The 51,057-nt window shown below is 49.1% G+C and carries 60 protein-coding genes; 9 read left to right on the forward strand and 51 right to left on the reverse strand.

All coding sequences use genetic code 11. The features are described 5' to 3' along the window. From JDF658_RS03710 to JDF658_RS03730, 5 genes are all read right to left on the reverse strand, one after another. Positions 1-1,927: ATP-dependent DNA helicase RecG (locus JDF658_RS03710; RefSeq protein WP_079906503.1), on the reverse strand; the 1,927-nt coding region annotated here is incomplete at its 3' end. Between the two features lie 11 nt (positions 1,928-1,938). Beyond that, entirely contained in the window at positions 1,939-2,796 is an 858-nt protein-coding gene (locus JDF658_RS03715; protein ID WP_079906504.1) for a DegV family protein, read from the reverse strand. Next, the gene (locus JDF658_RS03720; protein WP_078664951.1) at positions 2,797-4,443 is read right to left on the reverse strand and encodes a DAK2 domain-containing protein; all 1,647 of its coding nucleotides are present in this window, start codon (positions 4,441-4,443) and stop codon (positions 2,797-2,799) included. 21 nt (positions 4,444-4,464) lie between these two features. After that, on the reverse strand, positions 4,465-4,806 hold the full coding sequence (locus JDF658_RS03725) for an Asp23/Gls24 family envelope stress response protein (protein WP_079906505.1): 342 nt from the start codon (positions 4,804-4,806) through the stop codon (positions 4,465-4,467). An 89-nt stretch (positions 4,807-4,895) separates the two neighbouring features. Beyond that, positions 4,896-5,093 carry a DUF1858 domain-containing protein gene (locus JDF658_RS03730; RefSeq protein ID WP_107753612.1) on the reverse strand — a complete coding sequence of 66 codons (198 nt, stop codon included), beginning with the start codon at positions 5,091-5,093 and terminating at the stop codon, positions 4,896-4,898. 132 nt (positions 5,094-5,225) lie between these two features. On the opposite strand from JDF658_RS03730, the gene rpmB reads away from it, so the two are divergent. Beyond that, positions 5,226-5,414, forward strand: coding sequence for a 50S ribosomal protein L28 (gene rpmB / locus JDF658_RS03735; protein WP_078664953.1), 189 nt, complete (start codon positions 5,226-5,228; stop codon positions 5,412-5,414). A 34-nt stretch (positions 5,415-5,448) separates the two neighbouring features. On the opposite strand, the gene hslO is transcribed toward rpmB, so the two are convergent. From hslO to JDF658_RS03750, 3 genes are all read right to left on the reverse strand, one after another. Beyond that, on the reverse strand, positions 5,449-6,336 hold the full coding sequence (hslO, locus tag JDF658_RS03740; RefSeq protein WP_079906506.1) for an Hsp33 family molecular chaperone HslO: 888 nt from the start codon (positions 6,334-6,336) through the stop codon (positions 5,449-5,451). Between the two features lie 15 nt (positions 6,337-6,351). Further along, positions 6,352-6,903 carry a phosphodiesterase gene (gene yfcE / locus JDF658_RS03745; RefSeq protein WP_079906507.1) on the reverse strand — a complete coding sequence of 184 codons (552 nt, stop codon included), beginning with the start codon at positions 6,901-6,903 and terminating at the stop codon, positions 6,352-6,354. 90 nt (positions 6,904-6,993) lie between these two features. After that, entirely contained in the window at positions 6,994-7,344 is a 351-nt protein-coding gene (locus JDF658_RS03750; RefSeq protein WP_079906508.1) for a cupin domain-containing protein, read from the reverse strand. Between the two features lie 152 nt (positions 7,345-7,496). On the opposite strand from JDF658_RS03750, the gene JDF658_RS03755 reads away from it, so the two are divergent. The 5 genes from JDF658_RS03755 to JDF658_RS03775 all read left to right on the forward strand — a co-directional run bounded on the left by JDF658_RS03755 (position 7,497) and on the right by JDF658_RS03775 (position 11,007). Then, positions 7,497-8,294 carry a Ku protein gene (locus tag JDF658_RS03755; protein WP_078664957.1) on the forward strand — a complete coding sequence of 266 codons (798 nt, stop codon included), beginning with the start codon at positions 7,497-7,499 and terminating at the stop codon, positions 8,292-8,294. After that, positions 8,294-9,163, forward strand: a complete 870-nt coding sequence (locus tag JDF658_RS03760; protein ID WP_079906509.1) for a hypothetical protein — start codon at positions 8,294-8,296, stop codon at positions 9,161-9,163. The genes JDF658_RS03755 and JDF658_RS03760 overlap by 1 nt, the downstream gene beginning before the upstream one ends. Continuing rightward, complete coding sequence (gene ligD, locus JDF658_RS03765) at positions 9,160-10,017, forward strand: non-homologous end-joining DNA ligase (protein WP_078664959.1); 858 nt, start codon at positions 9,160-9,162, stop codon at positions 10,015-10,017. Before JDF658_RS03760 ends, ligD begins: the two co-directional genes overlap by 4 nt. A 68-nt stretch (positions 10,018-10,085) precedes the next feature. Beyond that, positions 10,086-10,373: an autorepressor SdpR family transcription factor gene (locus JDF658_RS03770; RefSeq protein WP_078664960.1), complete on the forward strand. Its 288-nt coding sequence runs from the start codon at positions 10,086-10,088 to the stop codon at positions 10,371-10,373. Beyond that, entirely contained in the window at positions 10,354-11,007 is a 654-nt protein-coding gene (locus JDF658_RS03775) for an SdpI family protein (RefSeq protein WP_159071903.1), read from the forward strand. The genes JDF658_RS03770 and JDF658_RS03775 overlap by 20 nt, the downstream gene beginning before the upstream one ends. On the opposite strand, the gene JDF658_RS03780 is transcribed toward JDF658_RS03775, so the two are convergent. Next, entirely contained in the window at positions 10,985-11,287 is a 303-nt protein-coding gene (locus JDF658_RS03780) for a hypothetical protein (RefSeq protein ID WP_078664962.1), read from the reverse strand. The two genes, JDF658_RS03775 and JDF658_RS03780, sit on opposite strands and share 23 nt — an antisense overlap. Before the next feature lie 119 nt (positions 11,288-11,406). Here JDF658_RS03780 and JDF658_RS03785 point away from each other — a divergent pair, with 119 nt between their 5' ends. Further along, entirely contained in the window at positions 11,407-11,829 is a 423-nt protein-coding gene (locus JDF658_RS03785; RefSeq protein ID WP_079906510.1) for a hypothetical protein, read from the forward strand. Positions 11,830-11,867: 38 nt separating this feature from the next. Here JDF658_RS03785 and cysK read toward each other — a convergent pair whose 3' ends face one another. The 4 genes from cysK to JDF658_RS14370 form a co-directional block, all read right to left on the reverse strand. Next, positions 11,868-12,785, reverse strand: coding sequence for a cysteine synthase A (gene cysK, locus JDF658_RS03790; RefSeq protein WP_078664964.1), 918 nt, complete (start codon positions 12,783-12,785; stop codon positions 11,868-11,870). Between the two features lie 117 nt (positions 12,786-12,902). Then, positions 12,903-13,964: a nitrogen regulation protein NR(II) gene (locus JDF658_RS03795; RefSeq protein WP_079906511.1), complete on the reverse strand. Its 1,062-nt coding sequence runs from the start codon at positions 13,962-13,964 to the stop codon at positions 12,903-12,905. Positions 13,965-13,987: 23 nt separating this feature from the next. Then, a complete protein-coding gene (ileS, locus tag JDF658_RS03800) occupies positions 13,988-16,729 on the reverse strand; it encodes an isoleucine--tRNA ligase (RefSeq protein ID WP_079906512.1) in 2,742 nt (913 codons plus the stop codon). Positions 16,730-16,796: 67 nt separating this feature from the next. Beyond that, entirely contained in the window at positions 16,797-16,946 is a 150-nt protein-coding gene (locus JDF658_RS14370; protein WP_159071904.1) for a hypothetical protein, read from the reverse strand. A gap of 182 nt (positions 16,947-17,128) precedes the next feature. Between JDF658_RS14370 and JDF658_RS03805 the strand changes: the two genes are divergently transcribed. Continuing rightward, positions 17,129-17,890, forward strand: a complete 762-nt coding sequence (locus JDF658_RS03805; protein WP_079906513.1) for an enoyl-CoA hydratase/isomerase family protein — start codon at positions 17,129-17,131, stop codon at positions 17,888-17,890. Positions 17,891-17,917: 27 nt separating this feature from the next. Here the strand turns inward: JDF658_RS03805 and JDF658_RS03810 are convergent, their stop codons facing one another. The 20 genes from JDF658_RS03810 to JDF658_RS03905 form a co-directional block, all read right to left on the reverse strand. Beyond that, positions 17,918-18,919 (reverse strand): CaiB/BaiF CoA-transferase family protein, encoded by a 1,002-nt coding sequence (locus JDF658_RS03810; RefSeq protein WP_079906514.1) that lies wholly within the window; start codon positions 18,917-18,919, stop codon positions 17,918-17,920. A gap of 69 nt (positions 18,920-18,988) precedes the next feature. Next, on the reverse strand, positions 18,989-19,465 hold the full coding sequence (locus tag JDF658_RS03815) for a DivIVA domain-containing protein (RefSeq protein WP_078664634.1): 477 nt from the start codon (positions 19,463-19,465) through the stop codon (positions 18,989-18,991). A 3-nt stretch (positions 19,466-19,468) separates the two neighbouring features. Continuing rightward, a complete protein-coding gene (locus JDF658_RS03820) occupies positions 19,469-20,275 on the reverse strand; it encodes an RNA-binding protein (protein WP_079906515.1) in 807 nt (268 codons plus the stop codon). Then, positions 20,275-20,541: a YggT family protein gene (locus tag JDF658_RS03825; protein WP_242946605.1), complete on the reverse strand. Its 267-nt coding sequence runs from the start codon at positions 20,539-20,541 to the stop codon at positions 20,275-20,277. The genes JDF658_RS03820 and JDF658_RS03825 overlap by 1 nt, the downstream gene beginning before the upstream one ends. Before the next feature lie 12 nt (positions 20,542-20,553). Further along, entirely contained in the window at positions 20,554-21,375 is an 822-nt protein-coding gene (proC, locus tag JDF658_RS03830; RefSeq protein WP_078664632.1) for a pyrroline-5-carboxylate reductase, read from the reverse strand. A 1-nt stretch (position 21,376) separates the two neighbouring features. Next, complete coding sequence (locus tag JDF658_RS03835) at positions 21,377-21,817, reverse strand: cell division protein SepF (protein WP_078664631.1); 441 nt, start codon at positions 21,815-21,817, stop codon at positions 21,377-21,379. 6 nt (positions 21,818-21,823) lie between these two features. Beyond that, positions 21,824-22,501, reverse strand: coding sequence for a YggS family pyridoxal phosphate-dependent enzyme (locus JDF658_RS03840; protein ID WP_079906516.1), 678 nt, complete (start codon positions 22,499-22,501; stop codon positions 21,824-21,826). A 5-nt stretch (positions 22,502-22,506) separates the two neighbouring features. After that, the gene (locus tag JDF658_RS03845; RefSeq protein ID WP_143311943.1) at positions 22,507-23,466 is read right to left on the reverse strand and encodes an HlyD family efflux transporter periplasmic adaptor subunit; all 960 of its coding nucleotides are present in this window, start codon (positions 23,464-23,466) and stop codon (positions 22,507-22,509) included. Between the two features lie 65 nt (positions 23,467-23,531). Then, on the reverse strand, positions 23,532-24,962 hold the full coding sequence (pnpS, locus tag JDF658_RS03850; protein ID WP_079906518.1) for a two-component system histidine kinase PnpS: 1,431 nt from the start codon (positions 24,960-24,962) through the stop codon (positions 23,532-23,534). Then, positions 24,959-25,672, reverse strand: coding sequence for a response regulator (locus JDF658_RS03855; protein WP_078664627.1), 714 nt, complete (start codon positions 25,670-25,672; stop codon positions 24,959-24,961). The genes pnpS and JDF658_RS03855 overlap by 4 nt, the downstream gene beginning before the upstream one ends. A 16-nt stretch (positions 25,673-25,688) precedes the next feature. Further along, positions 25,689-26,492 carry a peptidoglycan editing factor PgeF gene (pgeF, locus tag JDF658_RS03860; protein ID WP_078664626.1) on the reverse strand — a complete coding sequence of 268 codons (804 nt, stop codon included), beginning with the start codon at positions 26,490-26,492 and terminating at the stop codon, positions 25,689-25,691. Between the two features lie 45 nt (positions 26,493-26,537). After that, positions 26,538-26,795, reverse strand: a complete 258-nt coding sequence (locus JDF658_RS03865; protein WP_107753638.1) for a YlmC/YmxH family sporulation protein — start codon at positions 26,793-26,795, stop codon at positions 26,538-26,540. Between the two features lie 52 nt (positions 26,796-26,847). Continuing rightward, positions 26,848-28,008, reverse strand: coding sequence for a putative lipid II flippase FtsW (ftsW, locus tag JDF658_RS03870; protein WP_078664624.1), 1,161 nt, complete (start codon positions 28,006-28,008; stop codon positions 26,848-26,850). A 107-nt stretch (positions 28,009-28,115) separates the two neighbouring features. Continuing rightward, a complete protein-coding gene (sigG, locus tag JDF658_RS03875) occupies positions 28,116-28,895 on the reverse strand; it encodes an RNA polymerase sporulation sigma factor SigG (RefSeq protein ID WP_078664623.1) in 780 nt (259 codons plus the stop codon). Positions 28,896-29,110: 215 nt separating this feature from the next. Beyond that, positions 29,111-29,725 (reverse strand): SurA N-terminal domain-containing protein, encoded by a 615-nt coding sequence (locus JDF658_RS03880; protein ID WP_079906519.1) that lies wholly within the window; start codon positions 29,723-29,725, stop codon positions 29,111-29,113. A 223-nt stretch (positions 29,726-29,948) separates the two neighbouring features. Next, the gene (locus JDF658_RS03885) at positions 29,949-30,116 is read right to left on the reverse strand and encodes a 3-keto-5-aminohexanoate cleavage protein (protein WP_079906520.1); all 168 of its coding nucleotides are present in this window, start codon (positions 30,114-30,116) and stop codon (positions 29,949-29,951) included. Between the two features lie 33 nt (positions 30,117-30,149). Continuing rightward, positions 30,150-31,310 (reverse strand): MFS transporter, encoded by a 1,161-nt coding sequence (locus tag JDF658_RS03890; protein WP_079906521.1) that lies wholly within the window; start codon positions 31,308-31,310, stop codon positions 30,150-30,152. A 92-nt stretch (positions 31,311-31,402) separates the two neighbouring features. Next, positions 31,403-31,657, reverse strand: coding sequence for a sulfurtransferase-like selenium metabolism protein YedF (gene yedF, locus JDF658_RS03895; RefSeq protein WP_079933006.1), 255 nt, complete (start codon positions 31,655-31,657; stop codon positions 31,403-31,405). Positions 31,658-31,671: 14 nt separating this feature from the next. Beyond that, entirely contained in the window at positions 31,672-32,901 is a 1,230-nt protein-coding gene (gene yedE / locus JDF658_RS03900) for a selenium metabolism membrane protein YedE/FdhT (protein ID WP_079906522.1), read from the reverse strand. 110 nt (positions 32,902-33,011) lie between these two features. Further along, the gene (locus JDF658_RS03905; protein WP_079906523.1) at positions 33,012-34,091 is read right to left on the reverse strand and encodes a YeiH family protein; all 1,080 of its coding nucleotides are present in this window, start codon (positions 34,089-34,091) and stop codon (positions 33,012-33,014) included. Between the two features lie 123 nt (positions 34,092-34,214). Here JDF658_RS03905 and JDF658_RS03910 point away from each other — a divergent pair, with 123 nt between their 5' ends. After that, positions 34,215-35,099, forward strand: coding sequence for a LysR family transcriptional regulator (locus JDF658_RS03910; RefSeq protein WP_078664618.1), 885 nt, complete (start codon positions 34,215-34,217; stop codon positions 35,097-35,099). Positions 35,100-35,134: 35 nt separating this feature from the next. Here the strand turns inward: JDF658_RS03910 and JDF658_RS14575 are convergent, their stop codons facing one another. The 18 genes from JDF658_RS14575 to JDF658_RS03980 form a co-directional block, all read right to left on the reverse strand. Then, positions 35,135-35,908, reverse strand: coding sequence for a molybdopterin dinucleotide binding domain-containing protein (locus tag JDF658_RS14575; RefSeq protein ID WP_200805635.1), 774 nt, complete (start codon positions 35,906-35,908; stop codon positions 35,135-35,137). Beyond that, entirely contained in the window at positions 35,862-37,337 is a 1,476-nt protein-coding gene (locus JDF658_RS14580) for a molybdopterin-dependent oxidoreductase (protein ID WP_200805636.1), read from the reverse strand. Before JDF658_RS14580 ends, JDF658_RS14575 begins: the two co-directional genes overlap by 47 nt. 80 nt (positions 37,338-37,417) lie before the next feature. Continuing rightward, positions 37,418-37,720, reverse strand: a complete 303-nt coding sequence (locus JDF658_RS14585; protein ID WP_200805637.1) for a twin-arginine translocation signal domain-containing protein — start codon at positions 37,718-37,720, stop codon at positions 37,418-37,420. Continuing rightward, positions 37,695-38,963 (reverse strand): NrfD/PsrC family molybdoenzyme membrane anchor subunit, encoded by a 1,269-nt coding sequence (gene nrfD / locus JDF658_RS03920; protein WP_079906524.1) that lies wholly within the window; start codon positions 38,961-38,963, stop codon positions 37,695-37,697. Before nrfD ends, JDF658_RS14585 begins: the two co-directional genes overlap by 26 nt. A gap of 31 nt (positions 38,964-38,994) precedes the next feature. Continuing rightward, complete coding sequence (locus JDF658_RS03925) at positions 38,995-39,636, reverse strand: 4Fe-4S dicluster domain-containing protein (protein WP_078664615.1); 642 nt, start codon at positions 39,634-39,636, stop codon at positions 38,995-38,997. An 89-nt stretch (positions 39,637-39,725) separates the two neighbouring features. Further along, positions 39,726-40,733, reverse strand: coding sequence for a 4Fe-4S binding protein (locus JDF658_RS03930; RefSeq protein ID WP_079906525.1), 1,008 nt, complete (start codon positions 40,731-40,733; stop codon positions 39,726-39,728). A gap of 164 nt (positions 40,734-40,897) precedes the next feature. Continuing rightward, positions 40,898-42,226: a sigma-54 dependent transcriptional regulator gene (locus JDF658_RS03935; RefSeq protein ID WP_079906526.1), complete on the reverse strand. Its 1,329-nt coding sequence runs from the start codon at positions 42,224-42,226 to the stop codon at positions 40,898-40,900. Beyond that, positions 42,210-43,157: an ATP-binding protein gene (locus tag JDF658_RS03940; RefSeq protein WP_079906527.1), complete on the reverse strand. Its 948-nt coding sequence runs from the start codon at positions 43,155-43,157 to the stop codon at positions 42,210-42,212. The genes JDF658_RS03935 and JDF658_RS03940 overlap by 17 nt, the downstream gene beginning before the upstream one ends. A 48-nt stretch (positions 43,158-43,205) precedes the next feature. Next, positions 43,206-44,030, reverse strand: a complete 825-nt coding sequence (locus JDF658_RS03945) for a cache domain-containing protein (RefSeq protein ID WP_079906528.1) — start codon at positions 44,028-44,030, stop codon at positions 43,206-43,208. A gap of 19 nt (positions 44,031-44,049) precedes the next feature. Beyond that, the gene (locus tag JDF658_RS03950; RefSeq protein WP_159446550.1) at positions 44,050-45,039 is read right to left on the reverse strand and encodes an ABC transporter substrate-binding protein; all 990 of its coding nucleotides are present in this window, start codon (positions 45,037-45,039) and stop codon (positions 44,050-44,052) included. A 236-nt stretch (positions 45,040-45,275) separates the two neighbouring features. Further along, a complete protein-coding gene (locus JDF658_RS14375; protein WP_200805638.1) occupies positions 45,276-45,443 on the reverse strand; it encodes a hypothetical protein in 168 nt (55 codons plus the stop codon). Between the two features lie 125 nt (positions 45,444-45,568). Beyond that, positions 45,569-46,795 (reverse strand): multidrug effflux MFS transporter, encoded by a 1,227-nt coding sequence (locus tag JDF658_RS03955; RefSeq protein WP_079906530.1) that lies wholly within the window; start codon positions 46,793-46,795, stop codon positions 45,569-45,571. 29 nt (positions 46,796-46,824) lie between these two features. Continuing rightward, complete coding sequence (locus tag JDF658_RS03960) at positions 46,825-47,523, reverse strand: GntR family transcriptional regulator (RefSeq protein WP_079906531.1); 699 nt, start codon at positions 47,521-47,523, stop codon at positions 46,825-46,827. Further along, a complete protein-coding gene (locus JDF658_RS03965; protein ID WP_079906532.1) occupies positions 47,516-48,193 on the reverse strand; it encodes a B12-binding domain-containing protein in 678 nt (225 codons plus the stop codon). Before JDF658_RS03965 ends, JDF658_RS03960 begins: the two co-directional genes overlap by 8 nt. 45 nt (positions 48,194-48,238) lie before the next feature. Beyond that, positions 48,239-48,910 carry a DUF1638 domain-containing protein gene (locus JDF658_RS03970; protein ID WP_200805639.1) on the reverse strand — a complete coding sequence of 224 codons (672 nt, stop codon included), beginning with the start codon at positions 48,908-48,910 and terminating at the stop codon, positions 48,239-48,241. An 86-nt stretch (positions 48,911-48,996) separates the two neighbouring features. Beyond that, on the reverse strand, positions 48,997-49,140 hold the full coding sequence (locus JDF658_RS14590; protein WP_200805640.1) for a hypothetical protein: 144 nt from the start codon (positions 49,138-49,140) through the stop codon (positions 48,997-48,999). 14 nt (positions 49,141-49,154) lie between these two features. Then, a complete protein-coding gene (locus JDF658_RS03975) occupies positions 49,155-50,309 on the reverse strand; it encodes a uroporphyrinogen decarboxylase family protein (protein ID WP_079906533.1) in 1,155 nt (384 codons plus the stop codon). Position 50,310: 1 nt separating this feature from the next. After that, on the reverse strand, positions 50,311-50,949 hold the full coding sequence (locus JDF658_RS03980; RefSeq protein WP_079906534.1) for a B12-binding domain-containing protein: 639 nt from the start codon (positions 50,947-50,949) through the stop codon (positions 50,311-50,313). Positions 50,950-51,057: the final 108 nt, after the last annotated feature.

A 51,057-nucleotide genomic window follows, 5' to 3' on the forward strand; every position in this document is an offset into this window, starting at 1 on the left:
CCCCTTCCTTTTCCTCCTGTTTCATGCGGCCATGCAGCAGCCCGACCCGGAACTGGGGAAAAATCTGTTCCTGCCACTCCTGGGCCAGTTTGGTAGCCGCCTCCAGATCCATTTTTTCCGATTCCTCTACCAGCGGACAGACTACATAGGCCTGGCGCCCTTGCTCTAACTGTTCCCGGATAAAAGCATAAAGCTTGTCCAGCCGGCTGCGATTGAGCCAGTGGGTTTTCACCGGCTTGCGCCCCGGCGGCAGTTCATCGATGACGGAGACATCCAGGTCCCCGTACAGAGTCAGGGCCAGGGTGCGGGGAATGGGGGTGGCTGTCATCACCAGCAAGTCAGGATGGTTGCCTTTTTCCCGCAAGAGGGCTCGCTGACGCACTCCGAAGCGGTGCTGTTCATCCACTACCGCCAGGCCCAGGCGGGCAAAAACCACATCCTCCTGTAACAGGGCATGGGTGCCGATGACAATGGCCAGATGGCCGGAAGCCAGGTCAGCCAGCAGTTGCCGCCGTTCCTTTTTGCTTTTGCTGCTGGTCAAAAGGCCAACCGGCAAGCCCAGGGGTCGGAACAGCTCCTGCAAATTCCAGTAGTGCTGTTCGGCCAGAATCTCGGTGGGAGCCATCAATGCCCCCTGATAGCCAGAGGCCACTGTTTTCAACAGGGCCAGGGCAGCCACGATGGTTTTCCCGGAGCCCACATCCCCCTGCACCAGCCGGGTCATGGGCCGGGGTGCGGCCATATCCCGGTAGATTTCCCCCAGTACCCTTTCCTGGGCTCTGGTTAACTGAAAGGGCAGGCGCTGGCGAAATTCAATTTCCAGCGGCAAGGGTACCGGACTATGAGCTATACCTTTGGGAGCGGTTTTTTCCGTGCCTTTCAACAGAGCCAGAGCCAGCTGCAGGAGAAAAAGCTCATCAAAAGCCAGACGCCGCCGGGCCAGCTCCCTGCTGGTCCAGGACTGGGGAAAATGGATTTCCTGTAAAGCCTGGGGCCGGGGCAGGAGGCTATGTTGCTGACAGTACTGCCCTGGCAAAAATTCGGGGGCGATCTCATCCACCTGGTCCAGCAGGCGGTAAATTACGGTGCGGAAAAAGCGGGAATTGAGCTGGCCACTGCCAGGATAGACCGGCACAATCCGGCCGGTGTGAATCAAGTCCTGGCGGTCCACAATCTCGAATTCCTCCACATTGATCTGGGGAATGCCATAGGCCCGATCGGTTTTGCCCGCCACCACCAGTTCTGTGCCCGCCTTCAGCTGTTCTTTCAGATAACGCTGATTGAACCAGACAGCATAGACCTGGCTCTCTTCCACCCTCAGCAGAGCTTTTAAGATCACCAGCCCCCGGCGCGGACGCAGCTCCTGGACATTGACCACCGTCCCCAGCACCGTTTCCTTTTCCCCGTGTACCAGCTGGGAGGGGTGTTTGAACTGACTGCGGTCCTGGTAATCCCGGGGCAGGTGAAAGAGCAGATCCCGCAGGGTATTGATACCCATGGCCTGCAAGGCAGTAGCTCTCTTAGGGCCGATATTTTTCACATATTGCAACTGGGCCGGCAGGCCCTGGCTTTTTTCGGCAGTGCGGGCCGGTGGTGCTTCTGTCTTTTCCTTCGCCTCCAGCTGTGTTTCCAGCTGGGGTTGGGACTGGGCCCTCCGGGGCGCCGGCCTGCTTACCGGCAAATTGACCAGCCAGTGCCAGAGCTTTTCCAGCTTCTCCTCCCGCTTGCTGCGACTCACCTGGCCATAATCGGCAAAAAGCCGGATGAAGTCGGCAGTTTCTGCCCTGCCTCCACCACCCGGCTTACCCGCCAGTTTTTCCAGCTGCTGTATGACAAAACGGTCAAAGCCGCCAAACACAGCCCCATTATTGCAACCCAGGCGCTTTTCCGCCTGGATGGCTTTTAACAAGAGGGTTTTGCTGTCCATTGCCTTTCACCTCAAACCGACTCCTCCACCGGGAAAAAGGCGATGCCCACTGCGCCTGGACCGGCATAGGTGCCGATAACTGTTCCGACCTCATTGATCATAATCACATCAAAACACTGAAATTCCTGGACAATGCGCTGATGCAGTTTCATCACACTTTCAAAATCATTGGCATGGAGGAGGGCACAGCGCATAGGCCGTCCCTGCAGACGCTCCCGGACCAGTTCCACAATCCGGTCAATAGCCTTATTCCAGCCCCGTACTTTGTCAATGGGGGTAACCACTCCATCCTGCATGGTAAGGATGGGCTTGATATTGAGCAGGCTGCCGACAAAGGCCTCGGCCTTGCCAATGCGCCCGCCCTTGAAGATATAATCCAGGGTATTGAGTACAAAATAAAGACGGCTTTCCTGTTTCAGCTTCTCCACCAGGGCGATAATTTCCTCTTTACTGCGCCCTTCCCGGGCTGCCCGGGCCGCCTCAACCACTATGATGCCAAGGCCAATGCTGAGGCTTTCCGAATCGATTACCGTAATATCTGCCCCTTCCGTCATTTCCGCTCCCAGGCGGGCACTTTGCACCGTGCCGCTGGTCTTCTGGCTGAGATGGATGGAAATGACCTGGGTGCCCTCAGCCGCCAGTTCCCTGTATACTTCAGCAAACTCCAGTGGTGAAGGCTGGGAAGTGGTAGGCAGGTTTTGCAAATGGGGCAAACGCTGATAAAACTCTTTGGAATTCAGGGTTACGCCATCCAGATAGGTTTCCCCATCCAGAAAAACTTTTAAAGGCACTATCTTGATGCCATATTCCTGCACCACCTCGGCCGGAATATCGGCAGTGCTATCAGTCACAATCCTGACTTTTCCCATCTATTCCACCCCAAACACATAAGCATAAACGGGTTGGTCTCCCTGGTGCAGCTCAATTTCCAGCTGCGGATAGGCCGCCTGCAGGCGGGTCAGCATTTCTTGCTGTTCCTCAGGCCCAACCCCTTCCCCGGCAAAAATGGTCAATAAAGAATGATCTTCCGTTACTATGTGGGCCAGCATGTTCAAAAACACTTCTTCCCGGGTCTTGCCCACCACCTGTACTTTGTCATCAATTAACCCCAGTATGTCGCCGGCCTTGATGGCCAGACCATCGATCTGACTATCCCGGACGGCATAGGTAATTTCCCCGGAAACCACCTGACCCAGGGCTGCCGTCATTGCCTCCACATTGGCCGCCAGGTCTGCACCCGGATCAAACTGCATTAAAGCTGCCAGCCCCTGCGGAATAGTACGGCTGGGGATAACTACTACCTGCTTGCTGGTCAGCTGCCCTACCTGTTCAGCCGCCATGATCACATTCCCGTTATTGGGCAGGATCAGGACAGTGCGGGCCGGAACCGCTTCTACTGCAGCCAGCAGATCTGCGGTACTGGGATTATTAGTCTGTCCGCCGGCCACCACCTGGTCAACCCCCAGGCTGGTGAAAACCCGGGTTAAGCCGGCTCCCGTTGCCACGGCCACCAGTCCCAGCTCCTTTTCTTCTTTAACAGGAGCGGCAGCTGGCTTGCTGGCTTCCTGCTGTTGCTTCTCCAGATACTGGTCTAACATGTTGGAGATTTTAATATTATGTAAGCTGCCGTATTGTACCGCAATTTCCAGGGCCTGACCAGGATGGTTGGTGTGGACATGGATTTTGGCTAGATCAGCCTCGCCCACCACCAGCAGGGAATCTCCCAGGGGGTCCAGTTTCCCCCGTAACAGGGCCAGAGGCAAATCCTGGCCTTTCAGAATAAATTCCGTACAATAGTGGTATTTGATATCCCCCAGGTCAGCTGGTAACTCATCTACTACTTCCACCATTTGAGGAGTGGCCTGGGCTTGCGCCGGTTTGGTCAGTACCCATTGTACATCCTGGTCCTGGAAGGATGCCAGCATGGCCCGCAAAAGGATAACCAGCCCCTGGCCACCGGCATCCACTACCCCTACCTGCCGCAAAATGGGCAGCAATTCCGGTGTCCGCTGTAATCCTTCTTCAGCAGCTACCACTGCTGCTTGCCATACTTCAATAGCGGAGCTAGCCTTGCGGACAGCCTTTTCCGCCCCCTGAGCCGCTTCGCGAATCACAGTCAGTATCGTGCCTTCAACCGGCTTTAGTACCCCTTTGTAAGCCGTATCGGCAGCGCCGCGGAAAGCAGCAGCCACCTCTTTCGGTCCCATTTCCTGTACCTGGTTCAGCTTCAAGGCAAATCCCCGCAAAATCTGGGAGAGGATCACGCCCGAGTTGCCGCGGGCTCCCATCAAAGAGCCCCGGGCCATAGCCTGGGCCACGGCGGGAATGGTATCCTCCCGAACCCGGGCCAGTTCCGCTACCGCTCCCTGCCAGGTCAGAGCCATATTGGTCCCGGTATCACCATCAGGAACGGGAAAAACATTTAATGCATCCACTTGCTCCCGCTGAGCCTGTAATACTTCACCTGCGGTTACAAAAGCCTTTCTCAGCTGACTGCCATCGATAGTCCTAGACACACCTGTTCCTCCTGCTCTAAATTAACTTTCCTGCAAACGTACTCCCTGGACTGTAACATTTACCCGGGCTACCCGCAGCCCGGTGGTGTTTTCCACCAGATACTTGACCCTTTCCTGAATATTATGGGCAACCTCGGAAATCTTTACCCCATACTGGACGATAATGTAGAGGTCAATGGATACTTCCTGTTCATCAGTGCGGGTGACATACACGCCCTTGTGAGCCTGGTCGCCGCGAAAAAGTTCGGCCAGGCCGTCAGTTATCTTGCGAGAAGCCATCCCAACCAGTCCATAACATTCCATGGCTGCATTGCCAGCTATAACAGCAATCACATCTTCACTGATCTGAATTTTTCCCAGCATATAAAAACCTCCTCCAGCACATCTTTTAATATTATAACCGCTAATTAATCACAAAAAAAGGGCCCACCTGCATGCGGGTCACCTGCTGCTTAATTACTGCTAACAATCTGGTTCAGTTCAGCCAGCAGTTTTTCTAAATCAACACCATGCATCTTCGCCCCGGCCGCAATGGATTCTGCAGTAGCACCCATACATTCAAGACAGTGCATTCCATACTTTTTAAAAATCTCTCTGGTTTGCGGATAGCGGGCTATCGTCTCAAAAATGGACATATCTCTGGTAATCACGGGACATCCCCCCTTAAAATTATATATTCAACGCAGCTTGCACATTTTCCTGCTTGCCAACTAAGAATGTTTCTGTTAGAATATAGAAGTGATTTTTGCGAGCGGTTGGCTGTAAAGGAGGTGGGTTGTAAAATGGCAAAGTGTGCAGTTTGCGGTAAAGGTCAAGTGGTAGGCATCCAGCTCAGCCACTCTCACATCCGGACCAAGCGGACCTGGTCTCCCAACCTGCAGCGGGTAAAAGCTCTGGTCAATGGCACTCCCAGGCGGATCATGGTTTGCACCCGGTGCCTGCGTTCCGGCAAGGTCCAGCGGGCCATCTAATTTAGCAAAAAAACCAGCGATAGCGCTGGTTTTTTTATTTTTCCTCCCTTTTATTCAATTCAAACATCAGCTGCTCCAGCTCTGCCTTGCTGAAATGATACTTTTCATTGCAAAAATGGCAGCGCAATTCTGCCCCACCCTCGGCAGCCATTTCTGCTAGCTCTTTCCAGCCCAGCGCAAGCAAAATGCCACTCATTCTTTCTCTGGAACAGCGGCAGGCAAAGCGCACTTCCTTGCGTTCCAGGATCTGAAAATCAAAGCCCTGTAAAGCCTGTTGCAACAAGTCCTCCGCCCTTGCTCCTTCGGCTACCTGGGAGGAAACCGGTGGGAGCTGGGCCAAATTGGCCTCCAGAGCGTTGATAACCTCCTCGGTCGCACCAGGCATCAGCTGCAGGAGAAAACCACCAGCAGCCTGCACATGGCCCTCTGGAGCCACCAGTACCCCCAGCGCCACGACAGAGGGGATCTGTTCCGATTTGGCAAAATAATGGGTCAGATCCTCGGCAATCTCCCCTGATACCAGAGGGGAAGTCCCGGTATAGGGCTCTTTCAGGCCCAGGTCACGGGTAATGTAGAGCTGGCCCTGTCCCACCGCCCGGCCTACATCCAGTTTTCCGGGACCTTTGGGCGGTAAATCCACATGGGGCTCCTGGACATAGCCCCGCAAATTGCCTTCAGCATCTGCCTGAGTAATAATCCCACCAATGGGGCCATCACCAAAAATACGCAAGGTGACGGTTTCCTCATTTTTCAAAGTCGCTCCCAAGAGCGCCACTGCCATCAGACAGCGGCCCAGAGCCGCAGTAGCAGTAGGCCAGGTATCATGCCTTTGTCGTGCTTCTTCCACAGCCCGGGTTGCCGTCAGGGCCAGGGCCCGGATTTGCCCCCCGGCAGCTATCCCCCGGATCAACTCATTTTGCATCTTTTTTCCGCCTTTCTACCAGTTAATTTCCTTTATCACTGCACCATTCTGAAGATTAAGCAGCTGAATGCCCCGTTCAGTCACTACCGCCAGGGTCGGAGGCCAATCCTCTTTAGGCAAAGTAGGACTGCCCGGATTTAACAAAAAGGTCCCTTCCTGTTCCAGCAGTACAGGCACATGGGTATGGCCGCTGATCACCACCCGGGCTTTCTGCTGTTTAGCCAGCTTAATCAGACCAGCGGGGCCATCATATTGATGCCCATGGGTTATAACCAGTAAACCAAAGGAAGTATATACCTGGGTCAAAGGAGGGAGCTGGCGAGCCAGCATCATTTCATCCACTTCGGCATCACAATTGCCCCGCACTGCCAGCCAGGGTCGGGTTAAGCTGTTAAGGGCCTCCGCCAGCGCCGGCGGATTGTATCCGGCTGTAATCGGGTTACGGGGGCCAGGAGCCAGGATATCCCCGGCATGCAAAATCAAATCACAATCGGCCAGTACCTGCTGCCAGGCCTGTTGCCAGACCTGAGAATTGCCATGAGTATCAGAAATCACTCCTATCCGCATGCCTATCACCTCACCGCCTATTTTACTGCCCCTTCGCTATCAGGTCAAGTAAAAGGAAAACGGGCCATGCGGCCCGCTCAATCCAGTTCTTTATTTGCGCAATTCCATACCAGCTCCGGCTTTGGTAGACTGGGAAGCGATCATGTCACTATTGCCGCTATTGACCAGTTTATGCCAGGTACCTGCCGGTACATAGATAATGGAACCAGCAGCAACAGCGATTTTCTCTTCCCCATTGCCATTATCCAGATAAAACTCCCCTTCGCCCTGGAAGACAAAGAAAACCTGGTCGCCTTCCGGATGGCGATGGTAATCCAGCACCTGGCCGGGTTTGAAGTAGTAAGTGTCAACCCCCAGCATGCCGCCGCTGAAGTTGGCGATTTTATTCATAGCTTCTGCTTTAAAAGCGGGATTTTGAATGACATTTACGTGTTGACTCATAATTTATACCTCCTCATCGATTTCAGTATTAGTTTTGCCTTGCTACTGTTAACAATATACCATGTTAATTTTTGTTTGTCAATAATAATTATTATTATCCTTTAATAAAATCAGCCATCTCTTTACAAAATAGCTTCTGAGGAGGGTCGCTTATGCGCAGTTTATGGAAAGGGGCCGTCAGCTTCGGCCTGGTTAATATCCCGGTCAAAATGTATGTAGCCACCGAAAAAAAGGATATCCGCTTCAATTATCTGCATCAACCCTGTCATACACCGGTACAGTACCGGAAATATTGCCCCACCTGTCAACGGGAAGTGGAGGCAGAGGAAATAGTGCGCGGTTACGAATACAATAAAGGCCAGTATGTCATCATCTCAGAAGAGGATCTGGAAAATATACCGGCCCCAACGGCCAGAGCCATTGAAATCCTGGATTTCGTTGAGCTCAGCCAGATTGATCCTATCTATTATGACAAGACCTATTATCTGGCTCCAGCCGAAGGAGGGCAAAAGCCCTATGCCCTGCTGAAAGCAGCCATGGAAAAGACCGGCAAAATCGCCATCGCCAAAGTCACCATCCGCAGCAAGGAGGCCCTGGCAGCAGTGCGCTGTCATCAGGAATGTCTGGTGCTGGAAACCATGTTCTATCCCGATGAAATTCGCTCTCCCCGCTATATACCGGAACTGGAATTTCAGGCCCAGTTGCAGGAAAAAGAACTGGAAATGGCGGTTACCCTGATCAATAACCTGGCCGCCCCCTTTGACCCGGAAAAATACACCGACCGCTACCGGGAAGCTCTGCGCCAGGCAATCGCAGCCAAAATCGCCGGCCAGGACGTAGTCGCTGTCCCGGCTGCTCAGCCGGCAAAAGTAGTAGATTTGCTGGAGGCCTTAAAAGCCAGTCTGGAACTGACCAAACCCCAGGCCAAAGCAGCCGGGGGTGAAGGCTGATGCCCCTCTTTTACCCACCCATGCTGGGAACCCTCTGGCGGGAAGAATGGCCGATAAACTGGTATTATGAAGTCAAATGGGATGGCATCCGGGCCCTGCTCTATCTGGAAGAAGGAGGCTGGCGACTTTTAAGCCGCCGTGGCCAGTTGCTCAACCACGCTTTCCCGGCCCTGGAAGACCTGCGTTCAGCTTTTTCCTTTCTGCCAGTAGTTTTAGATGGTGAACTGGTAGCCTTTGACCAGCAGGGCCGTCTCTCCTTTTCCGCCATCTTAAAGCAAATGCAGGGAAAACAAACCCTGCCCTGGTACTACTGGGTATTTGATTGCCTGCACCTGGGGGAGCCGTTGCTGCATCTTCCCCTGCGGGAGCGCAAGGAAAAACTGGCCCGTTCTTTCCCTCATCATCCTCTTGCTGGACCGGTGCAGTGGTATCAAGGAGAACAGGCCCGCCTGCTGTGGCAAAAAGTAAAGGAGCTGGAACTGGAAGGAATGATGGCAAAAGACCCTGAAAGTCCCTACCTGCCAGGAAAACGCAGTCAGCACTGGCTCAAAATCAAGCGGGAACAGCGGCTTGAACTCTCGATCCTCGGTTTTACCCGGGAAAACCGTCCGGTCAGCTCTCTGCTGGTAGGAGAAATCAGCCCTGCAGGAGAGAAAAAAGTCAGGGGTAAAGTTAATTGCTCCCTACCCGCTCCCCGTTATCAGGCGCTGGTACAGCTGCTAAGAGCGCTAACCCTGGAGCAGGAAGGCAATATTTTCTGGGTACAGCCCCTGTTAATTGCCGAAGTCGCCTATTTGGAGTTAACGGCAGAAAACCAGCTGCGCCATCCCCGTTTGCTGGGAATTAGAAAACAGGAGGAGAAAAAATGAACCTCCAGCTTACTAATCTGGATAAACCCTTTTGGCCGGAAGGTATTACCAAGGGAGATTTGCTGGCCTATTATCAGGCTATGGCATCTGCCCTGCTTCCCCTGCTGTGCCAGCGTCCCCTGGTCCTGAAACGTTACCCTGATGGCATTGAGGGTGAATATTTTTATCAAAAACAGGCTCCACCTCACACTCCGCCAGATTTTCCCCGGGTCCACTGGCATGGCATCGATTATCTCTATGTAAAAACTGTTGAACACCTGCTATGGATCATCAATACCGGTGCCATTGAGATCCATGCCTGGCCTTCCCGGGTACCCCGGCTGGACCAGCCCGATATCCTCCTCTTTGACCTGGATCCCGCCCCAGGAGTCCCCTTTTCCCAGGTCTGTCAGGCTGCCCTGCTGGTCAAGGCTGCGCTGGAAAAGCTGGGTCTGGTGGGATTTGTTAAAACTTCCGGTTCCCGGGGCTTGCACATTTTTGTGCCCATTCAACCGGGACCAGCGAGTGGTCAATTGCGGCGGGCCCTGGCCCTGCTCTGCCAGACCCTGGTTCAGGTCTGGCCGACCGGTCTTACTACCGAATTCAGTAAAAGCAAGCGCCAGGGCAAAGTCTATCTGGATTACCTGCAAAATACAACCGGCAAATCCACTGCCTGGGTCTACAGTGTGCGCCCATTGCCGGGCGCACCCCTCTCCTGGCCGGTCAGCTGGGATGAAGTCGAGGCAGGCAATTTAAACCCGCAGCAATTTACCTTGCATAATTACCTTCAGTACATTCCTCAGGCCCGGCAGCTCTGGGGGGATTTTTTTCAACAGGCCCGGTCGGCCGCAGGTTTACTGGCTTTACTATCTTGACACGAAAGCCTGGTTTCCCGTAAGATATATTTAGACAGTTATCTAAATATCTAAATGGAGGTGGGGCTATGTCCTTATCCCTCACATTTAAGGCCCTTTCCGATCCCACCCGGCGCAAAATCCTGGAATTGCTGCGGCAGGGTGATCTGACCGCCGGCGCCATCGCAGAACACTTCCAGATCAGCAAGCCCAGCATCTCCCACCATTTAAACCTGTTAAAACAGGCGGGACTGGTGGTGGATGAACGCCAGGGGCAAAATATCCTCTATTCCCTCAATACCTCAGTGCTGGAAGATGTCCTGAGCTGGTTTCTGGAAATGAAAGGAGTGCATGAAGATGAGAAGAAAATGGATTGAAATCGCCATCTGGAGTCTCCTGCTGGGGCAGCTGGCCCTGAGTGTTTACCTCTATCCCCGTTTGCCTGACCCCCTGCCTACCCACTGGAATATGCGGGGAGAAGTAGATGGCTACATGAGTAAACCTCTGGGAGTCGGTTTCCCGCTGGCCCTCAACCTGGGCATCTATCTGCTGCTGGTCTCCCTGCCAGCCCTGGACCCCAAGGCCAAAATCGAGAAGTTTCAACAAGTGCTGGACATGGTCAGGCTGTTCATTCATGGGCTACTAACGGTTATTTTTGTCATTGCTTTATTAAACAGTCTGGGTTACGCCATCCCGGTGGATAAAACGGTACCGGCCCTGATCTCTCTGTTATTTATCTTCCTCGGCAATTATCTGGGCAAACTGCGCCCCAATTATTTTATCGGCATCCGCACCCCCTGGACCCTGGAAAATGAACAAGTCTGGCAAAAAACCCACCGCGTCAGCGGTCCCGTCTGGATGGGGGCCGGACTGGTGGGTCTGATCGGTTCCTTCCGGGGAGGAGCCATTGCCTTTGGTTTTTTCTTTGGCGCGTTAATGGCTGCTACAGCCTTTTCCCTCTGGTATAGCTGGAAGGTCTATCAGGACCTTAAAGGGTCTGACAAACATTAGCTTTATCTTCCCACTCCAGGGAAGTTAATAAGCGCAGTTCAAACATTTTCAGCAAAAAGCGCACCCTTAATGCCGGGCCCATAATAGCATGCCAGCGATTGCCGGCGAAAGGCAGGAAGGTGACATCCAGGGGATCATCATCATTTTCAAAATAGGCCTCCACCTGTTGCCAGGCAGGAAGCAAGTTTTCATCCAGGATTTCCACCTGGAAAATGATTTCACCGGGATTTTTCTCTTCAGTCAATTTGATCTTGTTCTGGTCAAAGCAATACTTCAGCATTCTCTTTCCTCCCGCTGTTTTTTATCTTTTATTATAACACAAAACCCGTCTTTAAGTAGCAGGAATTCCCTTCTGCTCTGTCGAAAATTTTAGCTACCCAGCGGTGAGGAGGATTTTCTGTGTGGCTAAAATTTTTTCAGGTAGTGCGGGAACTGCAAATCCATCGCCATATCAATAAACTCAAACCAGAGGAAATCAAGGAAATGCAGCTGATTCATCTGGGTTATCTCTCCGGCCGTCCCCAGCTGATTACCAGAAAAAACTGGCTGAGCCGGGTGACCTTTGTGGAATTTCCGCTGGCCCTTGAGTGTCAGGCCCAGCCAGGACTCTTCTTTGGTTTTTATCGCCTTTTCAGCAGTCAGGCCAGAGATATCTTGCAGGCCAAACTGGGGGACCAGTTTTATGTGCGCAGCATTGCCGTCAATGACCCGGAATTGCGCTGGTATTATGTGCTGGAGTTAGTGCCAGCCGATAAGCTGACCGATTTCCCCTTGCGCTACAAAGAATACCTTCTACCTCATAAGTTAAACTGTCTGCGCTAAAAAGGGACCAGCGCCAGAAGCGCCGGTCCCTTTTTATTTTACTGGAACAGCTCAGTACTGAGATAACGTTCACCGGTATCGGGAGCCACCACAACCACTCTTTTGCCTGCCCCCAGTTCTTTCGCTACCTTCAGGGCAGCCCAGACGGCAGCACCAGAGGAAATACCTACCAGAATCCCCTCTTTGCGGGCCAGGTTACGGGCAGTTTCCATCGCATCTTCATTGGTCACCTGAATGACCTGGTCATAAATCTTTGTATTCAGCACGTCAGGCACGAATCCAGCGCCAATGCCCTGGATTTTGTGAGGTCCGGGATTGCCGCCACTCAACACCGGGCTGGCAGCAGGTTCCACAGCTACTATTTTGACACCGGGGATTTTTTCTTTCAAAACCTCACCAACCCCGGTTATGGTACCGCCGGTGCCGACCCCGCCGACAAAGGCATCCAGCTGACCGCCGGTCTGCTCCAGAATTTCCAGCGCGGTAGTCTTGCGATGGATTTCCGGGTTGGCCGGGTTTTTAAATTGCTGGGGCAGGAAATAATCGGGATTCTGGGCCAGCAGTTCTTCCGCCCGGCGCACGGCTCCTTTCATTCCCTCACTGCCAGGGGTGAGAATCAGCTCGGCACCATAGGCTTTCAACAAATTGCGCCGCTCTATGCTCATGGTTTCCGGCATCACCAGGATCAGCTTATAACCCCTAGAAGCTGCCACCATGGCCAGACCAATACCGGTATTGCCACTGGTGGGCTCTACGATGGTAGCTCCCGGCTTCAGAATACCGGCTTGTTCAGCAGCTTCGATCATGGACAGAGCAATCCGGTCTTTAACACTGCTGCCCGGGTTGAATGACTCCAGTTTTACATAAACCTCAGCCATATTCTCATCTACCAGTTTGTTCAACCGCACCAGGGGGGTTTGGCCGATCAATTCAGCAATATTGTTGGCTACACGCATGCAAATTACCTCCTCTTTATTCCGAGTATTTCGCTCTGTTTTTATGCTTATCTAAAGCATAACAGACATTATTATTTTTGTCAATAAAAATCGAAAAAACCCATTGGGCATTTTTGCTCAATGGGTTCTGCTCAGTTTAGGCAAGTACAGGGTTGCGACAGCACCCCCGGTAGGCCGATTGCCCAGCTCGATCCGGCCCCCGTGGGTTTCAGCTATTTGTTTGGAAACCACCAGTCCCAGGCCCATTCCTTCTTCCTTGGTAGTAAAAAAGGGCTCAAAGACTTTGTTTAAAACCTCAGGAGGCAACCCCGGGCCATCATCCATCACCAGTACAGCCCATTCCTGCTCCCGGCTCTCCACTTCGACTACCACTTTGCCACGGCTACCACAGGCATCCACCGCGTTTTTGATAAAATTGACCAGCACCTGCTTGATTTGTTCCCGGTCAGCCCGCACATAGGCCTGACCATATGTAACCCCTTCTAAGGCAACCCCTTTCAAGTTGGCTTCACTGACCATTACCGCCAGGGTTTCCCGCACCAGGTTGATCAGATCCACATCCCGAAAATTGGGGGCACTGGGTTTGGTGAGCAAGAGAATTTCGCTCACCAAACCCTTGATGCGCCGTAATTCTTCATTGACCAGGGCTGCATACTCCCGGGCCTTCCCTTCCGGCAGCAGCGGATTTAGCAGCTGCATGAAACCCATCACCGTCGTCAGGGGGTTACGGATTTCATGGGCCAGCCCGGCAGCCAGCTGCCCGACAACCGCCAGTTTTTCCTGGCGGATGAGTTTATCCTGCATCTCCCGTTCCCTGGTCACATCCCTGACCATCATGATTAGTCCCAGGAAACGGTTTTTGCTGTCCCGGAGCGGGGTCATAAAAACATCCAGCAAGCGTTGATTGACTTTGATATTCCTCTTTTCATAAGCTTCTTTATTTCCGGAACGGAATTCCTCCATTAATTCTAAAACCTGAGCCTGGAACAGCGGTGAATGACATTCCACCACATTCTGCCCGATGAAGTGTTCAGGATTAACAGCAAAAATATCCGCTGCTGCTTGATTAATCTGTACACAACAGGCATCAGGATCGAGAATCATAATCCCATCAACCAGACTGTTAAACAAAGGGCTTTTGCCGATCTTGATTAGCTCTTTCCCTTTCCCCGCACTCATACAAACCTCCCAAACTCCACTCTTTATAATTGTTTTATAACTGCGGCACAGCGGGGACAAAGGTCTGGATGTTCTGCATCCTGGCCTGTTTCGGTGCTATAAATCCAGCATCGTTCGCACTTGCTTCCAGCTGCGGCAGTGACTTCTACCTCCAGTTCCCCGGTACCGCTGGCCAGTTCCACCTGGGAGACGATGAAAATGGGGGCCAGCTGCTCCAGGTATTGTTGTAACAGTTCCAGCTCTGCGCCACTGGCAGTCAGCTTCACCCGGGCATCCAGAGAATGCCCGATCACCTTCTGCTGTCGGGCCACTTCCAGGGCCTTGGTTACTTTTTCCCGTACTTCCAATAGTTTCTCCCAGCGTTCTGCCAGTGCCTCATCCAGGTAGCGCTGCTCCACCCCGGGCATGTCGGTCAGTTGAACACTCCGGGGTCTTTCCCCCGGCAGGTAGCGCCAGATTTCCTCAGTGGTAAAGGCCAGTACCGGTGCCAGCAGGCGCACCAGGGCATCAATGATGTAGTACATCACCGTCTGAGCCGCCCGCCGTTCCCGGGATGCAGGCAGGGAAACATACAGCCGGTCCTTGGAAATATCGAAATAGATGGCACTTAAGTCCACAGCACAGAAGTTGTGAATAGCATGGTAGACAATATGGAATTCATAGTTTTCATAGCCGGCCCGTACCCGTTCGATTAACCGCTGCAATCGGTAGAGGGCCCATTTGTCCAGCTCCGGCATCTCGTCATAATCCACCAGATCGGTAGCCGGATTGAAATCATAAAGGTTGCCCAGTAAATAGCGGCAGGTATTGCGGATCTTTTTGTAAGCCTCGGCAATCTGCTTCAGAATATTGGGGCTGGCCGCTACATCGGAACGATAATCAGCAGAAGCCACCCAGAGCCGCAGGATATCCGCCCCCATCTGGTTGATGACCTCCAGGGGATCAACCCCGTTACCCAGGGACTTGGACATCTTTCTGCCTTTTTCATCCACCAGGAAGCCGTGGGTCAGCACTGCCCTGTAAGGTGCCTGCCCGCGGGTGGCCACTGCAGTCAGCAGGGAGGAGTTGAACCAGCCCCGGTGCTGGTCACTACCCTCCAGATAGAGGTCAGCGGGCCAGCTCAGTTCCGGCCAGTATTCGGGCTGATCGCAAACCGCCGCATGGCTGGAGCCACTGTCAAACCAGACATCCATGATATCAGTTTCCTTGCGGAAGCGGTCATGGCCACACCTGGGGCAGGTTAGACCGGGAGGCACCAGCTCGGCAGTTTCCCGGGCAAACCAGATGTCGGAACCATGTTCTTTGAACAGGTTTTTAATATGCTTGATGGTCTGGTCATTGATGATTTCCTGACCGCATTGTTCACAGTAGAAAATGGGAATAGGCACACCCCAGAGGCGTTGCCGGGAAATACACCAGTCTCCCCGCTCTGCCACCATGTTGTAGATACGGTCACGGCCCCAGGCCGGGATCCATTGCACCTCGTCAATGGCCTTTAAGGCCTGCTGACGAAAACCATCGATGGAAGCAAACCATTGCTCGGTAGCCCGGAAGACAATGGGATTTTTACAGCGCCAGCAATGGGGGTACTGGTGAGAAATCCTGCCGCTTTTCAGCAAATAGCCATGTTCATCCAGCCACTGGATTACCTTCAGGTTCCCGTCATTGATATGCAGCCCGGCAAAAGGTCCAGCTTCCTGGGTGAAATAGCCGCTGTCATCCACCGGGTTAACAACTGGCAAGCCATATTTCTGACCCACTTCAAAGTCCTCCGCCCCGTGGCCTGGTGCAGTATGGACCGCACCGGTACCGGCTTCCAGAGTGACATGGTCACCGAGGATGAGGGGACTCTCCCGATCCATGAAAGGATGGCGGCAAACTACTCCTTCCAGTTCCTGGCCTTTGAACCGGGCCACAATCCCCTGTTCCGTCAGGCCGGTAGCTTCCAGGAACTGTTTTAGCAATTCCCGGGCCACCAGCAACTGCCCTTTTTCCGTTTGCACCAGCACATAATCGAAATCCGGATGCAGACAAATGGCCAGGTTGGCGGGCAGGGTCCAGGGGGTTGTGGTCCAGATTACCACCCCTGCCTCCTGCGGCAGTTTCCCTTTGCCATCCTGGACCGGAAAGCGGACATAAATGGAATGGGAGGTCTTGTCATTGTATTCCACCTCCGCTTCCGCCAGGGCGGTTTCGCAGCTGGCACACCAGTACACCGGCTTCAGACCTTTGTAAATATAGCCCCGTTTGGCCATTTCCCCGAAAATCTCAATCTGTTTGGCCTCAAAATGCGGCATCAGGGTAAGATAGGGGTTTTCCCAGTCTCCCCTTACCCCCAGGCGTTTAAACTGTTCTTTTTGTACACCGGCATATTTTCTGGCATATTCCGCACAGCGCTGGCGGAATTCCACCGGGCTTACCGCCTTGCGGTTAAGACCCAGGTCCTTGATCGCCCGCTGTTCAATGGGCAGGCCATGGGTATCCCAGCCCGGTACATAGGGGGCATCATAGCCGGTCATGGATTTGTACTTGACAATAATATCCTTTAATACTTTGTTCAGGGTATGGCCCAGATGAATATCCCCATTGGCATAAGGCGGGCCATCATGCAGGATAAACTTGGGCCGGCCCTGGTTTTTCTGTTGTACCTGCCGGTAGATATCCATTTCTTCCCAGAACCTGAGAATTTCCGGCTCCCGTTGCGGCAAATTGCCCCGCATGGGAAAATCGGTTTTGATCATATTGAGAGTTTTGCTGTAATCCATTGCCTTTCCTCCTAAACTGAAAATGTTTACCGCAAAAAATATACTCCCGCCCCCTATGGGACGGGAGTTATACCCGTGGTACCACCCAACTTGCCGGCATAAACCGGCCACTCCTTGTGCAGGTAACGGTTGCACCGGGCCAGCCTACTCCGCCTGTAAGCCTTTCAGCCGCCAGCTCCCGGGGGATCCGCCGTACTGCCCGGGCTCCGGCTTCCACCCTCCCGGAGTCGCTGTTCCCTGCCTCCCTACGGCCTGTCCCGTTCATCGCCATTAGACAAATAGCTCATTTTGTCAATTATTGTATACTTTTCGTACGGTTTTTGTCAAGGGCTATCTTTTCATGCCAGAAAATACTATAATATTGAATAAGCGTTCATTCAGTTATGGGAGGTAGAGAGCATGGCCGAAAAAACCTTAATTCTGGAGTATCTGGACAATCTGGCCCTGATTACCCTCAATCGTCCTGCTGCCCTCAATACCATTAATCTGGATCTGCTGCAGGAAATGGAAGAAATCCAGCAGAAACTGGCTCAGGACCCCAACCTGCGGGCCGTAATGGTGCAGGCGGCCGGTCCCCATTTTTCTGCCGGTATCGATCTCAGCCTGCTGGCTCAGGTGGATGCCAGCTTTGTGCTGCAGCAGGTCCAGAGATTACAGCAGATTTTTCAGCGCTGGCAGCAATTAACCGTTCCTGTCATTGCCGCCATTCAGGGAGTCTGTTTTGGTTCCGGCCTGGAGCTGGTTCTGGCCTGTGACCTCCGGATCGCAGCCGCAAATGCCCGTTTTGCCTTGCCGGAAGTGCGTTTTGGTCTTGCCCCTGACCTGGGGGGCACCAGTCGCCTGACCAAACTGGTCGGGGCCGGTCAGGCCAAACGCCTGCTGCTCACCTGTGAGGAAATCGATGCCCAGGAAGCTAAAACCATCGGTTTGGTGGAAAAGGTGGTACCCGAAGCAGAGCTGGAAAAGGCTGCTCTGGGCTGGGCGCAAGCTATCGCTTCCTTCCCGCCGGCCGGGCTACGCTTTGCCAAACAGGGCGTGCAGGTGGCCCAGGAAGCCAGTCTCGCTGCGGCCCTTCTGTTCGAGCAGGCCCAATCCGTATATTGTTGTGGTACCCAGGAACAAAAAGAAGCCATCGCCGCCTTTTTCCGCAAACAGAAGTAACCCGGTCCGCGCCGGGTTTTCCTTTTCTTAGCGGACAAAACCGGTAATCCTTTCCCGGTGTTCCGTTTCCGAATCAGGTACCAGCTCCTTGAGCTCCAGCACCGGACTGAGGCAACAATCCTTATCCCCCAGTTCGGCCAGAATCTGTTCCCTCCGGCGCTGAGCAAAATACTGGCACACTTCCTCATAGACCGGTTGTCCGGGCAAGGCCGGGGCAAATTGCTGGGACAGCCAGTGTTCTTTGCCGGTGGCCCGGCAAAAATTGGCCCAGAATTTTTCTTCCAGTGCAGCCAGCACCACATATCCGTCCAGACAGCGGTAGAGGTTATAACAGACTATGCCTCCGGCTACCACACCCTGGCCGGGTAAGGGGTAACGGCGTTTGTCCTGGCCATAAAAGGCACCGGTAACATTGGCCCAGCTCTGGACTACCTCGGCAATACCAATAGTATAGCGTCCCCCCTGTCCGCTCACTGCCTGCTTGTAAAGGGCTGCGGCAGCCACTGCAAACAATGCCATGCCCCCGGCCAGATCGCCCAGCAATAACCCGGGAATGGCCCGTTCCTGTTTGCCGGTACTGCCGATGATTCCTCCTACCGCCTGGTAGTTGAGGTCATGGCCTGCATCTTTAGCCCAGGGGGAATCCGGCTGATAGCCCCCTATAGTGATGTAAGCCAGGCGCGGATTTAACGTTTGCAGAAAATCATAACCCAGGCCCAGTCGTTCCATTACCCCGGGCCGAAAACTTTCAATCAACAAATCAGCCTCTTTCACCAGCTGCAGGAACTCCTCCCGGTCCACTGCCTGTTTCAAATCCAGGTAACGGATTTCCTTGCAGCTGTTGAGCAGGTGGTAAATATAGGCATCCTCCCCTTCCCGTTCAGGAAAGAGGCTTTTCAGATAATCTCCCTTGCCTTTGTCTTCAATTTTCACCACCCGGGCCCCAAACTGGGCCAGCAAGAAAGTGCCATATGGTCCCGGCAGCAGCCGGGTCAGGTCTACAATCAGCGGTTGATTCACAAAAAACACTGGCTACATACCTCCCCAAAATAAGTAACGGCAGAAATGCCCGATTCCTGCCGCTTCTCTTTCTATGGATTATTCTTGTTTAGTCTCTGTTGCAAAGTAGGTTCCCTTTTCCAGCAAGTCCAGATAAGCCTGTAACATGGCTTTCAGTTCCGTACGCAGCTTATGATTGAGTTTCAGCAGTTCTTCCTGCTCCTGCAAGATATCTTTTACCCGCTCTTTGGCCTGACTGATCAGCTGGCTGGCATCCTTTTCTGCCGCCGCCCGGATAGCTGTAGCTTCTGTTTCCGCTGCCCGGCGCAGGTCATCGGCAGTGCGGCGAGCCAGCACCAGGGCCTCCTTGATATCATCCTCCAGGCGCTTGTAATGGCTGAGGGATAATTCTCTGGAGGCCAGCTGTTCTTTCAGCTCCAGGTTTTCCTTATAGATCTTCTCATAGTCAGCCAGCAACTCGGCTACATATTTGTCCACCGCTTCCGGACTATAACCCCGAAAACCCCGTTCAAAATCGGGGTTTTTGTAATCCAGGGGCGTTTTGACCTGTGCCATCGCTCATCCTCCTCTGCCGGTTTTGCTCCAGATTTCCACTTTGAACAATAATCTTCCTTTTTTGCTGCTGCCTTTCTGTTCTTTAACCAGAACCCGGCCAAACCCCTGTACAGATAACCAGTCACCCGGACGAATTTCCGCATCCGGCTTGAGACATTCTCTCCAGTTTAAGCGTACCAGTCCGCTTTCTATCCATTGTACAGCCTGCTGGCGGCCAACTCCCACACTCTGGGCCAGCAGGGCATCCATACGCGGGGAAGCCAGACTGACCAGCCTTTCCTCTCCCTGTGGCCGCTGGATCAGGGGCGGTTCTGCTTCTGGCAGCAGTTCGATGGGTACAGGTCCTACCCTTGTCCACTGACTCTGGATGGCAGAGACAATTTCTTGAGCCACAGCCACCCAGATTCCCGTTTCGGTACAGAGAATGTCTCCCACCAGTTCGCGCTTAATGCCACTGGCCAGTAAGGAGCCGAGAATATCCCGGTGACCGGGCTGAAAGAACTGGAAGCGGCCCTGCACCCGCAAAACTGTAGCACCCGGCTGGTCGAAGTCAAATTCGGCCCAGGCCGCCGGGAACAAAAGCAAGCGACAGCGTTCCGGCTCCCCGGCAAAACCGCCCTGACAGCGATAGGCAACCGTCTGCCGCCATGATTCCAGCATACTCCGGGCTAACGCCTGCTGGCCAGGGTCGAGAAAAAAAGTGAAACCGGGCATTTCTCTGGTCTCCACCTGGACCAGCAGGTCCCAGAGCCTCTCCACCAGAGCCTTGTCCTCCGCTTTCCCTGCCTGGCGTAGCCAGTAATCTCGCATCAATATCCCCCCAGCAAGCGGTAGAGTAAAGATACCACTCCGCGCCGGATCAGATCGAGGACAAAGATAGCGACGATGGGTGAAACATCAACCATTCCAATAGGTGGAATCAACCGTCGAAAGAGCTCCAGATAGGGTTCTGTCATATCCCGCAAGAAACGAACTGCAGGATTATAACGGTTAACCGGAAACCAGGACAAGAGGATATGGATGATCAACATCCAGTAATAAACCATAAAAAGGGTATTAATCAGGTTGATCAGCAAGCTCCTACCTCCCTATTTTTGCCCGGCACTCATTTCCTGGGCCCGCCTGGTGGCCGCCATCACGGCATTCATCAAGGTTACCCTTAAGCCCCCTTCTTCCAGGGCGTAAATACCGGCGGTGGTGGTGCCCCCGGGAGTAGTAACCATGTCCTTCAGGCGACCGGGATGCTCTCCTGTTTCCAGCACCATTTTGGCCGCCCCCAGCATGGTCTGGGCCGCCAGGGTCATGGCGATATCCCGCTGGATGCCCACCCGCACCCCGGCATCGGCCAGAGCCTCCAGCATAATGTAGACATAAGCGGGCCCGGAACCGGATAAACCGGTAACGGCATCCATCAGATTTTCCTTGACGGTAACAGCTGTGCCAACAGCACCAAAAATAGCGGCTGCCATAGTTTCATGGGCTGTAGTAGCATATTTGCCCAGACACATAGCCGTAGCTCCGGCCCCTACCAGACAGGGAGTGTTGGGCATGGCCCTGATTACCGGCACGCCGGGCAGAAAAGTTTCAATCAGAGTAGTGGTAATTCCAGCAGCAATAGAGATTATCAGTTTATCTCCATTGACCCTTTCCCGAATCTCCTCCAGCACTTCTTCCATGGCCTGCGGTTTTACCGCCAGCACCAGGATATCGGCGGCAGCAGCGGCTTCGCCATTATCAGCACAGGCATGGATGCCCATTTTTTCCTGCCAGGCCAGCAGTCGCTCCCGGTGGATGTCGGCGGCATAGATCTGATCAGGGGTAACCAGTCCGGCTTTCAGTAAACCATTGATCAAGGCCGAACCCATGGCCCCGGCACCAATAAAACCGATACGCTTATCCGTTAAAGCCATCTTACTTCACCCAGGTAAAAATGCCTCGATCCCGCTGTTCATCCCGGCTGTCCAGCATGGAGGAAATGTCCACTCCATTGGGAACGAAAAGATAAATACCGGTGCCAACCTTTTGCAGACTGCCACCCAGAGCATAAACTGTGCCGGAAACAAAATCTACAATGCGCTGGGCCACACTGGGATCGGTTTTTTCCAGGTTTACCACTACACTGCGACGGTTTTTCAGATTATCGGCAATGGACTGGACTTCATCAAAGGCGCGCGGTTCAATTACTACCACTTTCATGCCTTTTTGCTGCGGCAGGGCTACCACAGGCGCCTTTTTGCCACGACGAAACTGCTCTTCCCGTTCTTCCATGAACTCATCCTGTTCTTCCAGCAGTTCTTCTTCCTCATCGGCCAGACCGATCATACCCATTACCTTATCCATAATTTTTGCCATTTTAGTTTACCTCCTTGCACCAAATATATCACTACCAATGCGTACCAGGGTAGCCCCTTCTTCAATGGCCACCTGATAATCATTGGACATACCCATGGATAAATGTTTTAGTCCCAGCTCCCGGGCCAATTCCCGCAACTGACGAAAATAAGGGCGGGCCTGTTCAGCGTCAGCCACAAAAGGCGCCATAGTCATCAGCCCTTCAATCTGTAAACCCGGCAGTTCCTGGACTTCCCGGAAAAAAACCGGGACATCGCCAGGAGCCAGGCCATGTTTGGTTTCTTCTCCCGATACATTCACCTGAATCAGGGCTTTTAGGATCAGCCCCCGAGCACTAGCCCGCTTGCTGATCTCCCGGGCCAGTTCCCAGCGGTCCAGAGAGTGCAACAGATGAATGCGGTCGATAATATATTTTACTTTATTGGTTTGGAGCGTGCCAATCAAATGCCAGCGCAGTCCAGGAGGCAATTCCGGCTGCTTGGCCAGCAGTTCCTGTACCCGGTTTTCCCCCAGGTCAGTCACCCCGGCAGCCAGAGCTGCCTGAATCCCCTCGGGTGGCACAGTCTTGGACACCGCCACCAGGGTGATCTCCTCCGGCCGCCGGCCAGCCCGCAAGGCTGCTGTCCTGATTTCCTCCCTGACTCTGGCCAGATTCACTGCAATCTCAGCCCAGCTATCAGCCATACTTCTCACCTCATCACCCTTTGCCCATCGGTGACCAGGGCCGGTGTGACCACCACCCGCGCACCTGGGCCCAGCAAGGGCGCTTTATTTTCCGGTGCTATTTCCTCCACAGCCGCCATTTCCCCTACCTGGCCGTTGACTTTCACCGGCCTGAAATAGGCGATTTCTTTGTAGACCACATACAGACCCTTTTTCCCCCCTGTCTCGGTCAGGGCAGAGGCAGGGACCAGATAGCCGCGGTAGGTCCTTTCCACCAGTTCCAGATTGTTCCGGCGCTCATGGGCCAGATCCCCCACATCATTGAGAGCGGTCAGGATTACCCAGGTCTCACCACCGCGTTGTTTCAGCTTTTTCACCAGCAGGCTGGTATCCTTACCTCTCAGTTTAAGCACTGTTTTTCCCGCCTGCCAGTGTACTGTTGAGTTGAGATGGAGCAAAAAAGCCGGGTTCTGCAGATTGTCGAGGAGCTTTACCCCCTGGACCGGGGGTTTTTCTTTGCCCAGTTCCTGTTGTAAAGCCTGCCAGAGCTGGTCCGGTTCAACGGTATCGATCAGCTCAGGCAGGAGAACGCTTTCCAGCCCATCCACATGATAGCAAACCTGGCCGGGCTCAGGAGCAACTACCCGTTCGTCCCAGCGACCAGCAGCACCATCCAGTTGCCCCTGTTGCAAGCGAGCGATCACTTCTCCCCGGCGTACCCGCTGCCCCTCGGGAACCACTGGCTCCAGTTTAGCCCCGGCTGGAACGGGTAAAATCTTCTCCCGGCGGATGGTCCAGGCCTCAGCCTGTTCCACCTCTTCTAGTTTCCCCCATTGTACCGGCTGAATATCTATAACCCTGGCCACAATCCGGTTGGCCATAAAGCGAATTCCCCACCAGAGGACAGACGCCCCGATCAGCAGCAAGACAATACTGGCTAACACGAACAACCTGTACTCTTTCTTTCTCCGCTTTTGCTTGTTCATTCTTTCACCTCGTTCGTGTCTTAACTAAGTAATATTCTACAAAAACCAGCCACTTCCTGCTTGCTTCAGGAATAAACCGGGAGTGTAAAGGAAAAAACCGAGCCTTTGCCCAGTTCTGACTTGACTTCAATAGTCTGGCCATACCGTTCCAGAATGTGTTTGACAATGGACAGGCCCAGGCCTGTCCCGCCCAGATCCCGGGAACGGGCCTTGTCCACCCGGTAAAAGCGCTCGAACAGCCGCGGTAAAGACTCAGGGGGAATGCCGATACCGGTATCGGCTACCTCCACCCGGATCTGATTGGCTTCCGCCCAGACTCTGACGGAAACAGATCCCGCCGGTGTATATTTAATGGCATTATCAATAAGGTTCAACAGCACCTGTTCCAGCAAATCCCCGGACATAGCCGCCGGCGGCAAAGGCTGCTGAATCTCCTGGAGCAAACCCAGACCCTTGTTTTCTGCCAGGGGTTGTAAAATTTCCACCACTTTCTGCACCTTTTCCGCCACATCCACCGGCTGGCGTACCACTTCCGCCCTCGGTGCCTCAATCCGGCTCAGGCTGAGCAAGTCATCGATCAGACGCTGTAGCCGTTCTGCTTCTGACTGGATGATGGTAAGGAAACGTTCTGTCAGCACCCGGTCTTCCATGGCCCCATCCAGCAAAGTCTCTACAAAACCTCGAATGGAGGTCAGTGGGGTGCGCAATTCGTGGGAAACATTGGCCACAAACTCGGTGCGCAATTGTTCCAGTTTGCGCAATTCGGTGATATCCTGCATCAGCACTACCGCCCCCTGGTGGTGGGCATCCTGGCCCAGGGGCGCAGCGGTAAGGCGCAGAAAGATTTCCTTCTCGCCAGCCAGGCGAATTTCGGATTTTTGCACCTCTTTCAGTCGAACGGTTTTGCGGATCAGCTCTTCCACTTCCGGATGGCGCACCAGGCTCAGCACCGTTCGGCCGGAGACATCCTTGGCCTCTACTCCGAACATCTTGCAGGCCGCCCGGTTGATCAGCATGATCCGCCCCAGGCGATCAACCGCGATCAGCCCTTCCGCCATGGAAGCCAGAATGGTTTGCAGGCGCTGTTTTTCCCATTCCGCCAGCTCGATCTGCTGCTGTAACCGTTCACTCATACGGTTAAAAGCCACCGCCAGATAGGCCAGTTCATCATCGCCCCGCACCGGCAAACGGTAATTTAAATCCCCTTTGGCCAGCGCCATTGCCCCTTCCGCCAGCTCCTGAACCGGCTTGGTAAAGCGCACGGCCAGCAGGTAACTGCCTCCAGCTGCCAGCACCAGGGTACCCAGCAGAGCTTCAAACAAAAGGCGACGCAGGTAGGTTACTTCTGCCTGCAAATCCGCTTTTTCCTGCCAGTGGGCCTGGCGGGCCAGCCGGGCCTCCCAGCGACTGACCAGCACCTGATCTACCAGAATAAAAGCACCGGTTAAGACTACCAGGGATAAAATAATAATCTTCCAGTGAAATTTTCTCTTCACTGCTCCAACTCCCTCATGCGGTAGCCAGCCCCACGTACTGTTTCCAGATAGCGGGGATTGGCCGGGTCAGCTTCTATTTTCATGCGCAAATGGCGGATATGCACATCCACAGTGCGAGTATCACCGGCATAGTCATAGCCCCAGATTTTCTCCAGCAGATAATCCCTGGAAAACACCCGGCCCGGATGGGTCATCAGGAGCTGTAACAGCTCACACTCCTTGGGGGTCAGGCTCTGCTTCCTGCCCCGTACTTCCACCTGGTATTTTTCGGGAAACAACATGATTTCCCCTTCCCCATAGCTGATCCCTTTTTCTCCCGTTTCCTTGCCTTCTTCGGCCGGACTTAGCCGCCGCAAGCGAGCCTTGATACGGGCCAGCAGTTCCCGGGGACTGAAGGGCTTGGTCATATAGTCATCAGCCCCCAGCTCCAAACCCAGCACTTTGTCGGTTTCTTCACCCCGGGCCGTCAGCATGATAATCGGTATATTGCGGGTAGCCGGGTCATCATGCAGACGGCGGCAAACTTCCAGGCCGTCAATTACCGGTAACATCAGGTCCAGAATCACCAGATCCGGTTTTTCATTACGGGCCAGTTTCAGGGCCTCCTGCCCATCTCTGGCCACCAGCACCTGGTAACCCCATTTTTCCAGATTGAACTGTACCAGCTCTACGATCAGCGGATCATCATCAACCAGCAAAATAGTCGCCATAATCTACCTCCCCATTTTATTTCAGCATTATCAAGGCTCCCATCCTGCCCGTTTTGCCCCCGGACTTGCGATGGGAGAAAAACAAATCCGAATGGCAGGCAGTACAATAGCGGCTCTGCCAGACATTTTCCGGCTTGATCCCGGCCTGCAGCAAAAGCTGGCGGTTGGTCTCTCCCAGATCCAGCTGCCAGTGGCCTTCCCGTCCCGGGGTAAGCCCTCCAACCCCCAGAGCCTCGATCTTGAGGGCCACCCGTTCATCCACTTCATAACAGCAGGGTCCGATATGAGGACCGATCGCAACCCAGATTTGCTCCGGAGCAAGTTCCAGTTGCTGACATAACTCCCGCACTACCAGGGGGCCAATCTGTTGCACCGTTCCCTGCCAGCCGGCATGGGCCATAGCGACTACTCCGCCTTCCGGAGCCAGAAAATACAAAGGCACACAATCAGCATAAAAAGTGATCAGGGGCAAGCCCCGTTCCGTTGTGGCCAGGGCATCCGCTGCCTGCAGACTTTCATCCCAGCTAAATGCCCCCTGGCCACGGCGGGCAGCTCCAGCCCAAACCAGATGGCAGCCGTGAACCTGCCGTACACTGACCAGGGCATCGGCTTCCAGTCCCAAACTCTGGGCAAAGCGTTTACGGTTGACAATCACCCGCCCGCTTTCATCTCCTACATGCAGCCCCAGATTCAAGGTATTGTACGGTGGCTTGCTTGTCCCCCCGATGCGCGTTGAAAAAGCCACCAGTGCCCACGGTTCCCAGTCCGGTAAGGCCAGATGGACAACTCCCCCTTTATCGCGTAACTGAAAAGGTTCCAAAGGCTGTCCCCTCCTCTCGTGCAAAAAAACCGCCCTAAGGGCTGGTTATTCGTAATTATAGGCGATTTGCTCCAATTCTACCAGTATAACATCAATGCCGATCTTGTTGATATTTTCCCAGGGGATCACGATATCCTCCTGGCGCCCGAACATGCGAAACATGCGCCCACCTTCCGGGTTCAGTACCAGGGCCCGAATGGTGCCATTTTCCACATCAATATCGATATCCTTGATGGGGCCCAAACGCCGCCCGTCCACCACATTGATGACTTCCCGCAGCCGTAAGTCCGACACCTTGAGCACGGCTTTCACCTCCTGTCTACCTACATTATATGTAGACGAGGCTGAAAGTGTGTCAGCTTACTGCCAGTTCCTGTCCCTCATTTTCTTCTTCCACAGTATAGCGGGAGACATTGAGGATAATCCCGGCAGCAATCAGTTTAAACAATAGAGAAGACCCGCCATAGCTGATAAAAGGCAGGGTTACCCCTACTACCGGGAAAACATCCAGCACCATGGCCAGATTGACCAGAGCCTCTACCAGCAATACCGCCCCCATGCCCGTAACCAGCAAGCGGCCGAAGGTATCTGGAGCTTTCTTGCTGATTTCATAGACCCGGTAAAGGACAATGGCAAACAGAGTAAAGACGATTATACCCCCGATAAAGCCCATCTCCTCGGCCAGTACGGCGAAAATAAAGTCATTGTGCTGTTCGGGTAACCAGAGATACTTGGACTTGCCGTCCCCTAATCCCACGCCCAGCAGCCCACCGGAGCCGATGGCCAGCAAAGCCTGGGCCTGCTGAAAACCGTAACCAAGAGGATCCTGAAAGGGGTCGAGAAAAACAGTAAACCGTTTCAGCCGGTAGCCAACCGTGGTTACAGCCAGTACCGCTACCGGTACCAGCACTGCCGCCAGAGCTCCAATCCAGGCCCAGGGGATACCAGCAGCAAACAATACCACCGCTGCAATCAGACAAATAACCCCTGCGGAACCGGCATCTCCTTCCAGCCCCACCAGGACAAGGATAAGTACTACTTGTATAATTGCGGGCACATAGCTGATTTTGCGTTTTTTACCCCGTTTCACCAAACGTTCTTCCCGCTCAAAATAGGCAGCCAGCATAATTACCAGAGAGAGCTTGGCCATCTCCGATGGCTGGAGGGAAAAACCACCCGCTCCCAGCCAGGCCTTGTTACCATTGCGAGATTCTCCCGCAATCAGAACCAGCACCAGTAAAATGATGGTGGCAGAAAAAATGATTTTTTTCCAGCCGATCAACTTGCGATAATCCTGCCGCAGTATGGCAAACATTAAGACCAGTCCAATACCAGCCGCTACACTCTGGCGATAAAAAAAGGCCAGGGGATTGCCAAACTCGCCGGGATTCCCGTTTTTGGGCAACATCGCTTCAATGGAACTGGCACTGAAGACCATCAATAGACCGATAGTCAGCAGCACCAGGATAGCCCCAAGCAGCATCAAGTCCGCTCCATGTCGCTTCCTTTTACCCATAATAGTACGACCTCCGTTTCCCTAAAAGGTATTCAACACCGGCGGCCGTTTTTCCTGCTAAAAAAAACGCCTGTCCGGAACATCTCTGTTCCGCAGGCGGTTTGTGTTCAAGTTCCGACGTGTTTGCGCATATGGTTTAAGGCAGCTTTTTCCAGACGGGAGACCTGGGCCTGGGAAATCCCGATTTCCTCTGCCACCTCCATCTGGGTTTTACCGTGAAAAAAGCGCAAGGTGAGAATCTGTTTTTCCCTTTCTCCCAGGCGGGCCAGGGCCTCTTTGACGGAGATGTTTTCCAGCCAGCCAACATCCTGGTTTTTCTCATCCTTAATCTGGTCCATGACGAAAATGGGATCTCCCCCATCATGGTAGATTGGTTCAAAGAGAGAGATGGGTTCCTGGATGGCATCCAGAGCAAATACCACTTCTTCCCGGGGTAATTTCAACTCCTCGGCGATTTCATTAACCGAGGGCTCCCGGTTCAGTTTGTTGACCAGGTTGTCCCGCACCTGCAGGGCCCGATAGGCGATATCCCGCAGGGAGCGGCTGACGCGAATGGGGTTGTTGTCCCGCAGGTAGCGGCGAATCTCCCCGATAATCATAGGGACGGCATAGGTGGAAAACTTCACATTCTGACTTAAGTCGAAGTTGTCGATGGCTTTCATCAAGCCAATACAGCCGACCTGGAAAAGGTCGTCCACATATTCGCCGCGGTTAACAAAACGCTGAATTACACTGAGGACCAGCCGCAAGTTGCCTTCAATCAGTTTTTCCCTGGCAGCCTGATCGCCTTGCTGCATGGCGGCAAACAGCTGCCGCATCTGTTCATTGGTCAGCACCGGCAGCTTGGCGGTATTGACACCGCAGATTTCCACCTTATTGATCAGCATTGGCTCCACCCCGTCCTTGTAGTTTCAGTTACATTATTGACGGAATGGAGCCTGCTTATACTGAATTTTGTTGGCCTGCTCAGGCTTCTTGAGTGATTTGGTCAGGTGGTGGCCCTCCATTAACTCTTAAAGTCGCAGTGTCTAAATTAGTTAGGGGGATAAAAAGCTTGCCAAATACACTCTGGCTTCATTCAATAACCATAAGTCCTTTATACTCATTTTATTTGGTCATCTAGTTTCTCTATCTTAGCTTTATTAACTATTTCATTTATTTTAGTTTTAACCATTTCATAAGCTTTTGGGGAATTTTTTTCATTCTCAGGTATTAATAATTCTTTTCTTAACTGTGCTTTAAATTTACCAATATATATACCTCTTTCATAAGCATTTATAACATCGGGATTAGACCAGTATTCTTCAACGGTAAGACCCTGGCCGGCCAAAAAGTCACGGAAATTTGCTTTTTCTTCGTCACTCACTTGTTCTGAAAGTCTTTTTTGCAATTGTATAAAATTATCAAGTTCTTCTTTTGTGACGGTAATACCACGCTTTTTTGTTTCTTCAAATAGTAGTTTTTGTTCGGCAATTGCTCTTATTACATTTTCAAAATTTGCAGGTTGTTTTTGTGTTTCCAAGAACAATTTTTTGCTCTCATATTCTTTTTCGGTTACAGGTATTCCATTAATTTTTGCAACGATCTTTTCCGACTTAGATAAATTTTTTATTTTTTCGCCTAAAAGAAATTCATCAGATTTTGAATATGCTAAATTAATGGTAGCTAGAACAAAGATACATAGGAAACTATAAATAATGATAATCTTCTTATTCATCGCTCATTACCTCCTAAAAGGTCACATTTTGTGAGAAGTTTTTAATCCAAGAACTTGGTAAACATACTGGAGAATACCAAATAATATGGCCCTTTAATTGATTATAGTTGTAATTACTTAATGATTTTGTAATTGTAGTTATGCAAAGGTGGCTGGAGCAGCCCTTCCCGCAGCAAGCGCCGGGCCGTACCCAGCACCAGCATCAAAAATCTCCAGCTCGGGCTTAATGCCCTTTTCCTATCTTAGCAAACAGCTCCCGGCTCTGGCTGGGCCGTCCCTGTTCATCCTGGACATGCAAATGCACCATGGCAGCCCCAGCCTGTCGCACTCTGACGATATCAGCGATACTCTCCTCCACCGTCACCGGCAGATGGGGGTTTTGTTCCTCGATTCCCCCTGGACCAGGATTGGCTGGCGGGCTGTTCTACCGGTATTTAGTCGGTATTAATGGCAATTTCGCTTTTACCGTAAATACATACCAAGTTAAGGCAGATAAGAATGCGAGCAGAGCAGATAACTTAAACAATGTAAATAGCCCAAAAGCTGTGTAGATAATTCCCCCGCTATAACTGCCGGCAGCAGCACCTAATGACCAGGCAATCGCAGTAAAAATAGTTTGAGCTGAGGCTTTTACTTCTTGAGAGGTAGTTTCATTTAATAGTTGAATAGCAGATAAGTAGAAAAGCCCGAAACTGAGACCCTGGCTCAACTGTAGTAATAGTATCAGCCAGAGGTATGGAAAATAGGCATAGACAAACCAGCGCACTGCGTAGATGATACCGGCGATGGTGAGGATTTGATATAAATTTAAAGATTTGCGCAGGACATTAAACAAATAAAAGACAGGAATCTCGCTGCTGGCAGCCAAGGCCCAGGCTAATCCGACCATTGTTGTAGTAGCCCCAAGGCTGGAAAAATAGATACTGAAAAAGGTATTATAGGCACTAAAAGGCATTTGGATTATGAAAGCATAAACGACTAACAAGATAAAAAGTGGATTTTTTATAAGCTGATAAATTTCTGAAATGTTTTGTTTTATAGGCACAACTGGAGTTTTAGGTAAAGAAAAACTAAGAATCCAGACAATAAAAAAAAGAATACTGCTGAGAGGGAAAATAAACTTAATATTGGATTTAGTTAAAAATGCTGATGTAATCAGTACTATCACAGCAAAGCCCAGCGAACCCCATAAGCGATATTTCCCGAATTCCCGGGAACGTTGATTATCACTTAGCATTAAAGTATCAGTAAGTGGCATAGACGCTGTTTGTACCATTGTGTATAATAGCATTGTCAGCATCCACCAAATTTTATTGTTATATAAAGGGACTAATAAAATAAAAACACCTGAAGAAAACAATAATACTTGGATTATGAATTTAAGCCGCTGGGTTTTATCAGCAATGATTCCCCAAAATGGTTGCATAAATAAGCCAACAAAAGGCCCTAAAGCAGAAATTAGACCGATAAAATTTCCGTTGGCACCTGCTTCCTTAAAATATAAAGGTAAGTAGGGAATTTGCAGCGCAATAATCGCATAAAGCAAAAAGTAATATAATTTGTTAAGAGATGACTGGTACTGCATAGTAACCTCCGGTTGCTAGTATGTACTCAGGTTATTATAACAAGAATTTCGCGGGAAATAAATAAGGAAGGGATTACTCCCTTCCTTTCGATTTATTTTTTATCCGGCACCTTAAAGAAGAACCTGATAAGCGGCCCTTCTTTAATCGGCTCATGCATCATAATATATCCGTGTTTCACAGCCTCTTCCGGAACCGAACGGAAGGATTGAGGACAGTCGGCCAGCACTTCCAGGGTCTGCCCTGGCTGGAGCTTACTGAGGGTTTCCAGGCTGTAGATCAACGGATAAGGACAAGGTTCACCCCGTAAATCAAGTACAAAATCAACCTCCAAGGAACGATCTCCCACAGTCTTCTCCTCCCCTATTTGCTCTCTGCCACAGCTGTATTGATTTCAACTGGCAAATGAATTTCCGATTTATATTTGCGGCGCTTCTCCATCCAGGTAGCCCAACCGTAGATCAGCGCTAAGAAAAGATAGGTTGCGGCTAAAGCCCCTGCCGGACCGAGAATTTTCACCAGGTCCACCTTCGGATAGGGTGCTACCAGAGTGGTGAAAATACCTTTATCCCAGGCTATTGCCAGCAAAGTAGCACCGATGATGTTCCCAATACCTACTACCCAAAAATTCAATTGCCCCTCCATAGCCCGATACATCCAGCCGGTCTCACACCCGCCGGCAATGACAATGCCAAAGCCAAATAGCAGTCCACCGAGAACTGCCCCAGCTCCCGCCCACATCACCTTGGCCGGAGTTCCGTGAACAATAAAATAAATAGTACCCAAAGACTGGATAGCCATCCCTACAATAATCGCCCTGGTTATCGTCGTTCTTCCCACCAGCCACAAGTCACGAAAAGCAGAGGTGAAGCAGATTTGGCCCCGTTCGATCACAGCTCCAAAGGCCAGACCAAATAACCCTGCCAGGGCCAGCTTCCCGTTACCATTCTGCCAGGCCAGTACAGCCAAAACAATGGCCACTGCCGCTAACAAAAAACCCAATACCGGCTGATGACTGTTATATTTTTTTGCCATTTGTACTGTTCCACCTGGCAAAATCACCGGTTTACCCAAAAAGAAAGGCATCAAAGTTATTTTAAGACCAAGATAGGTACCGGCTATGGTCGCCAGAGTAAAGAGCCAGGTATGTAAAGAAAACTGCGGTATTCCCGTAAACATGGCTGCCAGATTGCAACCCATAGCTAATCTTGTGCCGAAGCCAGCAATTATACCGCCTAACAATCCCTGCACCAGCCGGCGTCTTTGCACCGGCACCCGTATCTTGAAATTACCTCCCAGGAGGGCAGCAATCAGGGCGCCGGCAAACATGCCGAAGACCACCCAGCCATCAACCCGGTCCCATGGCATTCCTTTGAGCTTAATAATTTTAAAATAACTCATTTCCCCGGTGTCATAACCGAATAACTGAAGCAGATGACCGCCCCAGCGGGTGAATTCCCCTGTTACCGCCCAAACTGTTTGCAGTGTACCAAAATAGAGCGCACTTAAGATACCCAGCACTCCAACTGCTGTCATTGGACTCCAGTGTTCCTGCACTGCCTTCCGGTAAACCCTGGACCAAAAAGTACCCATAATCCTCCCCCTTTCTCTCAATTTCGGTCTAATTGTAACATAACCATATTTTATCTGTCTAATAAATTATATTTATTATAAATGGGGATCGATAAGAAATTTTTATCACTTTAGTCTAATATAACTCCGATTACAGCAGCACTGAGGATGGAAATAAACACCGAAGAAACAGCACCTAAAATAACAGCACGGGTACCAATTTTAGCCATTGCTTTGAAGGAGAGATCGAGACCTAACCCCGCCATAGCCGCAGTCATAATCCAGTTATCAAAAGTTATAAGCCCGGCGACAACATTTTGTGGCAGTCCAGCGAATGAGTTAATCAGCACCATAACAAAAAAGAGGATAGCAAACCACGGGATAGTAATTTTGCTCTTCTGTGGAGGGATAACAGGATTTTTGTCCTCTTCTGTTACATTGTCGTTCCACGGGATAAAAGTCAGGATAAGGGTAAGTGGAATAATAAAGAGCACCCTGATCATTTTTACGGTAGAGGCCATGGCTTTGAATTGACCGCTGGCCACAACGCTTGCTGCCGCTACCTGTGCAACCTCATGTATCGAGCTTCCTGCCCACAATGCGTAAAACAGATCAGGTATGTTTAAAAGACCATGCAGGGCCGGATAAAGAAACATGAATATAGTGCCGAACAGTGTCACTGCACCAATAGCAAATGCAGTGTCTTCCTCCTCGGATTTAATTACGGCATCAACTGCTGCTACCGCCGCTGCGCCGCAGATAGATACACCGCTACCGAGCAACAGGGCACGCTTAAGCGGAACATCCATGATGCGGCCAAGCCATAAAGTGAAAAGGATAGCTGAAGTAGTAGCAATCAGGATAGATATAAGGGCGGAGGGGCCTACCTCTAAGACCTGTGATATACTGAGTCTAAAACCAAGAAAAATAATAGCAAGTCTTAAGATTTTTTTAGCACTGAAACTTATACCTTTTTGTGTGCTTGTTGGCAAAGAAATGACGTTCTTTATAGTCATACCTATAATTATTGCGATAATGAGCGAGCTTAATGGCAGGACCTCTGAAAAAAGCCTTGTCGACTGAAGCTTTATTGCTATGAAAGTAACTGCCATTACAAGTAAAAAGCCTGGTAAATGTTCGGCAATCCAGACTGTTGCATCTTTGATTCGCCCATTAATCCCGGTCTTTACCTGACCTTTAGTATTTCCCATTTAATATCTCCTCCTATCCTTCAGTTTGTTTCCATAAGCTATTATACTCTTGACTTATATAAACGTAAAATATTAAAATAAAATGAAAAAGATATGTAAATACATATAGATCGAGGTGTGAACATGACTCTGCGACATTTACGAATATTCCTCGCAGTGTGCGAAACAGGCAGTATGACGGCCGCAGCAAAACAGCTACATATGACCCAACCACCAGTTAGCCAGGCCATTGTAGAACTGGAACGGTACTATGGTATAAAGCTTTTTGAACGGATTGGCCGTAAGATTTATCTTACGAAGGCTGGAGAGGAGCTCTACTCTTACGCCTCGCACATATTAAGCCTGTCAAATGAAGCTGAAAAACGGTTATCAGATCTGTCAAAAGGCGGCATTTTGCGCGTAGGTGCCAGCAAAACCATAGGCTCAGCAATCCTGCCCTTTCTCATCAGGGAATTTTCCGCTGCTCATCCAACTGTTCAGATAAATGCCGTAATTGATAATACGGCCACCATTATAAACATGCTGTATGTGGCCAAGCTTGACATCGGACTGGTAGAGGGCATAGGCAACTGGCCAGACATAGTTAAGGTACCAGTTTATGAAGATGAGCTTGTGCTTGTCTGCCCACCAATGCATGAATGGGCGAAAGCAGGGAGCATTGACACTGCACAGCTTGAAGATCAGAGCTTTATTGTACGTGAGGAGGGCAGCGGCACTCGTGAAGTATTCGAAGCCGCCATGAAATCCCACGGAATAAAATGGAAAGCAGTTGGAGTGTTTAACAGTGTCGAAGCTATAATCAATGCTGTTCATTGTGGTTTTGGACTATCCTTCATGTCCCGGCTTGCGGTACAGAATGCGGTAGCAACCGGTAAAGTTTCAGTTGTAAAGGTTGTCGGATTAAATATTAAGCGTAAATTCAACCTTGTTTATCATAAAAACAAATTTTTTAACACAGCAATTAATGAGTTTAAAACTTACTGTTTCAGGTTTTGCAAACAGACATAAAAATTGAGCCCCTGAATGCTTCAGGGGCTAGACTTTTATAAGGCTTTGACTATTTCCACTCTAGTATCCAATTGACTGGCTCCGCCGCCTATAGGATCGGACAGACAAGCGTTTTTCAATGTGACATCCACCAGTTGAACTGCATTGGCAGCAAAACCAGTACCTCTTCCTAAGGCAAAACCGGTATCATTATCTCCTGCCACCCATTGGGTATGGCCATAGGGCTGCACAACTTTGGTCTTTTTACCGTCTATTTGTACCGAGGATGCGCCATAGGCGAAATGGCCGTAATTATAACTGCATCCTACAACGCCGGGTTTAATGCCATTAGTTACCAGCACCTTGCCTTTCGCTTCAAAATCTGGAGATTTAATTATAATGGAATCTCCGGTATTAAGCCCGCGTTTCCTGGCATCAACCGGATTCATCCATACATAATTTTCTGCCTCGATCTCCCGCAGCCAGGCATCGCTGATATTGCGATGAGTACCGATATGTCTTGCTTTCCAGTTAATGAAAATTAGGGGATAATCCTTAATATCTACCTTTTTGCAATTGTAGTAAGTGATTTCTTCAATTCTGGGCAAGCCGTCAAAGGGTTTACCGGTATATGGGTGTTTCCCTTTGGCTACTTTTTCGGAGTAAAAATTAACCTCAGAAGCTAATTTATACTTAAGGTACGGACCATCATATTCATTGCCCTGTTTTTCAAATCTTCCCCCTCTATTTAGAACATAGACAACCCTGCGCCACTCTTCCGGCTTAACCGCTCTTTTCCATGCCTGAAGATCGGGGATAGATTGTTTCAAAACCCCAGCGTTCCAGGTAAGTTAAATCAGGTAAAATATAATCAGCATAAGTTCCTGTTTCACTGATGACCACATCGGATACCACCAGAAGGGGTATAGCTTTCTGATCTTTTAAAATCTCCTTGTGGGCCATGCCAACCGGTACTGATAACAAGGGGGAAATCCGGTGAATAAACAGGGCCTTGATAGGATAAGGATAACCTTCAGCAGCGCTGGGTAAAGCCTCTTGAATATTATTGCCGGAATACTGGAACCAGGGACGTTTAGCCGGATAGCCATCCCGCTCAAAGAGAGTAGTCTTTTCATAGACAACCTTATTGCGTACCAGCGGAATACCCCAGGCTTTATTGGCTTTGGGCACTTTCATTAGATCATACCTGCCCTCTAAAGGCTTAAACTTGGCCCCGGTGCTCATGCTGCCCCCTTTCCAGTCATAATTGCCGATCAAGTGGTTAAGGCAGTTAATTGCCCGCAAATTATAGAAACCATTAACATGCATTGCCGGGCCCCGATAAGAGGTAATGGCAGCTTTTTTACCATGGGAAGTGAACTCCCGGGCCAGTTCGATAATCTGCTGCGGTTCGATTTCACAGATCCTGGCATATTCCTCAATGGTATGTTCCATAACCCGTTCCTTAAACAGGGTAAATACCGACTTGACCTGGATACCGTTAATAACCGTATCCACTTCTAATTGTCCTTCTGTAGCCTGATCATGGGGTACGGGTTTCCCATTCTGAATTACCACAAACTGTTCTTCCGTTCCGATCCCGAGGTCACTGGCCCGGAGTTTGGGCTTGCCTTTGGCGCTCAGATTGACCAAATAGGTTGCATCTGACCAGGTCGGTTCTCCGTCAGCTTTTGCTGCTGCCTGGTTGGGATTGGTCAAATACCTGAGATCATAACGCCCGTTTTCAATAATCCAGCGGGCCATTCCCAGCGCTAAAGCCGCGTCGGTTCCTGGTTTTATGGGCACCCAGATATGTGCCTTCTCAGCAATCCGGCTCAATCTCGGGTCCACTACTGCCAGCTTCATCCCTCTTTTGAGAGCATTCATGAATTTTGGCGCCAGCCAGGTCGGTCCCTTGTTGGCTACCAGCGGGTCAGTTCCCCAGACAATGACAAACTCAGCATTGTCCACATCAGCATACATACGCTTTTTCGGTTTATCAGTATTAAAGGACTGTACATTCCCGATTACACCATTAACACCACAAATACCGCCATGGTCAAGGCTGTTAATGCTGCCAATAGTCTGGCTCCAGTATCTGTCCTTGAAGAACTCCCGCCGGTCCCCGAAAAAGCCTACAATCTGATTAGCCCTGGGTCCCAAATCCGGATGTTTGGTATCGATCAGTACTTCCTTGTATTTCGCATCAAATTCCTCCTGGGACAGCTCCCCTTTCTTCACCTTTTCCCAATCAGACATAACCTCTTCTTGGGGGACAAAGGCCCAGATGCTTTTCAACCCCGGAGTTCCCAAATCGGGGCTGCCATAAACAATTTCCTTCAGCGCCTGTTCCCAGCTAATACGATGTAAGAAGTAGGACCGTTGCCTTGAGCAGGAGTTATCACAGCTTTCAGAGTACAATGGGTATTACACTGTTCACAGGTTGTATAGATGACATCCTCAGCGCCATAATTCAGGGTCTCTTTTCCCGTTCCATGGGGATCATCCAGGAACCAGTTTTCAACCATTGACTGCTCAGACCCCAGGGCAGCAGGAGCCACCATTCCTACTCCCGCCAGGACTGCACCAGTTTTAATAAAACTTCTTCTGCTAATTTTAATAGACTTCTTTAGTTGCGCCATAGAGTTTTCCCTCCTTAATATCTTCGATGTCTTCTATTGCATCAATCGGTAAAGCCTTGATTGCTACCGAGTATAAAAAGAGACCGAAAGCTATAATTCCAATACTGCTGACCCATTCGATTAAAGTCGGATAGTAATAGCCCCAGGGCAATCCGTGTAAAACAGGTACAATTAAAGCAGGGACTACAATGTTAAACCGCACACCCAGAATACCTAACACTACCAGAACAGCTCCCACGGTAATGGCCTTAACTGATTCTTTTAGCTTGCTGTTAAAGAAAATGAATAACGGAACAACTACTCCCAAAAACATTTGTATCCACCAGAATGACCAGGAAAAAGGACTCTCGAAGATAGTTTCAATAGTAGCCAGTTCCGCATGTTCCAGCCCATAGGCACCAACAAAGAATTCATAGAATTCCAGACCTACATCCACAAGCAGGAACAGGCTTAAAAGTCCGGCCAGGGATTTGACCATATCCTTATCGACTTCACGACCCATTACCTTGGTCCGGATTACATAAAAGGCCAGCAACAGAGCGGTACCGGAAACCAGAGCAGAGACAACAAAGATTACCGGGAAAAGGCCGCTATTCCAGAAAGCCCGGGCTTTGGCCACTGCAAACAGCGTTCCTGTACCACCGTGAACTCCGAATATAGCGATGGGAATCCCGATTGAGCCTAAAATTTTCAACCATCTATGATCCCGTTGTTTCGATTCTTCGCTCAGGTCAGTACTGCCAAAGGTAAGGAAGCGAGCCAGAGACGCTTGCCACCCTGTGCCTTGAGCAACCCGAATCAGATCCTGGCGCATGGAGAAGTAAAGTTCAGCAGTTAATAAGCCAACATAGATTACATAAAAACGAACTTCCCAGGCCAGCACACTGGTAAAATTCCAGTAACGGAGGGTATGCCAGAACCGTTCCATCCTCCCCAAATCCAGTAAGATAAAGCACATGGCCAAAACCATACTGAGAATGGCCACCAGCAAGGCATCACGACCAATTTTTTCATACTGTTCCATCTTGAAAACGAAGATCATGGTAGACAGGAGAAAAGAACCGGCACTTAAACCCACAAAAAAGATATAGAAAGCTACCCAGGCTCCCCAGGGTGTAGCACTGGTCAAATTGGTAACGGCCAATCCGGCGTTAATTCTTTCGATAATCGCCCAGCCGCCGAGCGCCATTAATAAAATGAGTACCCCATACCAGGCTTTAGTCAACTGTTCGCTGCTTTTCACCGTACTCACATCCTCCTCTTATTATTGAACATTATTTCAAGTAGATGACCCTGGGCTTAGTTCCCATTTCTTCCTGCAGAACAAAAGCCCTTGGACTTGCTGCCAATTTTGAGACCACACTTTCCGGATCATTGAGATCGCCAAAATAACGGGCATCTCCCAGGCAAACCTCAACACAGGCCGGTTCTTCTCCGCGCTGTAAACGGTGATAACAGAACATGCATTTACGAACATTCCCTATCGGAGACTTGCCTTTTTCCCGCTTACCTCTGTCAATACCGTATTCGGGGGCCTGTACCTCGTTACATCCAACCATCTCCTGGCTATAATCCAGCCCGAAGTCAAAATACCTGGCTCCATAAGGACAGTTTATAATACAGTAGCGGCAGCCGATACAGCGATCATAGTCAATGGCGGTGATCCCGTTTTCCAGTTTATAGGTTGCTTTGACCGGGCAAACCTGGACACAGGCGGGCCGGTCACACTGCATACAGGGCCTGGGCACATGAACCTTGCTGACATTGGGATAAGTTCCCCGTTCCTCCTCAATAACCACATTGTAGGTTACTCCAGGCGGAGTGCGGTTTTCTGCTTTACAGGCCACTGTGCAAGTATCACAACCAATACATTTCTGCAAATCGATTACCATCGCCCATTTTTTTTCAGTGCTCACTGCTTATTCTCCTTTCTATTCACTAAGTAAAATGTTGCCATTATAACCCCTGGTCCCTGTCTTGCTGATGAGCTCTCTGAAAACCCTTTTTAGAATTTAAGTAAAAGCTTTTTAGCTTTTGACCGGTGTAAAAATTCAGGTTCACATTCCTGCCAAAACCTTTTTTGATGTATTTTCCTGAGCGGAAAACTGGTTGCAGCAACCACCTTGCCCAGGTCCACCTTATCCCCCTGGCTTACCGCCTGCTGCGGGCAATAGTCTGCACAAGCCCCGCAATTTAGACATAAGGCTGGAGTATGCCGCAACTCCTTTTCTTCATCATCATCATTTATCTGCAAGGCACCAGTAGGACAAATTTGTGTACAAACCTGACAGCCTGTACAGCGCTCATCCACTTCTATCTGGGCAAAAGGCCAATTACCGCCTGATAGCATAAGCTGTGATCCAGGCTTTAAACTTTGACCTGTGCTGTTCAGGAGAAACTCCCTGGCAGCAGGCAGCAACTTTTTGCCTTTGCGGGCTCTTTTATCTTCCCAGCCAGAATAGGTTAAAGTTACTATCCGGTCTTTGAGAAAAGAGAAGAATTCCCGTTTCGTCAAAACTTCTTCTTCCTCTCCATTATCAACAAGCAAGACTCCCTCTTTTCCCAGCCTGGAAGCCATCGCTTGCACCCGAATCAGTCTCTCTTCAATCAATGCCCCTGCTTGCCTGTTACAAGAAGCACATTTTTCGGCAGCAAAAACCAATCGGATCCGGTTACAGTTTAAAACCAGGCCTATCAGTAAAGTTTCAGACAAATAACCTAAACAGGGAAGATTAATAACCCCTAGCAATGGATTCTGTTCACAGGTAAAGGCAATCTTCCGCTTTTCCCTGGCCCGACCAATCAATTGATGATAAGAATGCTGGTCCAGCGTAAGGGCTTCTGTCGGACAGGTTCCGGCACACAGGCCACAAGTATCACATTTTTCCTTATCAATTCTGAACCCATTACTAATCTCTATCGCCTGTGACGGACAGACTTTAACACAGTTATCACAAATATTAGCAGCAGTCCGTACCCTGAGGCATTTATCGGGTTCAAGCTGCAGCTCCATTTTTTTCACCTCCCCCGAGTGCTCCAGTTTTGTCTGCCTTCATTTACGCGCCGCTAATATAAGAGCAAAAACCATACCAGCCTAAAAAGGCCTGAAAATAGGCCTTTCATAAAAAAATCCATGACATTTTGTCATTCCGGTGTGACAAAATGTCATGGATGAAATTATTTCTTTAATTGATATTCTTCAATTTTGCGATAAAGATTACGGACACTGATTCCCAGTAGTTCTGCCGCTTTGGTTTTATTCCATTGAACTGCCTCTAAAACCTGTTTAATATATCTCTTTTCCATTTCCTCAAGGGTACATAGCTTCGGTTCATCTTCCCTGGCAAAACAGCCAAAAAGGTCCTCCTTCTGAATTTTAGCACCGGTGCTGAGCAGTATGCCGCGTTCCAGAATATTAAACAGCTCCCGGACATTCCCCGGATAGTCATAACTCATGAGTGCCTCCAGGGCATCGGAAGCAAGTTGTTTAGGTGCTCCATTACCAGCTTTTTGCAAAAAATACTCTGCCAGCAAGGGAATATCTTCTTTTCGCTCCCGCAGAGGCGGAACCCGAATCTTAATGACATTCAGCCGGTAATATAAGTCTTCCCGGAAATTACCTTTAACCACTTCTTCTTCCAAATTCCGGTTGGTAGCCGCTATCACCCGTACATCCACTTTACGTAAACGCACATCACCAACTCTCCTGAACTCACCAGTTTCCAAAAACCGCAACAGTTTTACCTGTAATCCTAATTCCATTTCCCCAATTTCATCTAAAAAAAGGGTTCCGCGGTGAGCACTTTCAATTAAACCTTTTTTTGTAGTTAATGCTCCTGTAAAAGCCCCTTTTTCATGACCGAAGAGCTCGCTTTCCAACAGTTGGGCCGGCAGAGCTCCGGAATTGACAGCTACTAATGGTTGTTGGGCTCTGCTGCTCCAGTGATGGATAGCATTGACAATCAGTTCTTTGCCGGTACCGCTTTCTCCCTCAATCAGTACCGGTGAATCGGAAGCAGCCACCTTTTTAGCCAACTCCAGCACTCTGGTAATGGCCTGGCTTTTACCTACAATTACTCTGGAACTCCTGTCCCTCCGCAAGACTTCTTTCATCCCCAAATTTTCTTCCAGTAACTGTTTTTTCTCATAAGCTTTTTGGAGAGTGATTTCCAGTTCCGCCAGGTTGCAGGGCTTGGTTAAATAATCATAAGCACCCATCTTCATCGCCTCAATAGCAGACTCTATGGTCCCGTGCCCCGTAAGGATAATCACCTGGAGATTCTCTTCTATTTGTCTGGCCTGTTGCAGCAGTTCTATTCCATCCATCCCCGGCAGTTTGATATCAAAAATTGCTACCTGAAAGGTTTCCTCTTTTAAAAAATGCAGAGCCTCTTCGCCCGTCGCTGCCCCCTTGACCCAATAACCTTTTCTGCTCAAACGTTGAATCAACAAATCCCGGAAATTTTCTTCATCATCAACTATTAAAACTTTAATCTGTTCCCTCATGTTCATCACCTTCTTTCCCTCCAGTCATACTATCAATTGGTAATATCACAGTAACCGTTGTTCCTCTGCCCAATTCACTGCTAATTTGAATGTCTCCCTTCATTTCTTTGACAATACCGTAACAAATGGACAGTCCCAGGCCAGTACCTTTACCCAGTGGTTTTGTTGTATAAAAAGGATCAAAAACTTTCTTCAGCTCCTCCCTGGCAATACCGGTTCCGGTGTCAATAATTTTAACTACTATGCTTTTTTGTCCTTTTTCCGTAATCAGTTTAAGCCGTCCTCCCGTTGTTTCCATAGCATCCAGAGCATTGCAGATAAGATTGAGTAAAACCTGTTGCAACTGGGAAAGGTCCCCTTTAACTACAGGCAAATTTACAGCCAATTTTTTATCTATTTGGATACCAAGTTGCTTAATCCGGTGATTAACCAGGGCCAAAGTATCTTCCAGCAATTCGTTAAGATTTATATCCATCATATGACCGGCAGGTTGTCTGGCAAAATTCAATAAGCTTCCTGTAATTTTTTTGCCTCTTTCGGTCTGTTTACATATTACCTGTAAGTATTTTGCCAATTCACCAGAACGGTAAAGTTCCTCAATATCTTCTTGATCGATCCGCTCTAACAGGTCCTCAGCATAAGCGGAAACCGTAGCTAAGGGATTATTGATTTCATGGGCTACCCCCGCAGCCAATAAACCCAAAGCCGCCATTTTTTCCGTCTGAATAAGTTCAGCAGATTTGCTCCTGATCTGTTGAGTCATAAAGTTAAAAGCATCTACCAGCTGACCGATTTCATCATCCGTAGTTTTGGGCAAGACCAGGTTCAATTCGCCTGCAGCCACCCGTTTAGCTCCTTGTTCCAGGGTCTCAATGGGTTTAGTAAAACGCAAAGCAAAAAGAATACTGATGATAACAACCAGCACTACCACCAGAATTGTCCCGATCAGAAACTTAATACTTAAGGCAGCAACAGGGCGCTAAGCCTCACGGACCGGTATTTCCACCACTGCCGCCCAGCCTAACTGTTTAATGGGAGCATAAACCCCTAATACTTCCTCCCCGGTAAATGAGACATATCTTAACGGTATCCTGCCTGCATTCTCTTTCCCCTCCATAAACTGGCGAACAGCAAGGCTGGAGCTTACCGGAGTTTGTCTTAAAACTTGACTGAAATCTTCATGGGCAATCAATTTTCCATCTCGGTTAACTACAAAAATAGCACCTTTCTGGTTACCATATCTGGTAATAATTTTGTTCATAATTGACCTTAAATTAACCTGAACATAAAAACCACCTTTAATTTCCCTGGTTAACCTATTTTTAATGGGGATAATCAAGCTTACCATAGTTCGCTGGTCAGCAGTAAGATAATGTTTAACCATGCCTTTTTGGGTCAACAGTTTCGGGTCCACTTGTGACAACTTTTGAGGAGTAATTACTTCCCGCTTGGAAACCCGCATGACCTCAATTCCCCGGGAATTCAACAGACTTAGATCCTCGACAGCCGGTATATCCCGTAAAAAAATATACAGGAATTTTTCCTGGCTTTCCCGGTCCTGTTGCAAAAGGGTTTCCCCGTAAATATTACCAGCTGTAGATATCTTATCTTCGATTCCAGTAATTAACTGACCTAGATCTGTGGCTATTCCTTTTACGAGGTCAGTATTCCGTTGCTGGATGGACATCAACAAATCCTGTTCGGCAGTCCGAACATTGAGATAACCCAATGATGCCAGCGGTAGAATAGACATTGTAATGCCAAAGGCTAAAACCTTTACTTTTATGCGATTCCAGATTTTCATTCCTGATCGCCTCAGTTTCTTATTTTATAATTATTCTGGCAAAATTTAATCCAGTTTCATTTAGTTTAAGTCCCAGTCTCTCCACTGTGCGCAGATTTACCACCAATTCCAGATTATCCGGTGTTTCCACAGGTATCTGTTTCGGCTGCTGTCCCTGTAAAACTTTGGCTACTATTCTGGCTCCCTGGTATCCCTGATTATACATAGAAACGCCATAGGCTGCAAAATAACCCCGGTCCGCTTCCTGTTCAATGATGCCCATAACCGGAATCTTGTTTTGCCAGGAAAAGGCAAGCAAGTCCTGGGTTAAAGTTTCAATCAAAAAACTTGACAAAGGAAGAATAGCATCATAGTTCTGCACCGATTGCCGATTTAGTTTTGTTTTAAAGTCTGTTCTGGAACTTACCGCTATGGTTTTTATTACTATCCCTAAATCTTTAGCCGTATTTTGAACTATTTTCAAACTGGTATAACCGGGAGGAACGTTAGGATCGTAGATAACAATAACTTTCTGCACATAAGGTAACAGTTTCTTTAATAATTCCAATCTTTTCCCGGCCAGCTCAGCATGATAATTATCCACACCGGTAATTTGTGCTCCCGGGTCAATAAAGCTTTTTACTATACCTCGTTGTACCGTAGAAGCAGCTCCAATAAAAACAATGGGAATGTTCTGATTCTCAGCTGCTATTTTCAGGGCATCAGCTTCCACACCCCCGGTTGCTACCAGCACATCCGGCTTCTCATGTACTAACTTCCGGGCCAAAGGCAAGAGCTGTTCCCGCTCACCCTGAGCATTTAAAATTATATAGGTAACGTCTTTTCCCTCGGTAATTCCCAGGTCAGCTAAACCTTGCTTAAAGCCAACGATTTTTTCCGCTTTAGCATTGCTGGCAGCCAGGATACCGACAGACCATTTGGTCGGCTCAGTTTTTGAAGCAATTTGACAGCCCAAAATAACAATAATTCCTGTTAGCAACATCAAAATATAAATAACCTTTTTTCCCATTTTTATACACCTCAATCCAGAAGATTCCATTTTTAAATAGCGCTGCCTGCCCTTATTGTTTCCAGAAAAAGATTTTCTACGTTATTATTCAAAAATCCTTTAAAACCAGAGATTCAATATAACTTTGACTAACAGTAACTTGAGAATTCCGGGAAGGGTGCTCATTCTTCCTTTTTCTGTAAAACAAAATGGAGTTAGCCCACCAATTACGGGAGTAACTCCAATTTCATAAAAAATTATCTTTGAGAAACAGCCCCAGTCTCATTATCATCATCACCAAGAAAATACAATAAACCAACTGCTACAACACCTCCAGCCACTATAAATGCTACTGGTCCTGCAGCTTCAATACATAGTGCTCCTACAGCGACTCTATGTTTCATTTTTTTACCTTTTTCCCTCATCTTAAATGTACCATAAAACAGTCCTCCCTAGTTCCTAACCAGGCACTAGGTACCGGCAGGGTATCACCCAGTTTTACTGTATATATCATAAAGTAAGACCCCTTCCCGTCTTACTTTGATATATACTACTCGCCCCGTACACCGATTTGCTCCAGATAAGTCACCTGCCTGACAAATGGTTTCCTGGAAAAGAAAAGCCAGAGGAGCAAACTTATTAAAGCAACTATTGCATACATAAGCCCCATAACCAGAATTCTGTTTGCCCAGCCCAGAGAAATTAGCATCATTCCCGCTGCCCCCATCAAGGTAAAGGCGCAGGACATAAGCGAAACAGCTGCACCGGTATCCTGTTGCTGCTGTTCAAGCATCAGATTCGTAGTCGGGGGGCGGATGATACTTCCAGCTATTGTAGCCGGCAGAAGGGATAAGGTAAAGGCCCAGGGGCTGGTATCACCAATAGAGAAAATTAATAATCCGCTCCCAATTGTCACAATGTAACTAATGGTAATAAGGGAATTACTTTTAACATGTTTGGACAATTTTATATACAATAGGGGACCAATTACCAGAAACGCCGCATTGGTAGCAAAAAAATAACTAAAAACCTCTTCGCTCAATCCAAACTGATTAACATAAATATAGGAAGATGCAGAGATAAAAGCCATCATTGGAATGGCCATAATTGTAAAGGTAATGAGAAGAGATAAAAAACCCGGATTTTTTGCGACTACCACCAATCGTCCAATTAATTGAAAAACGCTTCCGGTAGATCGTTGTTCTATTGTTTCTTCCATCGCAATAGCACCAGCAGTAGCCATAAGGCCTGCCAATGATAATGTCCAAAACACTCCCCGCCATGAAGTCAAACTCAAGATGGCCGCCCCTAAAATCGGAGCAACAATTGGGGCAATCATTACCAGGGATTGAACCAGGGCCAGGATAGATTCGCGTTTCCGCCCGCTGTAAACGTCTTTTACTACCGCTGAAGCTACGGCAGTTACTGCACCGCTACCGATTGCCTGTAAAATCCGGAAGATAATGAGATGATAAACATTACCTGCAAACGCACACAAAATACTTGTCGCAGTATAAATGCCCAGTCCTGACAACAAAATTGGTTTACGCCCGCACTTGTCACTCAAAGGCCCCCAGAACAGCGTTCCAACAGCATAAAAAATAAAGAAAAATATCAGGGTCAAATTTACCAGTCCAGGTGCTACATTAAAGGTTTCCGCCATCCGTGGTAATGCAGGAAGATAAAGGTCTGTGGATAGCGGTATAAAGGCACTGAGAAAAGCAATATACAGCACAAACCCCTTCTCCCCCAGAAATTTTTGTTTTTTTGTCTGCATTCCTACCTCCTCCTAATTACAGCCCCAATTTATTGGCTAACACCCCGCAATTTGATATAGTCTCCCCGGTAAAAAGTTTTTCCTAAACCCATGGGTTTATTTTCATTGTTATAAAGTTTCTGCTCGACAACAAGCAAGGCAAGTTCATCATAAATATTTAAATACCTTTTGATTTCCTCATCGGGTATTTGGGCATAAATCATTAATTCTTTCTTCAAAGCAAAAAGCGGCAGGCTTTTGGAAATCATTTCGGGAAAAGTTGCATGCTCAATTTCCTTTTCAACAATAGGCATACCTTTTTGGTATAGCAAGTACTTTATATCATAAGCCACCGGACAGCCATCTGTATAAAATAACCTGCGAATCAAAATAACATTTTTGTTCCTGGTAGTTTGCAATTCGTTAGCCAATTTTTCGTCTGGCATAATAATATTAACTTCAATCAGTTTTGATTTATCAACACTGTTAATGGAGTTGCGCATCTCGTCATAGTAAAGGATATATTTGTTCAGCTCAGGTTTTCGTACAAAGTTGCCTTTACCCGGAATGGAATAAATATATCCTTCATTAACCAGTAAAGCCAGCCCTTTCCGCACCGTCATGCGACTGGCACCATATCTCTTGCACAGGGTTGTTTCCGAATCAATACCATCACCGGGTTTTAATTCACCGCTGAGTATTTTCTTTTTTATATCTTCAACTATTGTGAGATAAACCGGATTAATCATTTTCAGTTTCTCCCTGTCTTTTTTTACTATTAATCCATTCCAGGCATTTTTTTACCGCCAGGGAGGCATCTCTCGCAAAGCCATCGGCACCTATATATTTACATGCATCTTCTGTGAGGTGGTTACCTCCCACTATAAACTTGACTTGCTCTCTGAGTCCCGCAACTGCAAAAGCATTAATTACACCCTTCATCGTATCTACAGTATGGGTCAATACACCGCTAAGACCCACAATGTCCGGTTTGTACTCCTCAGCCTTTTTCAGGAACAGTTCTTCTGGTACATCAACACCTAAATCAAAAACCTCAAATCCATTGGCTTCCAGCATGCCTCTGACAATATCTTTTCCGATATCATGAATATCGCCTTTTACAGTGCCAAGGAGTACTTTACCAATCTTCTTACTCTGTCTTTTGAAATGGGAATTCATCTTATCTAACTCCAGAACCTGCCTGAAAATAAGCCCAGCCATGATCAAGTCTGCAATATAGTAGTCTTTACTCTCATACAGTTTCCCAACCCTGTTCATGCCTTCGTTCATATGGGCCAGAAGTTCTAATGGATCCATTCCTTCATCCAAAAGTTCGCCAGCCAATTCAAGAACCTTTTCTTCATCTAACTGCTCCACATAGTTAATTAGCAAGTCTTTTTTTTGGCTAAAGTCTTTCATAAACCCCTCCACCAAAAGATGAGAATTTTCGGGTTTCGGCTCAGATTACTGGAATGAATCGCTACTGATATTACTGAAATGGCTGATTTTTACCACTCCGCCCTTTTGAATAACACAAAAATCCTGATCATGAGGACCGGTCAAAAGCTTCTTCAAAAACATGATTCCGCCTTCAGCAACAGTCATTTCCAGGTTAAGGTTGTCAGCAAACTCAGCAGCTTTGCTTGCCCATTCCGCCAGATCATATGCTTTTGTGTCAATCAACATTAAATAACGGTAGTGATTTAGCATCTTATCAAACAGTCTTTTGGCCCTCTGTTCTCCATAACGTGTTACAGCGTGCTGGTACTCCTTAAATATATTTTTAGGATTTTCCAGCCAGCCTTTGGTTACGAAGTAGGTATTCTTACGGCGCTCAAATTTCCCACCTGGCTGACTTAGCACCATTGAAATACAGTCATCTGTTTTAGGAATAATTAAATTAGCTGTAGAAGCCTTTAAACCTACCAGTCCGTTACCGCAACAACCATAGGCAAAAAGAATATTGTCAACATTTTCCAGAACGTCGATTTCTGCCTGAAGCTTCGTCCGTAAAAGATCAGGGTCATTATGATAACCTGCATCCACCCAGATAACCGGATAGCTGCACCCCGTTTCACGGATAGCCAAATTTAATTCATCGCGCAGCACCTGGCAGGCAATAATGGTAGAATTCATAATGATCTCCTCGCTAAAATTTTTTGTCAAGAATGTGGGAACAGGAGGCGCCTTAGACGACGCCTCCCTGGTTTCAGGATTTAAATTTACACGCACAGGAACATGATAAAGGCAAACATCATTTCCTCGTAGGTTTGCATTTTCTGAGCCATTGCCTGTGCCTGTTTTTCGTCTATTTCAGGATGTTCAGCCAGATACTGTTCCCAGGTTTTATAATACTTGGAATTCATTTTCCGACCCTCCCTTAATATTTCGCATTGTTCGCCACGTACTCCAGAACTGCCCGTGTGTTCTCAATATTCACACTGTCCGCTGTGATCAGAGCTTTATCAAAGCCAAAGATATAGTTCCCACCTGGCGCCAGGATATCGATCAGCTCTTTGGCCTTGTCGATACACTGCTGCTTGGTACCGGTTTTTAACAACGAGACAGGATACAAGCCGGTAATGATATGCTTTTTGCCAAGTTTTTCTTTAATTAGTTTGGGATCACCATATTCAAACATCATTATTGTTCCTTCAGGAAGTTCGGCCAGATAATCAATAAACCGCATCCAATCATGCTCCACAAAGAGATTTGCCCTCATGCCTACCGCTTTCAATCCTTCGACGGTCTTTTTAAAGGTGGGCCAGTAGAATCTTTCAAAATCCTTGTTACGCAAGTAGGGAGCCATGTGCAGAGGAATAAAAGTTGCTTCGTAGTAAGACGGCTTCGGCGGAGTTCCCATTTTAATCATCCAGGGGGTGACAGCTTCAACAGCTGCTTCTACCTTATCAGGAATCCTTCTAATGTCAATAGTTATATTTTTAAAACCTCTTAACTGGTCGGCGACAAAGTCGAAGGGCGCCTCACAAAACCCGGAGTAGAAGTTAACAAAAGCATAACCGTATTTTTTGATAAGGTTACCATAAATTCTCCCTGCATTACCCATCTCATCATGGAAAGCTTTAAAGGCCTTGGCCAGGACCATAGCTCTGGTTGTCGAATCGGTATCGAGTTCGGAATAGAGCCTGGGCAACACTCTTTCTACAATACAATCAAAAGGCGATTCAATGAAGGCATCATAATCCTCTACAGCCATTCCTTCAACTTCTGGATGCTGAAGAAAACCACTGGAACTCATTACCCAGTTTTTTGCTCCCAAAATCTTATACCAGGACGGGAATCTGAAAGCCATAACAGGGAGGGTATCGGAAATAAAATCCTGACACACTTTGTCAAAAATTTCTTCGAGATCCACAGGATTCCATTGCACTTCTGTTAAATCTCTCCCCGCATACTGAATAGTGAACTCAAGCTGGGCGGAAACGGAAATAGGCACCCTTTTCGGGATCTTACCATCTATTATATCATGAAATAACTGGGTTCTCTCCTGAGACAAAGCCATGGTGTCAGTCATTTTATTTCACCCACCCTTGAATTATTTTTACCCCTTCGGCAGCGTTGTTTGTATAAGCATCTGCACCAACCATCCTGCAAGCATCCTCTGTAACAGGATTTCCCCCAATGATTACTTTAACCTGGTCGCGTAAACCGGCTTCAGTAAGTGCATCCACAGTCTTTTTCATAGAATCGATAGCAAGGGTAAGTACCCCGCTCATTCCTACTATTTGTGGTTTTACTTCTTTTACTTTTTCTACGAAGAGGCTGGCAGGTGTGTCAATTCCCAGGTCATAAACTTCAAAACCGGCTGCTTCAGCCATGCTTTTAAAGATGTTTTTACCGATATCGTGCAAATCACCTTCAACCGTTGCTAAAACCATTGACCCAATTTTGGCTGTCTTACCCCCTCCGAGGACAGGTTTTAAAATGTCAATGGCCGCAGTAAGTAATTCACCGGCAAAAATCAGGTCCCCAACAAAGTATTCGTTCTTTTCAAACAAGTCGCCAACAATAGCCATTCCCTGCTGGCAGGCGTTTACTACCTTCTGTGCCTCTTCCTGGCTGGGATTAGATGCAACAAACTCCTTTAGGATCTTCATTACCTGGTCTTCGTCTAAATCTCCAATCGCCTGGGTTAATGCCTGTAATTCTGTCATCAAAAACAACCTCCTCGTATCATATATTTAGAGATTTAACCTGAACGGTAATATTAACCGTTCATTTTTTGTACCAAATTTGTTCTTTAAAAACTGGAAATTAGACTT

Source organism: Carboxydocella sp. JDF658 (assembly GCF_002049395.1).
In the GTDB taxonomy this organism is placed as follows: domain Bacteria; phylum Bacillota.

Excerpts from the sequence above, each read along its gene's own strand:
- sigG (WP_078664623.1), bottom strand. The coding sequence starts at position 28,895 with ATGCTGATCAATAAGGTGGAAATCTGCGGTGTCAATACCGCCAAGCTG.
- JDF658_RS03755 (WP_078664957.1), top strand. The coding sequence starts at position 7,497 with ATGCGCAGTTTATGGAAAGGGGCCGTCAGCTTCGGCCTGGTTAATATC.
- JDF658_RS03715 (WP_079906504.1), bottom strand. The coding sequence starts at position 2,796 with ATGGGAAAAGTCAGGATTGTGACTGATAGCACTGCCGATATTCCGGCC.
- ftsW (WP_078664624.1), bottom strand. The coding sequence starts at position 28,008 with ATGGGTAAAAGGAAGCGACATGGAGCGGACTTGATGCTGCTTGGGGCT.
- JDF658_RS03725 (WP_079906505.1), bottom strand. The coding sequence starts at position 4,806 with ATGCTGGGAAAAATTCAGATCAGTGAAGATGTGATTGCTGTTATAGCT.
- yfcE (WP_079906507.1), bottom strand. The coding sequence starts at position 6,903 with ATGCGGATAGGAGTGATTTCTGATACTCATGGCAATTCTCAGGTCTGG.
- JDF658_RS03980 (WP_079906534.1), bottom strand. The coding sequence starts at position 50,949 with ATGACAGAATTACAGGCATTAACCCAGGCGATTGGAGATTTAGACGAA.
- JDF658_RS14375 (WP_200805638.1), bottom strand. The coding sequence starts at position 45,443 with ATGAGGGAAAAAGGTAAAAAAATGAAACATAGAGTCGCTGTAGGAGCA.
- JDF658_RS03930 (WP_079906525.1), bottom strand. The coding sequence starts at position 40,733 with ATGGAGCTGCAGCTTGAACCCGATAAATGCCTCAGGGTACGGACTGCT.
- cysK (WP_078664964.1), bottom strand. The coding sequence starts at position 12,785 with ATGCGTGTAGCCAACAATATTGCTGAATTGATCGGCCAAACCCCCCTG.
- yedE (WP_079906522.1), bottom strand. The coding sequence starts at position 32,901 with ATGGGTACTTTTTGGTCCAGGGTTTACCGGAAGGCAGTGCAGGAACAC.
- JDF658_RS03965 (WP_079906532.1), bottom strand. The coding sequence starts at position 48,193 with ATGAAAGACTTTAGCCAAAAAAAAGACTTGCTAATTAACTATGTGGAG.
- JDF658_RS03945 (WP_079906528.1), bottom strand. The coding sequence starts at position 44,030 with ATGAAAATCTGGAATCGCATAAAAGTAAAGGTTTTAGCCTTTGGCATT.
- hslO (WP_079906506.1), bottom strand. The coding sequence starts at position 6,336 with ATGCAAAATGAGTTGATCCGGGGGATAGCTGCCGGGGGGCAAATCCGG.
- JDF658_RS03880 (WP_079906519.1), bottom strand. The coding sequence starts at position 29,725 with ATGAATAAGAAGATTATCATTATTTATAGTTTCCTATGTATCTTTGTT.
- JDF658_RS03760 (WP_079906509.1), top strand. The coding sequence starts at position 8,294 with ATGCCCCTCTTTTACCCACCCATGCTGGGAACCCTCTGGCGGGAAGAA.
- proC (WP_078664632.1), bottom strand. The coding sequence starts at position 21,375 with ATGGCTTTAACGGATAAGCGTATCGGTTTTATTGGTGCCGGGGCCATG.
- JDF658_RS03970 (WP_200805639.1), bottom strand. The coding sequence starts at position 48,910 with ATGAATTCTACCATTATTGCCTGCCAGGTGCTGCGCGATGAATTAAAT.
- JDF658_RS03750 (WP_079906508.1), bottom strand. The coding sequence starts at position 7,344 with ATGAGTCAACACGTAAATGTCATTCAAAATCCCGCTTTTAAAGCAGAA.
- JDF658_RS14590 (WP_200805640.1), bottom strand. The coding sequence starts at position 49,140 with ATGAATTCCAAGTATTATAAAACCTGGGAACAGTATCTGGCTGAACAT.
- JDF658_RS03960 (WP_079906531.1), bottom strand. The coding sequence starts at position 47,523 with ATGATTAATCCGGTTTATCTCACAATAGTTGAAGATATAAAAAAGAAA.
- rpmB (WP_078664953.1), top strand. The coding sequence starts at position 5,226 with ATGGCAAAGTGTGCAGTTTGCGGTAAAGGTCAAGTGGTAGGCATCCAG.
- JDF658_RS03835 (WP_078664631.1), bottom strand. The coding sequence starts at position 21,817 with ATGGCAAAAATTATGGATAAGGTAATGGGTATGATCGGTCTGGCCGAT.
- JDF658_RS03910 (WP_078664618.1), top strand. The coding sequence starts at position 34,215 with ATGACTCTGCGACATTTACGAATATTCCTCGCAGTGTGCGAAACAGGC.
- ligD (WP_078664959.1), top strand. The coding sequence starts at position 9,160 with ATGAACCTCCAGCTTACTAATCTGGATAAACCCTTTTGGCCGGAAGGT.
- JDF658_RS03770 (WP_078664960.1), top strand. The coding sequence starts at position 10,086 with ATGTCCTTATCCCTCACATTTAAGGCCCTTTCCGATCCCACCCGGCGC.
- JDF658_RS03820 (WP_079906515.1), bottom strand. The coding sequence starts at position 20,275 with ATGCGAGATTACTGGCTACGCCAGGCAGGGAAAGCGGAGGACAAGGCT.
- JDF658_RS03815 (WP_078664634.1), bottom strand. The coding sequence starts at position 19,465 with ATGGCACAGGTCAAAACGCCCCTGGATTACAAAAACCCCGATTTTGAA.
- JDF658_RS14585 (WP_200805637.1), bottom strand. The coding sequence starts at position 37,720 with ATGGCGCAACTAAAGAAGTCTATTAAAATTAGCAGAAGAAGTTTTATT.
- JDF658_RS14580 (WP_200805636.1), bottom strand. The coding sequence starts at position 37,337 with ATGTCTGATTGGGAAAAGGTGAAGAAAGGGGAGCTGTCCCAGGAGGAA.
- JDF658_RS03935 (WP_079906526.1), bottom strand. The coding sequence starts at position 42,226 with ATGAGGGAACAGATTAAAGTTTTAATAGTTGATGATGAAGAAAATTTC.
- JDF658_RS03780 (WP_078664962.1), bottom strand. The coding sequence starts at position 11,287 with ATGCTGAAGTATTGCTTTGACCAGAACAAGATCAAATTGACTGAAGAG.
- JDF658_RS03890 (WP_079906521.1), bottom strand. The coding sequence starts at position 31,310 with ATGCAGTACCAGTCATCTCTTAACAAATTATATTACTTTTTGCTTTAT.
- ileS (WP_079906512.1), bottom strand. The coding sequence starts at position 16,729 with ATGGATTACAGCAAAACTCTCAATATGATCAAAACCGATTTTCCCATG.
- JDF658_RS03795 (WP_079906511.1), bottom strand. The coding sequence starts at position 13,964 with ATGAGTGCGGGGAAAGGGAAAGAGCTAATCAAGATCGGCAAAAGCCCT.
- JDF658_RS03955 (WP_079906530.1), bottom strand. The coding sequence starts at position 46,795 with ATGCAGACAAAAAAACAAAAATTTCTGGGGGAGAAGGGGTTTGTGCTG.
- JDF658_RS03775 (WP_159071903.1), top strand. The coding sequence starts at position 10,354 with ATGAGAAGAAAATGGATTGAAATCGCCATCTGGAGTCTCCTGCTGGGG.
- JDF658_RS03805 (WP_079906513.1), top strand. The coding sequence starts at position 17,129 with ATGGCCGAAAAAACCTTAATTCTGGAGTATCTGGACAATCTGGCCCTG.
- JDF658_RS03855 (WP_078664627.1), bottom strand. The coding sequence starts at position 25,672 with ATGGCGACTATTTTGCTGGTTGATGATGATCCGCTGATCGTAGAGCTG.
- JDF658_RS03905 (WP_079906523.1), bottom strand. The coding sequence starts at position 34,091 with ATGGGAAATACTAAAGGTCAGGTAAAGACCGGGATTAATGGGCGAATC.
- JDF658_RS03975 (WP_079906533.1), bottom strand. The coding sequence starts at position 50,309 with ATGACTGACACCATGGCTTTGTCTCAGGAGAGAACCCAGTTATTTCAT.
- JDF658_RS03845 (WP_143311943.1), bottom strand. The coding sequence starts at position 23,466 with ATGAACAAGCAAAAGCGGAGAAAGAAAGAGTACAGGTTGTTCGTGTTA.
- JDF658_RS03950 (WP_159446550.1), bottom strand. The coding sequence starts at position 45,039 with ATGGGAAAAAAGGTTATTTATATTTTGATGTTGCTAACAGGAATTATT.
- JDF658_RS03840 (WP_079906516.1), bottom strand. The coding sequence starts at position 22,501 with ATGGCTGATAGCTGGGCTGAGATTGCAGTGAATCTGGCCAGAGTCAGG.